Raw genomic sequence first — 53568 nt, 5'->3', positions numbered from 1 at the left:
GCGAGGATGCCCAGGGTCTGGATGCCGTAGAGGATCATGCCGCCAACTCCCAGCGGGTGGGAACCCCGGCGACCATGAAGTCGATCTCCCCGAACATCGGGGTGGTGATCCAGGACCGGACCTGCTCCCGGTTGTCCACCGTGTACGCCCCGTTGAGTTCCAGGTATTCGTGGGTGCCGTTCTCCAGTTGGCGGAGTTCGAACGCGTACCCGATGATGACGTCAAGGTCGGCCCAGTTGATGTCCTTGTCGATGAGCCAGGAGATTTTGCGAGCGAGGGACTGGAGTTCGGCCTCTGAGGGGCCGTGCGCGGAGCATTCGGCGGTGAAGCGGAGGGCTTCGGCGTAGATGATGTTCGCGGCGGTGTCCTTGTCGAAAAGGTAGCCGTGGCTATCATGGGATGAGTTCATTGCAGTCTCCTTGTCGGTGTTGCAGTGGCTGGGGTCCGGGAGTCGGTAGCTTCCGGACCCTGCTTTTGTGTATGGGAACAATCTAGCACGGTGTTCCCTAAAGTTACTAGCTTTTAGGGTCAGAAAAGGAACTATCGTCCAAAACTTCCCACATCCCGATAGGCCGGCGCTCCACCACGAACCCCGTAAACCCGTGGTCCAGCGCGTCAGCGAGGCACCCCTCCAGGGTGTGGAACCCGCACGAGAGCGTCACATCCCCGGACCGGGCCGCGTACTCCCACCCCGCCTGCTCCACCCACCCCGACCGGACCACAGCCTCCACGGCGGCGCGGGCTTGGACGTCCAGGAGTTGGTCGGGGGAGTGCGCGGCCCCCTCAGCGTCGTTGATCGCCTGGCGTACAGCAGGGAACAGGTCGCTCATCGGTTCGCCAATTCCAGCAGCACGTCCGCGTGGCATGGTGCATCCAGCCGGCAGAAGCAAGCGAGATTCTTTCCTCGCAGATCGGCAAGGAACTCCGGGTCATGTGTGAGCTGGTATTCGGTGCTGTTCCGGAAGCTCTCGATGGCCTGTTCTACGGTCAGGGGTTCGTGTGGTTCTCGGTTGATCAACCCGCCGGGGAGGACGGTCCAGCCGGTGCTGCCTTCTTTCCACGGGTTGCCCCAACGTCCGGGGCGTGTCACGTTCACGGTGTTCTCGGGCATCCGCCAGCCCTTGGTGCGCTTCCGCTGCACCCGGACCGGGCTCATCGGTTCACCCGTGGTTGCTTGGCCCGGTACGCCTCAACATCAGCGAACGGGATCCGAATATGGTTCGACTGATTCCCCCGGCCCGTCTTGTACGCGCCAGGGAAGTCCCCGGAGCGTGCCATGGTGCGGACGGTTTCCGGGTGGAGACCCAACCGTTCAGCGACTTCCTTCACCTTCAAGTCCGGGGTCACGCCGTCACCTCGTGGGGGAGGGACAGTGCCTCATGCCCGGCATAGAACGACGCCTCAGGGAAGCGCGTGAACACTTCCGCGCCTTGTGGTGTCTCAACGATCCAGAAACGCTTCGACGGCTTCTGCATATCGCAGCAGTCACCCTTGCACTGGTACACCTTGATCGGCTTCATGATTTGCTTCCTTCGTAAGCTCCGACCACCAGGGAGATGCGATGGAGTGTCGCAAGCTCCGGCAGTACGTTGTCGTAGTAGTAGTTGAGGATCTGGCCGATCTGCTTCATGGCCTCTTCGGCGGTCATGCTGCGGCCCTCCAGACGCTAACCAGGGAGCCCCGGCGCTGCGGCCGGCGCGACTTCCGCGCACCCACCCACCGGATCACCCCGTCCTTCGCAGCCTCACGGAACAGTGCACCCCACATGGACGAGTTCGGCGGTTCCCGCAGGTCCGCCCGCTGGGTGAGGTCGTACGCATCGAAGGGGTGGCCCATCCCCGCTACCTTCTCCAGCGCGGCGCGGGCGTCAGCTTCCCAGTCAAGGTCCTCGAGCGCGATCGCCTGGCTCATGACGCCTCTTTCGCTGTCACGCACGCCTCGCACTTCAGGAACTCTGAGGTCATCCATGAATCGACCTCGAATGACCACTGGGATTCTCCGCACTTTGCGGTGATCCGGTCGTCGTACCCGCCAGGAGCGGTGGCAAAGTTGGAGCGCTTGGTATCGCCGGTAAATGGGATGAGGTGCAGTTTCTTTGCCTTGCTGCGCTTGCCCCAGGCGAAGCCTTCAGGCGCTGACTCATCCGGCACGCCCCACTGAGGAGTGTGTGGGCACTTGCCGCCGAGGGCTATAACGGCGTCTGGGTGATGCATCAGCTTGAAGGTGTAGCCGCGGGCCTTCTCTCGCTTCCTGATCGCGGCGCTCTCGTAGAACTCCTTCCATGCGCTCTCCTCATCGGGGACGAGGAAGTTGCCGGACTGGGCAACCAGCACGCCGCACTGGCAGCCGCACGGTGAAAAGTGGGCCCAAGTCAGTTCGCTGGCGGGTACGGGCTTCCCGTCAACTTCGAGGTAGACGTTCATCGGGTGGCCTTGACGTTGGGGCGGATGACTGAGGGGGCTACGCCCAGGTAGTCGGCGGCTACACGGAGCTGCGCGTCAGACATTCCCCGGCGGCCGGACTCCATGTGCGTCACCCCCACATGGGTGGTGTAGCCGAGGGCGTTCGCCAGTTGCTTTTGGCTGATGCCGCGGGAGAGGCGGACGGCGCGGAGGTTCTCTCCGGTGGCGGCGGGGTCGGGGTCGTTGTGGCGGGGGCGTGGGCCCCGTTTCTTCTCGGTAGTCATATAGGGAACTTTACGGAACTCTATCCAACTTTGCAAGAGAGGCGCGGGAACAATGCCTGAATAGTTCCGCAACAACAAAGCTGTAGTTTTCGAACATACTTTCGAATAGGGAAGAGCGCCCCGAATTTTGGGAAGAGTTACCCTAAAACCGCCGCTTGCTTCCTCAAACAAACTGGCCGATTCTTAGGAAGTGGAATACACCGAAGCACTCAAAACCATCGGCCAACTCGTCCAAAAAGGACGCCTTGAGCTCACCCTCGCCCAGCAACCCTTCGCCAAACAAGCAGAGGTAGACCTGAAGACCCTCCGCTCCCTCGAAAAAGGCGAACGCGCCCCATGGGACACCACCCAAAACAAGGTAGAAAAGGCCCTGGGCTGGCGCCAGGGCGTCATCCGGGAAGTGCTCGACCACCACGAAATCATCCCCGCAGAATCCATCACCATGGACTACATGCGCGACGGCGGCGGCGAAGCATCATGGGCCGACCTGTCCGCCGAAGAAGAAGACAACACCCGCCCCGTAACCCGCGCCGGCCTACTCACCAACGAGGAACTCATCGGGGAACTTGCATACCGATTACGTCACAAAAACCGGGGTATAGCGGGCGCGTTCCTACCCTAACCGCAGGGTCCGACAATGTTGCAGCGTATATGCCGGTTATGGAACTTTGGGGAACTGGCCTTATCCTAATTTTGCCCTGCCACCCGGCGGGCTATTCACTGGGGAAAGACCATCATGCTCAGCACTATCAACACCGTCTCACAGGCCATGCACGACCGCGCACACACCTTCTACGGCACCACCTGCCCGGAACGGTGCGACGACGCCAAGAAATGGGCCGCCCGCCGGCTCATCACCCCCCGGGCGTTCCTCACAGCCCGCAGGGTCTCCCGCGACCTCGACCACCTGGCCGAGCTCCTGGAAGTCACCCCATCGGACGTGTGCAACTACATCGCCTCCCTGGACCCTGACGAGTGGCTGATCATGGCCCGCCTCACCGGCACCACCAAGGGGCCCTGCGATGGCAACCGTTGAAGACAGGTGGACCCGGAAAGACCGCACCCGCACAGCGGAGTACGGGAAGGGGCTCCGCTGGCGTGCCGTATGGACCGAAGCCGGCAGGGAACGGAAGAAGTCCTTCGCCACCAAGGACGCCGCCAAAGCACACCTGACCTGGATCGAACACAACCAGCGCTCAGGGACCTACGTCTCCCAGGACCGTGGCCGGGTCTACGTCAAGGAGATCCTGCCCGACTGGTTCGCCTCCCAAATCCACCTCAAAGCCTCCACCCGGCAAGCCACAAAATCAGACCTCGCCTTCACCATCACCCCCTACTGGGGTGACTGGATACTGGCTGACATCCGCCGCTCAGACGTCCAGGAATGGGTGTCCGGGATGGACAAGGCCCCCACGACGGTGGAGACGATCTACGGCCGGTTCAGGACGTTCCTGAACTGGTGCGTGCAGGAGGGGCGGATCGTCGTCTCGCCCGCCAAAGGCGTGAAGATGCCCAAGGCCAGCAAGAGGCCACACACCTACCTCACGCCCGCACAGGTGCGCCTCCTGGCCGGGACGATCCAGCCGCACTACTCCCGGTTCATTTGGGCGCTGTCCCTCACCGGGATGCGGATCGGGGAACTCACCGAACTCCGCTACGGAGACATCGACCGGCGACGGCGCCGTGCGAACGTCACCCGGGCTGTGGCCTGGGTAAACGGGACCGCCGTCGTCGGCACCCCCAAGTCCAACCTGGGCCGGGAAGTGCCCCTCTCCAACAAAGTCCTGGAGGTCATCGGGGACGGTCCGCCACGGGACCTGATTTTCACCTCTCCGCGGGGGATGCGGCTGAGGCCCAACAACTTCCGGAGCAGCGCGTTGAAGAAAGCTGTGGCGGCGGCGTGCGAGGCTGACCCTGCGTTCCCGCCGGGGATGTACGCCCATGACCTGCGGCACACCGCCGCGTCCCTGGCGGTCAGTGCCGGCGCGAACGTCAAAGCCCTGCAAAGGATGCTGGGGCACGCCAACGCCTCACTGACCCTCAACCTCTACGCCGGCCTCTTCGATACTGACCTCAACGAGGTGGCTACGCGGATAGACGGACTGTTTTCGGCAGGGGAGGATTAGTCTCACGGCCCCGACGGCGACGGTTCACGATCATACTCACGGCGCTTTGGGTCACGCCGAAAGCCTCAGCTAGTTCGCGCTGCAAATAGGCTCCGCTGGAGTACAGGCCACGGATTTCATCCACGTTCGCGTCAGGCAGCTTGTGGACCCCGCTCCGCTCACCGTTTGCAGACCGCCGCTTACGCGCCATGTCGTCTGCGTTGTCTTGGTGGGTCCCGGCAAACAAATGGGCAGGGTTGATGCAGGGCGGGTTATCGCAGGCATGGCATACAACGGCGCCCTCTGGAAGATCGCCTATCCAGGCTGTGTACGCGGCCCGGGTTGCCAGCATTGGGCGGGTGCCGCCGGTCGCCAACTGGCCGTAGTTGTTGCCGTTCCGCGAGGCTTTCCACTCCCAGCACCCGGACTCGGTGACGGTCCATCCGTGGTGTCGGAGCCGTTCGTCCAGCGTTGCGTCCGTGTGGATAAGCTTCCGGTCGTAGTCAGCGAGCTTGCCGTGCTTCGTCACCCACTGGTAGTGCTTGCCGCACAATCCACGCCGTAGCCTGCCGTCATTGGCGCAACCGTCGAACTTGCAGGTAGCCTTGTCCATAGCGAATCCTTCCCGATTCGTTCACGGCCCCGGAGGTTTCCAGACCTTGCGGGGCCTTCACTTTGCGCTGACTCTCCCTAGTTCCTCCCTGGGAGGCTAAAGTCCCCAGTAACGGCGGGGTTTAGACCCACTGGAACGGTGTCCGCCTTGACGGATCGCTGCCGGACGGGATGGTCCGGGACATGGTGGAGGACTCGTACGACCTGGTGGTGGCAGGCTTGAGCCGGAAGCAGCAGGAGCAACTGGGGTGGGCACGCCTCGGGAAGGCAGGCAGCAGTGACTGACAAGGCAACTGCCCGGCTCGAATACCCGGGAGTGGGAAGCACCGAAGAAGGGAGTGCCCCCGAAGGATACGACCGTGTCCTGCAGGAGGTCCGCCTGGGCACCGGGCTGGATACCTACCGGCGCGTGGCGGACGGCATCCTCGCCTGGGAACTGCAGCGGCGGGCGGGGCTCCGGGTCCGGGCCGACTCGCCCCGGGCCGTGCCGGGGGCACACGTGGTGAGCGGATTCGGCGTCGGGCCCTTCCGCCTGCCGGCACCCTGCCAGGTCGTGTGGGTCCATGATCCGGTGCCAGGCGGCATCCCGCAGTCCGCCGGTTTCGGCTATGGCACTTTGCCCGGCCACCCTGCCCGCGGGGAGGAATCCTTTGAAGTGGAGATCGACGGCCAGGCGGAGGTGTGGCTGCGGATCCAGGCCTTCAGCAGGCCCGCCAACTGGTTCTACGCCGCCGGCGGACTGGTGACCCGCGCGGCGCAGCGCTACGTTACTTCCCGGTACATTGAAGGGGCACGCAGTCTCGCCGCGGAAGGAAAATCCCATTGATCTTTATTGTCGTCAAGTTCAAGGTCAAGCCCGAGTGGTCCGAGCGCTGGCCGGAGCTCGTGGCAGACTTCACCGAAGCCACCCGCAAGGAACCGGGCAATCTCTGGTTCGACTGGTCCCGCAGCCTGGATGACCCCAACGAATACGTCCTGGTGGAAGCTTTCCAGGATGACGCCGCCGGCGACCACGTGAACAGCGACCACTTCAAGAAAGCCATGGCGGACATGCCCCAGGCCCTCGTTGAGACGCCGAAGATCATCAGCCGGCAGCTCGACGGCGAAGGCTGGGACCTCATGGGCGAACTCACCATCGGCTAGGGGCTGCCATGTGGATCGGCTGGACCGAGTTCGACATCCTCCTGGGCGACGTGCACAGCCTTAAGGAGAAACGTTCCGTGGTCCGGCCGCTCCTGGCCGAACTCAAGCGCCGGTTCGAGGTGTCCGTAGCGGAGGTGGGGGACCACGGCCAGTACCGGCGCACCCGGCTTGGCGTTGGCCTGGTGGCAGCGGACCGGGCGCACGTCGTAGAGGTGCTCGCCGCCGTCGAACGCTTCGTGGCCGGCCGCCCGGAGATCGAGCTGCTCAGTGCCCGCCAGCGCGAGCTCCACAGCGAGGACTGAACCGGTCCTTAAATGCGGACGGACACCCAAAGCCTCCTCTAAGGGCTTGAGTGTCCGTCCGCGTTCTGTGGGGCCTAGCCGAAGTACTTCGGCAGCGTCCCCTCGTGGGCTTCGCGGAGGGCGTCCAGGGGCAGGCTCTCCACGCCATTGATGTCCAGGGTGCCGCTCGCCGCGTCCACCACACCAATGCGGGTGTGCGTGAAGCCACGGGCGGTGCACATGTCCGTGAAGCGGATCTCCTCCGACCTCGGGACACCCACGATGGCGCGGCCCTGGGACTCGGAGAAGAGCGCCGTGAACAGGTCCACGCCGTCCCGGTCAACAACATCCTGAAGGGCAATCCGGGCACCCACGCCGTAGCGCAGCGAGGACTCCACCAGCGCAGCTGCAAGGCCGCCCTCGGAGAGGTCGTGCGCGGCGTCGATCATGCCGTCGCGGGAAGCGTTGATCAGGATCTCGCCCAGGGCGCGTTCGGCCTCGAGGTCCACCTTCGGCGGCTGGCCGCCCAGGTGGCCGCGCATGTTGGCCCACTCGGAACCGTCCAGCTCGGCGCCCGTGGTGCCCAGCAGGTAGATGGCCTGGCCGTCCTCGCGCCAGCCCGACGGCGTGCGCCGCGCGACGTCGTCGAGCTTGCCCAGCACCGCCACCACGGGGAGGGGTGGATGGGCGTGGTGCCCGTCTGGTTGTACAGCGAGACGTTGCCGCCGGTGACGGGGATGCCCAGCACCATGCAGGCGTCGGACAGGCCGCGGATGGCCTCGGCGAGCTGCCACATGACGTCCGGGTCCTCGGGGGAGCCGAAGTTCAGGCAGTCGCTGACGGCCATGGGGATGGCGCCCGCGGTGGCGACGTTGCGGTAGGCCTCGGCCAGTGCCAGCTGCGCGCCGTGGTACGGGTCCAGGTAGGTGTAGCGGCCGTTGGCATCGGTGGCCAGGGCAACGCCCAGGCCTGACTCCTCGTCAACGCGGACCACGCCGGCGTCGTCGGGGAACGCCATGGAGGTGTTGCCGCCGACGTAGCGGTCGTACTGGTTGGTGATCCAGGCCTTGGAGCACATGTTCGGCGAGGCCACGAGCTCGGTGACGGCCGCGGCGAGCTCAGCAGGGGCGGCCGGACGGCCGGCGTCCTGCACCGAGCCAGTGAAGGTGTCCGCCTGCACGGCGTCCTGCCACTCGGGGCGGGCGAACGGGCGGTCGTAGACCGGGCCGTCGTGCGCCACGGTGCGGGGATCGACGTCGACAATCACGTCGCCTTCCCACGTGATGATCAGGCGGCCGGTGTCGGTCACCTCGCCCAGCCAGGAGTACTCCACGGCCCACTTGTCCATGACGGCCTCGAACGCTTCCACGTTCTCCGGCGTGACCACGGCCATCATGCGCTCCTGCGACTCGGACATCAGGATCTCGCCCGGGGTCAGCGTGGGGTCGCGGAGCAGGACGGAGGTCAGCTCGACCTGCATGCCGCCGTCGCCATTGGATGCAAGCTCCGACGTGGCGCAGGAGATGCCTGCGGCGCCGAGGTCCTGGATGCCTTCCACCAGGGAGCCCTTGAAGAGCTCCAGGCAGCACTCGATGAGCACCTTCTCCGCGAAGGGATCGCCCACCTGGACGGCGGGGCGCTTGGAGGGCTTGGTGTCGTCGAAGGACTCGGAGGCCAGCACGGAGGCGCCGCCGATGCCGTCGCCGCCGGTGCGTGCACCGAACAAAACCACCTTGTTGCCCTTGCCGGAGGCGTTGGCCAGGCGGATATCCTCGTGGCGCATGACGCCGACAGCCAGGGCGTTGACCAGCGGGTTGCCCTGGTAGACGGAGTCGAACACCATCTCGCCGCCGATGTTCGGCAGGCCCAGCGAGTTGCCGTAGCCGCCGATGCCCGCCACGGCGCCGTGCATGACGCGGGCGGTGTCCGGATGGTCGATGGCGCCAAAGCGCAGCGGGTCCATGACGGCGACGGGACGGGCGCCCATGGAGATGATGTCGCGGACAATGCCGCCGATGCCGGTCGCGGCGCCCTGGTAGGGCTCAACGAACGACGGCGAGTTGTGCGATTCGATCTTGAAGGTCACGGCCCAGCCGTCCCCCAGGTTGGTCACGCCGGCGTTTTCGCCGATGCCCACCAGCATGTCCTTCTTCATTTCCTCGGTGACTTTCTGCCCGAACTGGCGCAGGTGGTTCTTGGAGGACTTGTAGGAGCAGTGCTCGCTCCACATGACGGAGTACATGGCCAGTTCGGCGCCGGTGGGGCGGCGGCCAAGGACCTTGACGATCTCGTCGAACTCGTTCTGCTTCAGGCCAAGTTCCGCCCAGGGCAGCTCGGTGTCCGGAGTCTTGGCAGCGTTCTCGACGGTGTCGATGTTGAACTTCTTGGTGGTTTCGGTGGTCACTTGTCGCCTCCCACAATCTTGTTCAGGACGGAGGTGAAGAAGCCGAGGCCGTCGGTGTCGGAACCGCCGATGCCATCGAGCGATTCGGGGCCGAAGCCCGGTTCCACGGCGTGCTCGGGGTGCGGCATGAGGCCCACCACGTTGCCTGCTGCGTTGGAGATACCGGCGATGTCGCGGCGGGAGCCGTTCGGGTTGAAGCCCACATAACGGAAGACGACGCGGCCCTCGGCCTCAAGGGCGTCCAGGGTTTTCTCGTCAGCGATGTACTGGCCGTCCTGGTTCTTCAGCGGGATGGTGATTTCCTGGCCGGCCTGGTAGTCCAGCGTCCACGCGGTGTTGGTGTTCTCCACGCGCAGCACCTGGTCGCGGCAGAGGAACTTCAGGTGGTCGTTCTTGATCATCGAGCCGGGCAGCAGGTGCGATTCGGTGAGGATCTGGAACCCGTTGCAGATGCCCAGGACGGGCAGCTTGGCGTCGGAGTTGGCGGCGTCGATGATCCTGGACATCAGCGGCGCGAAGCGGGCAATGGCGCCGGCGCGGAGGTAATCGCCGTAGGAGAAGCCGCCGGGAATCACGACGGCGTCCACGTCACCAAGTTCGGTGTCGCCGTGCCAGAGTTCGACGGCGGTGGCACCGGCGAGGCGCACGGCGCGGGCAGCGTCCCGGTCGTCAAGGGTGCCGGGGAAGGTGACGACGCCGATGCGGGCGCCGGCGAGGCGCGGTTCCGCCGCGACAGCGACAGCTTCGCCGATCAGGGGAAGTTCAGTCATCTCAGGCCTCGACGACCTCGACGTTGACGACGTCCTCGATCACGGGGTTGGACAGGAGGGTTTCGGCGGCGTCACGGGCCTGGGCCAGGATTTCCTCGGTCACCTCGCCGTCGACCGTCAGTTCGAAACGCTTGCCCTGGCGGACAGAGCTGAAGCTGGTGAAGCCCAGCCGGGGGAGAGCGCCAACGATTGCCTTCCCCTGGGGGTCCAGAATCTCGGGCTTGGGCATGACGTCAACAACGATCCGGGGCATCCGGCAACTCCTGTGCGTGAGCTTGGGTAAGGGCGCAGCGGAGTGGTGCCGTCTCACGCCGTACCGGTGTGTCGGGGGACATGGTGGACGGGCGCTCCGCGAGCTTGCCCTATCATTCTACCGGCACGGGCGCATCGCTCTGAATCCCCGCGGCCCCGGTGGGGGTGCCGCACAAAACGCTGGAACATTCGAGGCGTATGGAGGTCTGGTTCTGGAGTTGCCGCAGGGCCTTCACTAGGATTGCTGGATGGCTGAGAATTCGAAGTCCGTGTTGTTGCCGATGGTCGCTGCTGCCGTGTTCGCCGGCCTGGGCCGCATGGTGTTCCAGAAGGTCAAGGCTGACCGCCTGGCCCGCGAGACGCGGGTGGCGGGCCCGGTGGATGAGAAGACCAGGCAATGGATCAGTGACGTGGTGCGGACTCCGCGGCATTAGCCCGCAGGCATCCTCCCACTTTGTTGCAGGGCGTCCCTTCGGGGCGCCCTTTTGCGTGCCTGAGGTTACTGAGCTTTACCCGCCGTATGACAGGCGAAAATTTTTCAAATGTGCTCTATGTCATATCGCGCTCTCAGTCTGTACCCTGTGAACAGTCTGGTCTCAGCTAATTACAAAACCTGTAATTCCCTCTGCAGTGCCAGTCATTCGGGGCGCCCACCACTCTGGGCGGCACATCGTGAAAGGGTTGCACGTGAAATCAACTGGAAAGAGCCCCTTGCGGGCTGGGGGACTCCGGAAGGCGGCCGCCCTGGCCGTCGGGTTGCCCCTGATCCTCAGCTCGCTGGCAGTGGGGCCCGCTTCGGCGGCGCCTGACGTCCAGGGCGCCGGAAACGCTTCATCCGGCGCCAAGGACGGCCAGTTCAAGGACGGCAGGTACATCGTGGTACTCGCCGGTCCGGCTGCCGCGGCCTATGAAGGGGGAACTGGCGGGCTGGGCGCTACCAAGCCGCAGCAGGGCAGGAAGCTCGACGCGGGCAGTCCCAACTACAAGGCCTACGACGCCCATCTGCGCAAGCAGCAGCGCGACGTTGCAGCTGCGCAGGGGGTCACTCCCGCCAAGCAGTACACCGCGGCCCTGAACGGGTTTACGGCGGAACTGACCGCGGCGCAGGCGGGAGCCCTGTCCAAGGACAAGCGCGTCCTGGTGGTTGCGCCCGACGTCGAGAACAAACCCGATTACACCACCACCGACTTCCTCAAGCTCACCGGTCCTGATGGGGCCTGGGCCAAGCAGTTCGGGGGCGAAGCCAACGCCGGCAAGGGCGTAGTGGTGGGCGTTATCGATTCCGGCTATGCCCCGGACAACCCCTTCCTTCAAGGGGAACCGGTGAAGGCCCTGCAGGGTGAGGCGCAGGTTGGCGTTCCCTACCGCACCGGCGACGGCAAAATCGCCATGCTCAAAGCGGACGGCACCACTTTCGAGGGTGAATGCCAGAAAGGACAGGGAACGGGGGCATCCTTTGACGGATCACTCTGCAATTCCAAGGTCATCGGGGCCCGGTACTTCGCGGATTCCTTCCTGCAGTACGTAACACCCGGCAACCGCGCCCCCGAAGAGCAGATCTCCCCCGTGGACGTGGGAAGCCACGGCACCCACACGGCCACCACTGCCGCCGGCAACGCCAATATCGAGCAGGTGATCGACGGGGCCAGCTTCGGCAAGAGCTCCGGCGTGGCGCCGGCCGCCAAGGTTTCGGTCTACAAGGTCTGCTGGGAGGACACCAACCCGGACACCGGCGGCTGCTACTCCTCCGCTTCGGTTGAGGCCGTGGACGCAGCCATCAAGGACGGCGTCGACGTCTTGAACTACTCCATTTCCGGAAACAACAACAGCACCACCGATCCCGTGGCGCTGGCCTTCCTGAACGCCGCCGCCGCCGGCATTTTTGTTTCTGCCTCGGCAGGAAATTCCGGTCCCACGGCCTCCACCGTCAACCACGCCTCGCCATGGCTGACCACGGTGGCCGCCGCAACCTTCCCCAGTGACCTGGTGGGCACGGTCAAGGTATCCGACGGATCGCTGTACCGCGGCGCATCCATCATGAAGTCCGAGCCGGCGGACAAGCCTGTGGTCCTGGCTGCTGCTGCCGCCGCGGCCGGTACGGCCAACCCCAACCTCTGCGGCCCGGGCACACTTGACGCCGCCAAGGTGGCCGGCAAGGTTGTGGTCTGCGACCGCGGGGTGGTGGACCGGACCGCCAAGAGCCAGGAAGTCCTGGACAAGGGCGGCGTGGGCATGATCCTGGTGAACCTCACCAGCAGCTCCGAGGACGCCGACAACCACGCTGTTCCCACGGTCCACGTCAACGCGCCCAAGAGCCTGGAGCTGAAGGCCAAGCTCGAAGCGAATCCGGCACTGACGGTAAGCCTGGTCAAGGGCGACCTGACCGGACTTCCCCCGGCGCCGGCGCCCCAGATCGCGGGCTTCTCGTCCCGCGGGCCCACCCTCGCGTCCGGCGGTGACCTGCTCAAGCCTGATATCTCGGCCCCGGGCGTGAACGTCCTTGCCGGCGTCTCCACGATCGGCAACCATGGCGACCAGTTCGGATTCATGTCCGGCACGTCCATGGCCGCGCCGCACATCGCCGGTTTCGGTGCCCTGGTGCTCGGCAAGCAGCCGAAATGGTCGCCCGCCATGGTGAAGTCCGCCATGATGACCACCGCCTACCCGCTGGTGAACGCCGACGGCACGCCCAATACCGATCCCTTCCAGGGCGGCGCCGGCCACATCGACTCCACCCGTGTCCTTGATCCCGGGCTGGTCTACGATTCAGGCATCCAGGACTGGCTCGGCTTCCTCAACGGACAGGGCGTGGAAACGGGAGCGCCGCAGGCGGGCACCATCGCTGCCCGCGACCTCAATGTTCCCTCGGTTGCCCTGGGCAGCCTGGTGGGTGAGGTCCAGGTCAAGCGCAAGCTGACCGCGCTGGTCCCGGGCATGTACCGCCCCGAAGTGGACATGCCGGGCTTCAACGTCAACGTCGAACCCAAGGCATTGAACTTCGCCAAGGCCGGGCAGACTCGTGAAGTGACCCTCACCATCCGGAACGTCAGCGGCCCCGTGGGCAAGTTCAGCACCGGCAGCCTCACCTGGAAGGGCCCACGGACGGTGAGCTCACCGATCGCCATCCGGCCCGTTGACGCCCAGATCGCCCCGTCGTTCTCCTTCAGCTCGCCCACGGGCACCGGCAGTGGATCAATGAACCTCGTATCCGGCTCGGACAGCCCCATCGCCGTCGGAGTAGAGGGGCTGGCACCCCTGAGCCAGACCGCCATCACCAAGACCCCGGGAGCGTATGCAGCCACGAACGACGCGCACAACGCCCTGCTCCAGGTGAAGGTGCCGGCCGGCGCCACGTTTGCCCGGCTGGGCATCCAGGCGCAGTCCAACGACGTCGACTGGGACATGGTGGTCTACACACCGAACGGATCCGGGGGCCTCACAGCCACCCAGGTGGCAACGGCATCGGCCAGTGAGTTCCTGGACCTCGAATCACCGCGTCCCGGGACCTACTACGTGGTGGCGAACCTGTACGCCACCACGGACAACGGGCCTGCCACTGCTGCGGTCCAGACCGTCTCCTTTGCCGGTGACGCAGGCAACCTGACGGTTAATCCCAACCCCATCGTGGCGCCGAACGGGACCGCCACCTCGGCCACGCTCAATTGGACTGGACTTTCCGAAGGGTCGTACCTCTCCCGGCTGAGCCTGGGCAGCAACGGCATCAAGACCTGGGTCAACGTGCAGGTAGGTTCCGGCTCTGCCCCGGCTCCGGCCGGCGCTCCCCAGATGGGCATGGCCCAGGCTGTTCCCGCAGCCTGACCATCAACTAAGCATGGGGGGAGGGTCCCGGACGATACGTCCGGGACCCTTTTTCGTGCCAAGGGCGCCGGCGGTCAGGCGCCGTTGCCACCCAGCAGGGGAGCCATGGCCTTCCACCGGGCGATCTCGCAGCCATCCGTCCGGGTGAAGACCGAATGGACCGCCCGGCCATGGAACGTGCCCGAAACGACGGCCACCTGTGGTCCCCCGTACTGCTGGGTGCACAGCCTGGGTGGCCCGGGCCGGGGAAAGAAGATGTCTTCCCCGAATTCCTCCACGGCCGCCAGCGCAGCTTCCGGTGCCGGCAGGGTGGTCCCGGGCGATGGAGTCCCGTCCTCCGCCACAAGCCGGAACACATACTCGGGAGCCTCCGGGGCCTCCCGGACGCTGATGGCCAGGTCGATCACTTCTGCACACCATCTGCGAAGGCACCAAGGTCCAGGGCAAGTCTCTCCCGCAGCGCGGTTGCCTCCGCGGCAAAATTGCGCTGGTGCTCAACGTAGGAAGCCTTGCCCTGTGGGGTTTCGATAGGAATGGCTGGGTAGCCCCACTCGGCGAGGTCGTATGGGGAAGCCTGCATGTCCATGGCCCGGATGCGCCAGGAGAGTTCGAAACAGTCCATGACCAGTTCGCTGGGCAGTGCCGGCAACAGTTTGTACGCCCACTTGTAGAGGTCCATGTTGGCGTGCAGGCAGCCCGGCTGCTCCATGTGGCGCTGCGACTCCCGGCTAGGTGAAAACTCGTTGAGCGGGATGGCATCCGGGGTGTAGAACCGGAACGCGTCAAAGTGGGTGCACCGGATCCTGTTGTCCTCCACCACCTTGTCCGTACCCGCTGACCCAAGCCGCAGTTGCAGGTATTCGTGGCGGAGGTCGAACTTGTCCTGCCGGTAGACCATGGCCCATTCGTGCAGGCCGAAGCAGCCGAACTGGGCAGGCCGGGCCGCCGTGCCCCGAAGGATCACTCCGGCGAACGCCACTGCTTCCTTGCGGTCCGCAAGGAAGGCGGCCCGGTCGAAGGTGGCCGCCGTGCTTCCCGCAGGCAGGCCCAGGAAACCAAGCTCGCCGTCGTCGAGCCTCCGGTAATGCTTCCAGCCCAGCCGCTCGGCTGCCTGGGCGCCGGTGAGGACCGCGCCGGCGCCCGGGTGCCAGCGCTTCAGCTGCCCCGGTTTCTGCGTGTAGTAGGTGAAAAGGAAATCCTCCACCGGGTGCTTTTGTCCTGCGGACCGGCGGGCCAGGTAAGGATCGGCGTAGCGGCTGACGCGCTGCAGGTGGGCTTCCCCCCGTGCCTGGGCGCTGTCCTCCGCCAGCAGGCTAAGAGGCTCCACCGGCGGCACCGAGCACATCCCGGGCAGCGTCCCATGCGCTGATCTCGCATCCGTTGGTCCGCGCAAATACAGAATCCACGGCCACGCCGTCCACCATGCCCGTGACGGTAGCTGTTTGGGGGCCGCCGTACTGTTGGGTGCAGGGCCGCGACGTCCCTGCCGGGGCCGGGGCCAGGATGCCTGGGTTCGCTTTCAGCGCGGCGCAGGCGGCAGCGGCGTTGGGATGGCTGCTTTCGGCGGCGGGGGTGCCCGCGGAACAAACCAGGGTGTAGTCGACTTCGGGTGCGCCCGGGGACGGAACCACGGTGATGGCGAGCTCGGCATTTCCCTGTCCCGGGCCCTCGGCTGGCCGCGACGTGGCGGGGGCGGGCGCCGGTACCGAGGTTTCTGTGTCCGGAGAGGGGGCCGCAGTGCCGGCCGGGGAGCCTGCCGATGCGGTGGAGGGCGCTGTGGACGCGGATGTGCCATTGCCGGGAGTGCCGCTGCAGCCCGAGACCAGGCCGGCGGCAACGGCAAGGAATGCTGCGAGCATCCGGAACTTCCGCATCAGGCCACCTTCCCTTCGTCCAGCAATTCTAGTCGCTTGGCATGGGGCAGGCAGGCCGTCGCCCTCCGGGCAGTCACTGGGAGGTGGCGGCGATCAGCCCCATCATGGAGGCATGCAGTTCGGTGACCTGGTCACGGGTCAACCCCAGCCGTTCCATCATGGTTCCCGGTACCTGGAGCGCCCGTTCCCGCAGGGCAGTGCCTTTGGGAGTCAGCTCCACGGCCAGGGCGCGCTCGTTGCCGTCCACACGGCGCCGAGTGATCAGTTCCGCCGCTTCGAGCCGGCGCAGGAGCGGAGAGATGGTGGCCGGCTCCTGGGCCAGGGCTGTACTGATGTTCCGGAGGGTGCGCGGGCTGTCCTCCCAAAGGCAGAGCATCACCAGGTACTGCGGATGCGTGAGGTTGAGCTTCTCGAGTACGGGTTTATAGGCGCCCACCACGCTGCGGGCGGCCACCGTCAGCGCAAAGCAGAGCTGATGTTCAAGCAGCAGGTCTTCGTCGTGTGCCGGGTCTGTTGCTTGTGAGTCCGTTGCAGTCATTGGGCCTCCGATTGTTAGTGCACTAATCATTAGTGTACATTTGTTTTAGCCGGTATTGAGTGGAAGGAACCTCTTCATGGGCAAGGACAGGTCCGCGGACAAGGGCAACGCCTCCCAGCGCTTCATGCGCGCCACCGGTAAGCTGCGGGCCGTTTTCGGGCCTGCCAACCGAAGCGCCCTGGCACATGACATGACTGAAGAGAACCGCCGCCTGCTGGCCCAGCGCCAGGCGGAAACCCAGCAGTGGGAGACCGTCACCAGGCCGGACGGCAGCACCTACGTGGTGCCGAAGAACCCCGAGGACCGCTCCCTCCGGTAGCAATTCCGCCACCCTTGGGCCGGAGCCTTTTTGCTGTCCCGGGCATAAAATTAGGGCACTGGCTCCTGACGGAGCCAGGCGGCACTTTCGCCCGATATCCGGGAAGGGGGTGGAAAACAGTGGCACATGTCCTCACCAGTTTCATGGGCCTGACCGAGCGGCTCCGCTTTGTCTTTGGTCCCGCCACCCGACTGGACGCCGATGCGCCCGTGGTGCACAAACACGACGAATTCGAACAGGCTTCCGAAGAGGACCTTTCTCACTTCGTGGTGGAGACCGATTCAACCGGCCACCATTACGCGGTGCGCCGCGAAGATCTGGAACGCGAAACCTGATCCTTCCCGGATGCTTCCAAGCACGGAAAAGCCGGGCCGCCCTTCTCCCTTCAAGGGGAGGAGCGGCCCGGCTTTTCGTTGGCGCCTACCGGCCGGTGCCGCCGTAGACCGTCGCTTCGCTTTCGGTGTCGAGCCCGAACGCCTTGTGGATTACGCGAACTGCTTCGTCCAGCAGATCGGCGTGCGTCACCACTGAGATACGGATCTCCGAGGTGGAGATCATGTTGATGTTGATGCCCGCGTCTGACAAGGCCTTGAAGAACGTGGCGGAGACGCCGGGGTGGGACCGCATGCCGGCGCCGATCAGCGACAGCTTGCCGATCTTCTCGTTGTATTCGATGGCCTCGAACCCAATCTGGTCCTGCGCAGCCTTCAGGGCGGCCAGGGCTTCGGCGCCTTCCACGATGGGCAGCGTGAAGGAAATGTCGGTCTTGCCCGTGCCGTGCGTGGACACGTTCTGGACGATCATGTCGATGTTCGAGTGGGCGTCGGCGATCACCTGGAAGATCGCGGCGGCTTTGCCGGGGATGTCGGGGACGCCGACCACGGTGACCTTCGCTTCGGAACGGTCATGCGCAACGCCGGAGATGATTGGCTGCTCCAAGGCAACTCCCTCTTGAGTGGTGATCTTGTCGTCGGCGCTGGGGATGACCCAGGTGCCTTCATGCTGGCTGAATGAGGAACGGACGTGGAGCGGGACGCCGAACCGGCGGGCGTATTCCACGCAGCGCAGGTGGAGGATCTTGGCGCCAGACGCCGCGAGTTCCAGCATCTCTTCGCTGGAGATCGTGTCGATCTTCTGGGCTGACGGGACAACGCGCGGATCGGCGGTAAAAATACCGTCCACATCTGTATAGATCTCGCAGACGTCCGCTTCGAGGGCTGCCGCCAGCGCCACGGCCGTGGTGTCCGAACCACCGCGGCCTAGCGTCGTGATCTCGTTGGTGGTCCGGGACATGCCCTGGAAACCTGCCACGATGGCGATGTGGCCTTTGTCCAGGGCGGTGCGGATGCGGTGGGGGTCGACGTCGATGATCCGGGCCTTGCCGTGGATGCCGTCGGTAATCATGCCTGCCTGCGACCCGGTGAAGGACTGGGCGGACGCGCCGAGCTTATTGATGGCCATGGCCAGGAGCGCCATGGAAATCCGCTCACCGGCAGAAAGGAGCATGTCCATTTCGCGGGCGGGGGCGGAATCGGTCACCTGTGCGGCGAGGTCCAGGAGTTCGTCCGTGGTGTCACCCATCGCAGAGACAACCACCACCACCTCGTTGCCGGCAGCCTGTGCATCCACCACCCGCTTCGCGACGCGCTTGACGCCGTCAGCATCAGCAACGGAGGAGCCACCGAACTTCTGCACAATGAGTTGTTTGGTCACCGCGCCGGAGGCGGGGGCTGCCAGCGGCTGTGTTGCGTGGTGCACTTCGGTGGTGGGCGTACTCATGCGCATACCTTCATCGGATCAATTGGAGTTCTGGAGGCCAGGCAGCCTGACGCTTGACGGCGCGGCAATCCTTTGGGACAGTTTATCGCCGCGCCCGGAGGGACGTTGAATTGTGACCACATTCCGGCCACGGACCACCGGGGCCGCAGCCTTCGCCGGCAGGGGCGGCAGGTCCGGCCAAGGTGGAGGTCCGACGGCGGGTGGCCGCCGCGTGCCTTAGCCCAGGGCGTTCCGGCGGCCCTCGAAGGCGCGGCCAAGGGTGACCTCGTCGGCGTACTCCAAATCACCACCAACGGGAAGGCCGGACGCCAGGCGGGTGACTGCGATACCGATCGTCTTGAGCATGCGGGCCAGGTAGGTGGCCGTTGCCTCACCCTCCAGGTTGGGGTCGGTGGCGATGATGACTTCCTGGATTTCGCCGTCGTTCAGCCGGGTGAGCAGTTCACGGATCCGCAATTGCTCCGGCCCTACGCCGGCGATGGGATTGATGGCCCCGCCCAGCACGTGGTACCGGCCGCGGAACGAACGGGTGCGCTCCACGGCCAGGACATCCTTTGACTCCTCCACGACGCAGATGACCGCGGGGTCGCGGCGTGGATCGCGGCAGATGTTGCACAACTCCTGTTCCGTGACGTTGCCGCAGACGGTGCAGAACTTCACCCGTTCCTTGACGGTGGTGATCGCCTCAACCAGCCGCTTCATGTCCTGGGGATCGGCTTCAAGGATGTGGAAAGCCAGCCGCTGCGCGGACTTGGGCCCCACGCCCGGAAGGCGTCCGAGCTCATCGATCAGCTCCTGGACGGCACCTTCGTACACTTTTTCCTCTTTAGCTTCGTGTGGATAGCGGATGGATCAGTCAGTTGGCCATGCGCGGCCGGCACTCCTCAGCCGTCAATAGCGTGGCGTCACAGGGCTTCCGTCCAGGGACCGCTCCTCGATCAGTTTTCCGCCCAAAATGCGTTCGACGGCGGCCCGGCCGAATACGCCCGATTCCTCGATGGTTTCATCGTCGGCGCTCGGGATGTCCTGGACGTACGCGCTCGGGGCGGCAGCGGCCCTGGCCGGCGCCTTCGCGCGTCCAGCCTCGGCTTCAGGGCTGTTGGACAGCCGCTGGTAGAGGCTTTGCCGGGTTTGGGTTGGTCCGGCCGCAGGGGTAGGAACCGGCGCGGCAGCCGCTGGCCGGGGAGGGGCGGGCGCCGCGGCCGGTGCCACCGAAGCCGGGGCAACGGCGGCGCGGGCAGTTGCGGCCTGCGTAACAGGGGACGGGGCTGCAGCCGCCATGGCGAATTCGGGTACCGGAGCGCGGTCGGGGGACGGCGACTGGTAGGTTCCCGAAACCGGGTCAGCATGGCCGGAGCCGGAGCCGGAGCCGGAGCCGGAGCCGGAACCCAGAGCCCAGGATGGCACCGTTACGGCAGGGGCCACGGGTATGGAGGGCGGCACCTGGGCGGTTGCGGGTTCGTAATGCGGGACATCGGCCGATGCCCCGATGTTGTCATTTGCCGGGCCTGATGCAGGTGCGGCACCAACGTTGCTCTTGTCGCCAACCACCCATACGCCGGGCGCCTGCTCCACCGCCCTGGTCCAGGGATCGTGGGCGGCGTCCGCCCGCGGGGCATCAGATTGGGACGCGGTACTCGAGCCCGGGGCGCCGGAGGGAGTGCCTTGGGTACGCGCGGCAGCGCCCGGGCGGGCGCCGGCTGCCGTCTGCGGGACACCAGTGGCAGGGGAGGGTGATGCCGTCCGGCCGTCCGGACGTGCCGAGGGCTCCCAGTCCATGGGAGGTTCCTCATCCAGCGGGGGAGCATCCTCATCCCGGGGCGGGCCCCAGTCGTCATCGGAATAGGAGTAGTCACCACCTGCCGATGGGTAGGTGGGCGGGGCGGCGTCCGTGGCGGATGGCTGGGCAGCAGCGTTCCCGCCGTTGACGGACGCGCGGCCGGACACTGGCCCCCGGGTGGCGGAGGCGGTGGCGACTTCCGTGGGACGGCCCCCGGCCGGGGCAGCCGCAGGGGGAACGACGGCGGATGCCGCGGCCGGGCTGGCGGCAACGGCGGAACTGCCCGAGCGGGCAGCAGGGGCGGTGGTCCCGGCGTTGGAGCCTCCGGCGCCGTCCGGGTTCTCCGCATTCCCGCCAAGCGGCGTGCCGGGGACGGCCGCGGTTGCAGGAGCATGCGCAGTGGGTGCTGCCCCCGCAGGGGCCCCGGCAGGCGCAGGAGCCAGCCCCCAGGCAACGTCAGCTGAGGTGGCCGGAACCACCGGACTGGCGGGTACTTTTGGGTTTGGCTCAGAGCTCGCCTGGTTGGCGCCACCGGCAACCGCCTGGATCTGGCAGTCGATACCGACAGTCTTGAGGATGGCCTGCCGCAGGTTGTCCGAGTGGTCTGCCCTGCCGAAGGCGCCGGCAAGCCCCGATGTGGTGAAGGACAGCGTCAGGACACTGCCGTCGAACGCCTGGACCTGCGCATTGGGCTCAACAAGGGCCCAGGTGCTGCGCTTGATTTTGGACAGTGCCTGCAGGACGTCCGGCCACGCCCGGCGAAGGACCTCCACGTCTCCCATGGCCGGGGGAGCAGACGGGACGGACGCGCCGGGTGCCTGCTGGTTCGCCGCCGGGACCTGGCGGGCAGGTGACTGCGGTGCAGCATCGGGTTGCGGCGCTGCGTTGGCCGGCGCCGCAGCGGGGGGTAGCTGCGCAGCAGTGGGGGCCCCTGGAGCGGCGGCGTTCTGGGGCGCCCGGCCGCGGACAGGTTCCTCGACGGGCCAGTCGCTGGTGCTGACCCGCGGTGGCGTAAGCGGGCTGCGGGCGCCGTCAACGGCTGGAGTATCCTGCCCGTGCCCGGAAGTGGGCAGGGACGGAGCTGCCGGAACAGGGCGTTCGTGCCTGCCCTGGGCATGCTGGGCTGCGGCAGGCGAACCGTCCCCGGCCTGCGCTGGAGGGTCCTGCGCTGGAGAGTCTTGGGCGGCCGGCTCCTGTGCTCGATGGGAGTCCGAGGGGGTGTCCACGCGGGCGGCGGCCGGAGCCGCTGTTTGGGGCGCCGGTGCTGCTCCCGCGGGCTGGGAGGGCGTTGCCGTTGCGGGGACACTGACGTCGGTCCCTGCGTAGTTCAGCCGCCTCTCCACGCGGTCGATCCGTGCGGCCATGCCCCGTTCGTTCTGCTCGGAGCTGGGGAGCAGGATCCGGGCGCACAGCAACTCCAGGTGCAGCCGGGGTGAGGTGGCCCCCGTCATTTCAGTCAGGGCCGTGTTGGTGACATCGGCAGCCCGGGAAAGTTCGGCGGCGCCAAGGTTGTGGGACTGGTTCTGCAGGCGGGCGATCTGGTCCGCCGGCATCCCGCGCAGGATGGCGTGGGCGCTTTCGGGCATGGCCTGGACGATGATCAGGTCGCGGAAGCGCTCCAGCAGGTCCTCAACGAACCTTCGTGGATCGTGGCCAGTCTGGATGACCCGGTCCACGGCGCGGAACACGGTGGCGGCGTCGGAAGCGGCCACGGCCTCCACGACGTCGTCCAGGAGCGAGGCGTGCGTGTAGCCGAGCAGCGCCACTGCGAGCTCGTAATCCAGCCCGTTGGGTCCGGCACCTGCCATGAGCTGGTCCAGGACTGAGAGGGAATCACGGACGGAACCGCCTCCCGCGCGGATCACCAGTGACAGGACCCCAGGGGCCACGGGAACGTTTTCCTGGCGACACAGGAGCTCAAGGTAGGCCATCAGTGGCTCGGGCGGTACCAGCCGGAACGGGTAATGGTGGGTCCGGGAACGGATGGTTCCGATGACCTTGTCCGGCTCAGTGGTGGCGAAGATGAACTTGATGTGTTCCGGCGGCTCTTCCACGATCTTCAGCAGGGCGTTGAACCCGGCCGAGGTGACCATGTGGGCTTCGTCGATGATGAAAATCTTGTAGCGGTCCCGCACCGGGGCGTAGGTGGCCCGCTCACGGAGGTCACGGGCGTCGTCCACGCCGCCATGGCTTGCGGCGTCGATCTCGATGACGTCGAGGGAACCCGGGCCGCCACGGGCCAGTTCCACACAGCTGGGGCAGGTTCCGCAGGGGGTGTCAGTGGGGCCCTGGGCGCAGTTGAGGCAGCGCGCCAGGATCCGGGCGGAGGTGGTTTTGCCGCAGCCCCTGGGGCCGGAGAAAAGGTAGGCGTGGTTGACGCGGTTCTTGCGCAAAGCCGTCATCAGGGGCTCGGTGACGTGCTCCTGCCCGATAACGTCAGCGAACGAGTCGGGACGGTATCTGCGGTACAGGGCGGTAGTAACTGTCACGAAGAAAACCCTACCAATCCGGGCTGACATCATGCCGCCCTGTGGGGGAATAGTAAAGACCCCCCATGCACCCGCCAGAGCCCGTCTACCCTTGCTACCTTCCGGTCCTGGGGGAGTTCAACAGGATGACGCCACATGAGGGGCCGTCAGATACTTTACCCGAACATGGAGCACGACTCGAATCGGGGCCCGCCACTGCCTTCCGACCCCCGCACGGCCGGTGCGGGGCCGGAACGAAACGGGCATGAATCTCCATTGCGCATCTCTGCCCCACCCGCGATCATGTGTATGTACACCGATTGGGGCAATCTCAAGGTTGTGAGCTGCGTGGCCTGGCGTAACGGAACGGACCCGGCAGCTCAACGGTGCACAGGGAATGGGCGCATTGGGGGCGCCCATTTCCAGACGAAAAGGCAACCCGGCACCCGGTAAGCGGGGAGGCGGGCGGCGGCCCAAAACCCGCGCCGGAGGAGCCAATTGGGCGATGCGGAAAACTTCAGGTAATCTAGTACCTGCTTTTGATTCAGAAGCAGTTGGAGAATTCGCCTAGCGGCCTATGGCGCACGCCTGGAACGCGTGTTGGGTTAACGCCCTCGGGGGTTCAAATCCCCCATTCTCCGCCGGTCAAGAACCCGGTCCCGATAACCCGGGGCCGGGTTCTTGCTTTATGCGGAGCGTGCAGGCCCCCGAAAATGGGGGATCAGGCCACGTCTGCCAACGGTTCCCCCAGCCGCCTCAGACGCTTCCTCGCTGCCGTTTCGCTGGGACCCCTCCGCCTCAGCGGGCCGCCCAAAGCAAAATGGACGACGACGAGCACGGCTTTGGTTGCCAGCCGGACCGGCAGTGGAAACGGGCCCAGCCGTGGAACCGAAAGTCCCAGCATGTCCCGGTACCGGGGTTCCAGGCTGTACACGGCACCAGCAAACAGGATCCGGTAGCCGGGCTTCAGCAGGGGATGCAGCGGCGCATTGCGGATGAACTCCACAGTTTCCTTGACCCTGGCGTCCGCGCGCAGTTCGCCCCCGGCGTTCCACCGTTCCAGCTGGCCGTGCAGCTGTGCTTCCGTCAGCGGCGGGTCTTCCACTCCCATCAGCGTCCCGGCCTGGGCCCACTGCCGGACGTACGCGTCCGTGCCGCCCGGGATGGGCTTGCCCCAGATCTTGTGGGCTGCGAGGAAGCCATCGGTAAAGGCCAGATGGATCCAACCGGCCAGTCCGGGATCGTTCGCACTGTAGCGGCGTACACCGCCGTCGTTGTCCTGGTAGTTGCCTTGGACGGGCTCATGCAGGCGGCGGACACGCCGGGTTGCCTCCTCCGCGGCCGCCGTGGACCCATAGGTCACCGTGAAGATCCAGCGGATGGTGTTGGCCAGCCGGCGCAGGGGATCGTCGCGGAAGTTGGAGTGCTCGTGGACCCCCGCCAGCGCGCCCGGATGCAGCGACTGCATCAGCAGCGTGCGGATGCCACCCACGATCGGCGTCATGGAGCCGTGCACCGCCCAAACGGCGGATCCGGGCAGGTGGTAGCCGGGGTCGTCCCCTTCGGCCAGCTTCAGCGTCCAGTCCGGCGGGGCGTCGGCCCTGCCGGAGAACGTCTTTTTGATCTCGTCCTGCCATGTACGAAGGACATTGCGCATGAGACATTGTTGCCCATTTCCGGCGGCACGGCCGCTCCGGTGGTGAAGCGCGGCCTCCCACCCCCTAACGGCCCACAAAAAACCCGCATAGTCCGGCTTTGGGGTTTCCACCCCCGCGGTCCTGTGGTCCCATGGGACATACCGTCGAGACAACGCGCGGCAGGCCACGTCCTGGAGTCAGTGAATTGGGCAAGAATTCCGTGCCCGGCAACCGCAAGCCGGACCAGCGCAGCCTTTCCCCAGTGGCCCGTGCCGTCGCCGCTGCCGGTGTCCTGGCGGCATCCGTTTATGCCGTAAATCTTTCCGCCGGCTCCGGGGAGCGGCCGCAGTTTGCGCGGTCGGTTTCCGAAGCAGGGACCACCCCCGGTGCGGCTGCCATGGACGGAATTTTCGGAACCATAAGCGGTCACGAACCGGACAGCGCACCTGCTTCGTCCACGGCAGACCAGGTGGGTGCCGCGCCCCTTCCACCCGCCATCCTTTCCAGCCCCCAGGCCGCGTTGGCGTTCCCGCGCACGGCAATCGGCGGCGCCAACCAGGGTACAGCGGCAGCCCTGACTGTTGGCCCTGCGGGCGCGGGCAGGCCGTTGGCCGGATTCCTGATGGCACCCCTGCAACGCCTGTATCCGAGTTCGCCGTTCGGTTTCCGGGTGAGCCCGATCAGTGGGTCGGCGGGGGACTTCCATCTGGGACAGGATTACGCAGCGCCGTGCGGGACACCGGTTTACGCAGCTGATTCCGGCGTCGTGCGGGCAGCCGGCTGGCACCCCTGGGGAGGGGGCAACCGGATAGAGATTGACCACGGCGACGGGCTCATCACTACCTACAACCATCTGGAATCGATCGGCGTACGCACCGGCGACCAGGTACGGGTGGGGCAGGCCATCGCCCGCGTAGGCACCACCGGATGGTCCACGGGCTGCCACCTGCATTTTGAAGCCGTCCTGAACGGCCGTTACACCAACCCCCTGAGATGGACATTCCTCCAGCTCCGGGCGGTGAACCAGTCTTTCCCGGCTGACATGGTTTCCTATGCGCCGGGCACGGGGTTGTCCGGCGGCCGGATCAGCTGGACCATTCCCCTCCAGGTCGATCCGGGTGATGGACTCCCCGCAGCCGGCCTGCAGGCTTCGCCCTTCCCGCCGCTCCCGGTCCCGGGGCCGGGGTCGTCGCCGTCGCCGTCCCAACCGACGGGCGTTGTGCTGCCGCCACCCGACGTGCAATTGACGACGACGGCCCCGCCAACTGCGGAACCGGCGGGCAGTGCCGCGCCGCCGCCGTCCGATCCGGCAAGCCCGCCGCCGTCGCCTACGGATCCTGCGACGACTGACCCGGCAAGCCTTTCACCGTCGCCCACGTCGCCGACGGATCCTGCGCCGTCTGATCCTGCGACGACTGATCCTGTAAGCCCGCCGCCGTCGCCTACGCCCGTCCAGCCCGAACCCGCGCCGACGGAACCCGCGCCGACGGAACCTGCGCCGTCTGATCCTGTAAGCCCGCCGCCGTCGCCTACGCCCGTCCAGCCCGAACCCGCGCCGACGGAACCCGCGCCGACGGAACCTGCGCCGTCTGATCCTGTAAGCCCGCCGCCGTCGCCTACGCCCGTCCAGCCCGAACCCGCCTCCGTGGGGCCGGCACCTTTCGAACCGGCCCCTGCGCCCGTCGCTGTTGAGCCCGTTCCTGTGCCAGTTCCCGTTGAACCTGCCCCGGCACCGGCGCCTGTTGACCCGGCCCCCATCACCACCACGCCTTCACCCGAGCCAACCGTTCCAGCCGCGGAACCCACCCCGGCGCCAACTCCCACCGTGACCGAGCCATCCGCAACGGCACCCCCGCCCTAGAAATTTTCTCCTCCGGACCCGTACGGTCCGCCGCCGGCAACGAATTCCCTGCATGAGCAATTTCCTGCTGTCGCGCAGCCCGCGACCCCTCTATCCCATCCCGCTGATCCTGAACGACGGCACCAGGACACATTTCGGCCAGTTCAAAGGGAAGGTGGTTTTGGTGGTCAACGTGGCCTCGAACTGCGGCTTCACGCGGCAGTACGCCGCGCTGGAAGCGCTGTACGGGAAGTTCCGCGACCGCGGGTTCGAGGTCCTGGGGGTTCCGTGCAACCAGTTCGCGGGGCAGGAGCCGGGAACCGACAGCGACATCGCGGACTTCTGCGAACGGAATTTCGGTGTCACGTTCACCCTGACGGCCAAAGCCGAGGTCCGCGGCCGCAACCAGCACCTGCTCTATTCAGAGCTCACCAAGTTCAAGACCGGGCTGCTGCCGGGGCTGGTGAAGTGGAATTTTGAGAAGTTCCTGGTCAACCGCGAGGGGGACGTGGTGGCCCGGTTCGCCCCTACGGTCGAACCAGACTCGGAAGAGGTGACGGGCGCCATCGAACACGCACTGGGATAAACGGGCAGCGGGCCGAATGCGGCCGGCAAAAGCGCAGTTCTTTTAACTTTTTCCACATCAGCCACGGCGATTTACCCCATGTTTGCCAAATGTCTGATTGGATAAATATTACTGAAGGGTACAAGGGAAGAACGGCTTCCCACCAACCATAGAGGTAGCAATGGAGCACATCGAGGCCGAACACCCCCGGCCACGCCACTTCCTACTCCACCTGAGCGATCCCCACCTGTTGGGAGGTCCGGAACCCCTCTACGGAATCGTCGACAGCGAAGCCAGGCTTGCCCAGCTGTTCGACGAAGTCAAAGCGTCCGGGGCCCGGCCTGAGGCTGTCATCTTCACCGGTGACCTCGCCGACAAGGGTGACGCTGAGGCCTATGTAAAGCTGAGGGCCATCGTTGAGCCCGCCTGCAAGGAACTCGGGGCCCAGGTCATCTGGGCCATGGGAAACCATGACGACCGCGCCAACTTCCGCCGGGGGCTGCTGGACCAGCCCGGCAGTGACGAACCAGTGGACCACAGTTACTTCATCAATGGCCTGCGAGTCATTACCCTGGACACCACTGTGCCCGGGTTCCACCACGGCGAACTGAGCCCGGCGCAGCTGGAGTGGCTGGCCCGCCAGCTGGAAACCCCTGCTCCGGACGGAACCATCCTTGCGATGCACCACCCCCCGGTCCCGTCGGTGCTGGACCTTTCGGTACTCGTGGAACTGCGCGACCAGGCTTCGCTGGCGGCGGTGGTGCGCAATTCGGACGTCCGCACCATCCTGGCCGGACACCTGCACTACTCCACCACCGCGAGCTTTGCGGGCGTTCCTGTCTCGGTCGCTTCGGCCTCGTGCTACACCCAGGACCTGAACGTCCCTGTGGGTGGAACGCGTGGCCAGGACGGCGGCCAGGCGTTCAACCTGGTACACGTGTACGAACACACCATTGTGCACTCCGTGGTGCCCATGGGCAGTGCGCCCACGGTGGGCGAATATGTCTCCCCGGAAGAGACGGCCCGGAGGCTGCAGGCTGCAGGGGTCCGGATTCCGGAGACCACCAAGCGCGGCAGCACCAAGCTGGGCGCACCCAGCCGGCGCTAACACGGTTGCTCCGGCCGGCCCGGCTACCGGACCGGCCGGAGCGATGCGTGCGGCCTACTTTTCCCAGGGCGCCCTGATAGGAAAGTACCGTTCCAGGAAGTCGGTCACCACTTCAGCCCGCTCGTCCGCGCTGACCTCAGGAAAGCTGCCGTCGTTCAGGCAGAAGAAATCCATGTTCCGTTTGGCCAGCAGCTTGGGCAGGTACTTCAGGCCCGAGCGCATGGTGGTGTCCACGTAACGCACCTTGGCCGCCGTCTGCGTGACGGCCCGGCCCGTAAGCAGGGCGTAATAGTGGTAGAAGGAGTTAGTCACGGAGATGTTGTCCGCTGCCCGGAATCGGCTGGCAGCGGTCTTGCGGAACTCTTCCGGGAATTCCTCCTCCATCTGGTCCACGACGCTGCGCCGCAGCGGGGCGGCCGTGTGCTCGAGGTGCCGGGTGGTGATCCGTCCGAACCGGTTCCACAGGAGTTTGCGGTTTACCCGGGCGGCGTTTTCGAACCCGCTGCGTTCGGCGTCGTTCTCGCCCAGGCCGATCCTTGTTTCAGCCTCGATGAACTTGGTGATGCCTCCGGGGGTGAAGAACATGTCCGGGCCCACCGGCCGGCCGAAGAACATGTCGTCGTTGGAGTAGAGGAAGTGCTCGGACAGCCCTTCGATGTTGTGCAGCTGGCATTCCACGGCCTGCGAGTTGTGCGTTGGCAGCACCGAGGGATCGGAGAAGAACTCCTCGCTGCGGACTATCGTGACGGACGGGTGGTCCGCCAGCCAGGCAGGCGCGGGGGAGTCCGTGGCGATGAAGATGCGCCGGATCCACGGTGCAAACATGTACACGGACCGCAGCGCGTACTTGAGTTCGTTGATCTGCCGGAACCGGGCCTCGTGGTCGTCGCCTTCGCCCAGGACATGTCCTTTTTGCTGGGCGCGGCGGGCCGCGATGTATTCGGGTGAGCTGCCGTCCACCCAGGAGAACACGATGTCGATGTCGAAACTGATGTCGCTGGCGTGGTCGGCGAACATGTTCTCGATGGTGGGCCAGGTGTGGCCGTACCGTTCCACGGTGCCGCGGACCGCATCCTGGCGCAGCAGCGTCCGGCGGGTCAGCGAGTTCTCGATGGGGAGGATCAGCTGCTCGCCCTCAAAGGCCCACAGCTCGATCTGGACGCCGGCTGAGGCGCCGAACTCAAAGCCGCCCACCGGTTCCACCCGCGGCCGGTAGAGGCGGAAGATGCGTCCCTGCCGGTTGGGCGAGAGCTCTCCGTCCGCCACCAGGACGGAAGTCTTCTTCTTGGCGTCCACGGTCATCGAGTAGAAGGGTTCGTCCCGGCAGGCATCCACCAGGGCGGCCCGGAGCTTCTTCCGGTCCTTCCAGTCCAGGGCCACCACTGGCCTGTCGTTGTTGCCGCGGACCAGGAGGTACGAAAGGCCGGCGTTGGCCAGGACGTTGCGCAGGAACAGCAGGTCTTCCACCATGGCCTGGTACGGAGTCCTGGTGTCGTTGATCAGGGCGTAGCGGCCCTTGTGCCGGATGACGTCGGGTCGGTGCTTGAGGCGTTGCTCAGCCGCTGCCGATGTGATTTCGGCGTGAAATTGTTCTTCCACGGACGCTTGGGCGCCGTAGTAAACCTCGTCCTGGACCGGTGCTTCTGTAATGGTGGTCTCCGTGCTGGTGGTGGTGGGCATTCTTACCTGCATGATAGTCCTGCCCGGGTAACGGAAGGTTTCCGGGTAACTTGGCGGCCGGCAAGCCGCTTGTCCGCCCGGCAGCGGCTCAGGCGCCCAGCGCGTCGCGCCATGAGTGCAGGAAGGCTCCGCCGGCGTCGTCGTGGATCACTGTGTCCTCCAGCCCCAGGTCCGCTGCCGTCAGTACCGGATACGGCTTGCTGGGAATGCCGTCCGCCGGGCGCACGTCGACGTGCTTCACGGGGTGGTCGTTGTGGTGCAGCCAGTCCGCCATGGCGTAATCGGTGCGGGAATCGCCCACGGTCCGCCACGCCTGGGGCGTAATGCCCTGCGCTGCGAGGAGTTCCACCGCGCGGCTGGCGCCCAGGTCCTTGCCCAGCCGCACCGACTCAATGTCCGTGGAAATAATGGTGGGATCCACCCGGTAGTCCACCTCGTCGTCGGAATTTGGTGCGTGGTGGTCGAGCCGGACAACACCCAGCCCGTGCCGTGCCATGAGCTCCACGGCCTCGGCATCAAACAGTTTCTGCTCGGCCAGGTAGCCGGCGCTGGGCACGTTGATGTGCTGCTCCACGGACACCATGGCGCGCTTGGTCTCGTCAAAGAACATGTGGGCGGCATAGTCCTCCGCCACGAGCCGGCGGATGTCATCCCCGTACGCTGCCGGAACGGCGAGTTCCCGGTCCACGTGGATGGGGCCGGGGCCGGCGGACGTATAGCTGAACCAGACCGCGCCCTTTTCGCAGATGGCATGGATGACGGTTCCCGCCGGAATGCCGGCCGCGATCATGGGTTCCATGACCTGCTCGCGGATAAAGGCGTCGGAACGGCCGGTATTGAAGATGACCGGGATGCCGGCAGCCGCGAGGGCCACCAGGTCAAGGACGATGCCGGGCTTGACGTCACGTGTCACCGGGCTGGCCACCGGGCCGTCCACGTCCAGCAGGAGGGCCAGTGGCGGCGCCGCCGGCTGGCTGGTTCCGGGCGCGGACACGGCAGGGGACTCGGAGACTGTCATGGGTCCATTCTGTCAGCAGGACCGGGGCCATTTCGTGCCCCCGGCGCCGGGGGCGCGTGGCAGATGGTCACTGTTTGGCTACAACCTGCCGCGCGCCAGCCCTGCCACTTTCGCTGGGGCACAGGGGTGCCTACTGTTGCATGGTGATATTCAAAGCTGTGGGCGAGGGCCGCCCTTACCCCGACCATGGTTACAGCACCCCCAAGCAGTGGGCGTCGCTGCCGCCGCGGCCGGTCCGGCTGGATGAACTGGTGACCACCAAGCGCACCCTGGACCTGGAAGCGCTGCTGGCGGAAGACTCAACATTTTTCGGCGACCTGTTCCCGCACGTCGTGCAGTACCGGGGGACCCTTTACCTGGAGGACGGCCTCCACAGGGCGGTGCGGACCGCCCTGCACCAGCGCACCGCGATCCATGCCCGGGTCCTGGTGCTTGATGGCTAGCAAACGGCCAAAGGATCCGAGCGTCCTGCACGGCCACCACGTCGTTACCGGCCCTGAACTGCGGGCCGCCATGGAGGCGGCGAGGGACGCCGACGAAACCGCCCGGGTCCGGCGCCGAGTCCTGCACGGGGTGGTGCTGGTCCTGCTGATCGGCGTGATCGCCGCGGCCATCATCCTTGCCCTGGCCATCATCAACGGCCGGCTGCAGCTGCCCTCCGCGGAGCCCGCCCCGAGCCCGGTGTCATCCTGCCCGCCTTCGATCTACGACTACGTTCCGGCGGACAAGGTCAACCTCAACGTCTACAACTCCACCAGCCGGCCAGGCCTTGCCCGGTCCGTCGCGGACGAATTCCTTGCACGCAAGTTCGTCGTGGGGAACGTGTCAAACATCAACGCCGGCTACCGGGGCGTGGCCGCCGTGGTGTCGGGTGCAGCAGGGCATGCGGCGGCATTCACGGTCCAGCGCCATGTGCCTGGCTCGGACTACTTCCAGGACGGAAGGACCGATGCCAGCGTGGACGTGATCCTGGCACAGGACTACAAGGCACTGACACCGGCGGACCTGGTGGACCAGACCCCCGGCAAGCTCAGTTGCCCGAGGGAAAGCCGGCGTATCGCGGACACGGACAAGCTGCCCGTGATGCCCGCCGCCGCTCCGACCCGCTGACCGCAGCCAGCCGGAAACAGCGGGCCGGACTCAGCGGGCCACCACCGGAAGCTGGGCCACCTTCACCGGGCGCCCGTCGTCGTCGAACCGTGCGCCGGCGCCCAGCTGGATGAACCGGACGGTCCTGGCCACACGCGCTTCCAGCTCAGCCGGCTCGTCACTGCCCCGCGCCGCGCTGGACGACAACGTGCCCAGGATCAGCTGGGACTGCTGGCCCACGTCCGCCACCGGCAGGTACCCCTGGTCCATGCCGTCGCGCAGGATGCCCTGCAGCAGGACGCTGAGCTCGCCCACATGGTCGGAGAGCTTGGCAAAGGACGACGGCGACAGCACCGCCCCCATGGCAGGACCCGGCGGGAGGTGGCGTCGGCTGAGGTCAACCACCTGGGCACGGACGTACAGGGCCAGCCGTTCTACCGGGTTTGCAATCCGGTCCAGCGATTCGCGCAGTTCGGAGAGGAACTTCTCGGTCTCGTCAAGGGCGTAGGAGATCAGGAGTTCTTCGATATCGGCGTAGTAGTTATAGACAGCCGTGCGGCCCACGCCTGCGTGCCGCGCCACGTCCGTCATGGTCAGTCCCGGAAGGCCGTGAGTGAAGAGAAGCTCGCCAAAAGCGGTGAGGATACGTCGCTGGGTGTCCGCGCGTTGTTCGGCATTGCTCGCCGCTGAAATCCTGGGCATACAGACACTTTACCGCGATGTGTCAGTAAAAAGCGCTAAACGGCGCACCCGTCAGGTCCGCAGGCCTCAGCCTCGGAGGAATTGACCAGGACCAGGGGGTTGGCGTCCTGCCATGCCTGGGTGAGGGCAGCGGTGAACGTCTCAGTGGGCTGGGCGCCGGACAACCCGAACTTGCGGTCGATCACGAAGAACGGGACCCCGCTGATGCCCAGGCCCCGGGCCTCCCCGAAGTCGAACCGGACCTCGTCCGAGTACTTGTCCGTGGTGAACAGTTCCTCCACCTCACCTGCCGGCAGGCCGAGATCGTTGCCCAGGGACGTCAGGTACTCCCGGCTCCCGATGTCCTTGCCGTGCTCGAAGTGGTCGCTGAGGAGGCGTTCCTTGGCAGCGTCCTGGCTGCCGTGGGCTGCCGCAAGGTGGATCAGGCGGTGGGCGGTGAAGCTGTTGGCCACCACCACCTGGTCGAACCGGTAGTCAAGGCCCTCGCCCTTTGCCTGCTGGGCCACATGTTCGAACATCTGCGACACCTGCTGGGCGGGCATGCCCTTCCGGCTGCTCAGGTATTCCAGTTCGGTTCCGTCATAATGCTCCGGCAGTGTGGGATCCAGCTGGTAGCTGCGCCACACCACGTCCACAGCAGCGCGGTGGGGGAACGCAGCAAGCGCAGCCTCAAACCGGCGCTTGCCGATGAAACACCACGGGCAGGCAACATCTGACCAGATCTCAATCTTCATGCCTTGCACAACCCGGCTGCCGTTGCCGCCATTCCGGGGCGTGCCGTGAGATGGGGCACATTCAGCCCTTGTGGCCGGGGCGATCCTGGGCAATAGTCGGAGTTAGGCGAAGCAGACGCCCTACAAAAATAAAACACCGCGGGACCTCCATGTCCCGCGACGGAATATGCCTGGCGGCTGGGGAGCGCGGGCCTCGTTTCCCTGGAGGCCAAGTATGCGAATTGGACTTATTGCCGGACCCTGGATTCCCATTCCTCCGCTGACATACGGCGGCATCGAAAGGGTTGTGGATACCTTGGCGCGGGGCTTTGCGGCCGCCGGGCACGACGTACTGCTCGCGGCTCCTACCGAAAGCACCTGTCCCGTTCCGCTGCTGCCGGGCATGCGGCCGGCGGTCCGGGATGAGCTTGGCTCGACGATGTCCGAACTCAGCCATGTGATCCGGGCCTACCAGGGGCTGCAGGACGTGGATATCATTCACGACCATACGCTTGCGGGCCCGCTCTACGCCCACCGGCCCGCCAAGGTACCGGTGGTCACCACCATCCACGGTCCTCTCCACAAGGAGGCGGAAGACCTCTACCGTGCCATGGCCCGGGATGTGGCAATTGTTGCAATCTCCCGGGACCAGGCCTCACACGCTCCGGAAGTCCCCGTCACCCAGGTAATCCACCACGGCATGGACGTTTCCGCGGTCCCGGTAGGCAGTGGCCGTGGCGGGTATCTCTGCTTCGTTGGGCGCGCCTCCCACGACAAAGGGCTGCTTGAAGCAATCACCCTCGCCCGGGACGTAGGCATGCACTTGAAGATCGCCGTCAAGATGCGGGAACCGGACGAGATCCGCTACTTCCGCGAGGTCATCGAACCGATGCTGGGCCCCAACGAGGATTTTGTGGGGGAAGTGGACGACGCCACCAAATACCGCATGATGGGCGAAGCCACGGCCTTCCTGAACCCCATCCAGTGGTCCGAGCCGTTTGGGCTGGTGATGATCGAGGCGTTGGCCACCGGAACTCCCGTGATCGGCACAAGGATCGGCTCAGCCCCTGAGATCGTGGAACACGGCCGCACGGGCTTCCTTGGAAAGACCGGGGAACTGCAGGGCTTCGTTGAGGCAGCCGCCGGGCTCAGCAGGGAGCGCTGCCGGGCATCAGTGGAGGACCGGTTCAGTGCCCACCGGATGGTGGCGCAGCACCTCAGGCTCTTCGATGACCTGCTGGCGGGGAGATTGCCGGGAGGGGTTCCGGTTACCCCGCCGGTGCACCAGAATCGTTAAGGGGGCGGGCGGGCGTTGGGCTCCCCGGCAGCATCCAGCCTGAGAAGGGAGTCCTTCCATGACCGCCTGGAACGAAGACAATGAGGCCTCCGGCTCCGATGTTGGTGCCGTCACCGTACTGGAAGGCTCTTCGTTTTGCATCTCGGCCGGTACCGGCGACATCAGCGCCGACGGCAGCACAAACGGCGCGTTCTACCAGGACACCCGGATCGTTTCGGGCTGGGTGCTGCGGATCAACGGCTCGCGGCGCGAACCGCTGTCAGCCCAGAAGGCCCAGCCGTTCGAAGCAACCTTCGTGGGCCGTGCAACGTGGCCCGGAGGCCGGTTCGACAGTCCGCTGGTGGTCCGCCAGGTCCGCCACATCGGACCGGGCCTGCAGGACGACATCATCCTGGAGAATTACGCGGCGGAACCCGTTGAATGCGCCATCGAGCTGCTGGTGGACGCGGACCAGGCCGACCTCTTCGAAGTGAAAGGCGGCCGCACAACAGGCCCCGATGACACCACCCGCGCCGTGGTGGATGGAAAGCTCATCATCGAAGCATCCCGGCACGGCCAGCAGCGTGGCTCCGCCATCGGGGCCAAGGATGCGGAGGTGGGCACGGATGGGCTCCGGTTCAACGTCACCGTTCCGGCCCGCGGCAAATGGAGTACCAGCGTCATCGTGGTGCCGCTGGTCAATGGGGAAGCCCCGGAAAAGCCCTTCACCGAAGGCCAGCTCCCGCACCACCGCGAGGGCGTGCAGCGCCACTTGGCGTGGGAGGAGAACGTTCCGCGGATCAGCATCGAGGACACCAGCTTCCAGAATGTGCTCAATCGCAGCCAAAGCGACCTTGGTGCACTACGGATCTTCGATGCCCGCCATCCCAACCGCGCCGCGGTCGCGGCGGGGGCTCCCTGGTTCATGGCGCTGTTCGGTCGGGACTCGCTGCTGACGTCCTACATGAGCATGATGGTCAACCCCAATCTCGCCCTGGGCACGCTGCAGACCCTGGCCGGGATCCAAGGGAAGAAAGTGGACGTGGATTCCGAGGAGGAACCCGGACGCATCCCGCACGAGGTCCGGCTGGGCGTTACTGCCGGCCTGTCGCTGGGCGGCACGGCGTACTATGGCACGGCGGATGCCACACCGCTTTTCGTCGCAACCCTGGGCGAGCTGAGCCGGTGGGGGCTTTCCCGGGACGCGATCCAGCCACTGCTGGCCCACGCCGACCGCGCCCTGGAATGGATCGAAAAATACGGCGACCGTGACGGCGACGGCTTCGTGGAGTACCTCCGGCCCAATGACCACGGCCTGGTCAACCAGGGCTGGAAGGACTCCTGGGATGGCATCAACTTCGCGGACGGGACCATCGCTGAAGCCCCCATCGCGCTCTGCGAGGTCCAGGCCTACGTCTATGCGGCCTACCTGGGCAGGTCGCTGCTGGCCCACTGGACAGGGGATCCTGACCTGGAAAAGCACTGGGCCGACAAGGCTGCAGCCTTCAAGGAGGAGTTCAACAGGAAGTTCTGGCTGCCGGACAAGGGGTACTTTGCGGTGGCACTTGATAAGGACAAACGGCATGTCGACGCGCTGACGTCCAACATCGGCCACTGCCTGTGGACGGGCATCGTGGACGAGGACAAAGCCGCGTCCGTCATGGAAAACCTGATGTCCCCGCAGATGTTCACGGGCTGGGGCATCCGCACGCTGGCCTCCGACATGGGTGCCTACAATCCCGTCAGCTACCACAACGGCTCTGTGTGGCCGCACGATACCGCGCTGGTGGCCACTGGGCTGATGCGCTACGGGTTCGTGGACGAGGCCAAACGGGTGGCACTGGGCATCCTCGATGCTGCCCGGCATTTTGATAGCCGGCTGCCGGAATTGTTCTGTGGGTTCGACCGCGGCGAGTTTCCGGGCCCTGTTCCGTATCCCACCGCATGCTCACCCCAGGCGTGGGCGGCGGCGGCGCCCGTTCAGCTCGCCAGGATCCTGCTGCGCTTCGACCCCGTCTTCACCCGCAGGGTGGTGCACCTGGCGCCGATCCTGCCGGGGTCAGTGGGAACCTTCCGGGCCGAAAATGTCCTGTTGGATACCAGCCGGGTCACCATCACCGCCACGGGAACAACGGGCGCCATCGACGGACTCCCGCCGGGGCTGAAGCTCCTGACGGAGCCCCGCCCGCCACTGGCCTACCCACCGGACGGAGCCCCCGCCAACTCCCGCGTCCCGGGCATCCAGCAGGCCAGCAGCTGAAGCGTTCAGGGCAGGGCGCGTTCCAGCACGAAGTCGTGCTCCACGGTGCTGCCCAGCCGGAACGATTTGGTGCCCACCTTCCGGAAGCCGGATTTCTCGTAGAAGCGGATGGCGCGGGCGTTCTGGCTGTTCACGCCCAGCCACGCCCCGGCGCCCCCGGTGGCAGCCGCGGCCTGGAGGCTGGCGTGCATCAGTTCAGCAGCCGCGCCCAGGCCGTGGTATTCGGGGTGGACGTAGCACTTGCTGATCTCCACGGAGGGCAGCAGTGCCAATGCGGAGGCTACGTCCGGGTCTGCGGCCGGCCTGTCCACCAGGAGGCTGTAGCCGGTGAGCCGCCTGTCGGCGTCGATGACCAGGATGGTGACATCCGGGTCCTCGAGGTAGCCCGTGAAGTGTTCCTCGCTGAGCGTGTTGGCCAAGTGGGCGGCAATGTCGGCAGGTGAGGACGACGGCGGGCAGGCCAGCGGAAAGGTGACGGCCGCCAAGTCGGCGAGCGGGCCGGCGTCGTCCGCTGTTGCCCTGCGGATGATGTGGGTCATGTGGTGTCCCTCCACGTCAGGGGGTGATGGTTCGGACGGGGGAGCCGGCAAGCCAGGCGGTGATGTCCTCGAGGGCGCCGCCATAGAACTGCCGGTAGCTTTCCTGGGTGACGTAGCCCAGGTGGGGCGAAAGCACGGTGTTCGGCGCGGCGAGGAGCGGGTGCCCGGCCTGCAGGGGTTCCTGGTCGAAGACGTCCAGGGCGGCGCCGCGGATCCACCCCTCGTTCAATGCCTTGATGAGCGCGTCCTGGTCTACCAGGGGTCCGCGGGCGGTGTTGACCAGGAGGCCTTCGGGGCCCAGCAGCTTCAGCTCGGCCTCACCCACGATGTTCTCCGACCGCGGGGAGAGCCGCAGGTGGAGCGTTGCGACGTCGGCCACCGTGAAGAGTTCCTCCTTTGACACCAGCCGGGCGCCGGCTTCCGCTGCGGAGTCCGCAGTGAGGTTCTGGCTCCAGGCCACCACATCCATGCCGAACGCTTGCCCGTAGGCCGCAATCCGCCGGCCGATCTTGCCCAGGCCCACGATGCCCAGGGTCTTCCCGGCAAGTTCGACGCCTACCGTTGACTGCCAGGCACCTGCCCGCAGCGAGCTTTCCTCGGTGGGAAGGTGCCGGGCAATGGCCAGCAGGAGGGCCCAGGTGAGTTCCGGCGCTGCCGTAGGTGAGCCGGGCGTGCCACAGACCGTCACCCCGTGTTCGGCGGCGGCTGCCACGTCGATCGCGGCGTTGGCCATTCCGGTAGTGACCAGCAGTTCCAGCGCCGGCAGCTCCTCGAAGACTTCCCGGGGGAACGCGGTCCGCTCGCGCATGGCGATCACCATGGTGGTGTCCGCCAATGCCGAAACCAAGGCATCCCGCGACGTGAAAGGTTCACGGTAGGTGGTCACGGTGACACCCGACGCCTCCAAAGCCGCGAAGTCGGCGAAGCCGTGGGCCACGTCCTGGTAGTCATCGAGGATGGCAAGGCGGTGCGTCATCGGGAGTCCTTCGCAGTGTCCTACGTCCTGGGTCACGCTTATCGTATGGCAGGGGCCGGTCCACAGGGTGCGTGAAGCCCCGGCAGTGCAGGAGCGTGATAGCAATGGGAGTGATGAATCCACGCCTATTCCCGATTTTGTCCCTGTGAGCGGCCCCGCCCTGTCCCGCATCCCGAAAAGCTGGGTCCTGCTGGCCTGCATCGGCCTGCTGGCCCTGAACCTCCGCGGCCCCATCGTTTCCGTGGCACCCCTGGTGGACCTCATGCAGGCGGAACTGCACTTTTCGCCGGTCATGCTGGGGCTGCTGACCAGCATCCCGGTGCTGTGCTTTTCGCTCGCCGCTCCGCTGGCGTCCCTGGCGGCGCGGAAGTTCGGTGCGGAGTTCGCGGTGACGCTGACCATCGTGGGGGTGCTGGCCGGCGTGCTGCTCCGTTCCGCGGGAGGGCCGGCGCTGGTGGTGGCCGGCACGGTGGTCATCGGCGTGGCCATTACGGTGGGCAACATTGCGGTTCCTTTGATCATCCGCCGGGATTTTGCGCCGCGGCGGCAGGGGACCGCGATGGGCATCTATACCGCAGCCCTGAACATCGGATCCTTCCTGACCTCGGTGGCCATGGCCCCGCTGGCGGCCGTGACCGGGTGGCGGCTGGCCCTAGCCGCGGTGGCTGTGTTGGCCGTGGCCGCGGTGGTGGTGTGGGTGCTGGCCGTGGGTCCCCGCACCGCGTTCCTGGTCTCGGCCGAAGACGGCGCGGACGCCCCGCGGGCCCCCGTGAGCCGTTCCGGGTGGATCACGGTGGGGCTCACCGCGGGCTTCGGGGGCCAGGCCTTCTCCTACTACGGCGTCACGGCATGGCTGCCCAGCTACCTGCACGACGAACTGGGCATGAATGCCGCGCAGGCCGGCGCCGCGTCCTCGATCTTCCAGATCCTGGCCATCGTGGGCGGCCTCGGCGTGCCTTTTGCGGCCAAGTACATGAGTACGACGGCGGTGGCGGTCACCCTTAGTGCCCTGTGGCTTGCCGTTCCGGTGGGGCTGCTTTTCCTGCCGCAACTGTGGTGGCTGTGGTCCACCTCCGGCGGCATCGCACAGGGCGGCGGCATCACGCTGATCTTCATTGCCGTCATCAAGCTGGCCCGGGACCAGGCCGCTGCGGGCCGGATGTCCGCCACCGTCCAGGGGCTGGGCTACTGCCTCGCAGCCGTGGCCCCGCCGCTGCTGGGATTTGTCCACGACAGCTCTGGATCCTGGACGCCGGCCCTGCTGGTCATCCTGGGTTCGGTACTGGCCTTCTTCGTCGGAACCACGCTCTCCGTGCGGAAGGTGCCGAAGGGCCGCTGAGGCGACCCGCCGCCGTCGGACGTTCCGTCACCCCCGACGCCCGCTCACTTCTTGCACTAAACGGTGAAACGCCCGCTCACTTCTTGCACCAAATGGCGGAACGCCCGATCACTTTCTTTGGGAAAGTGATCGGGCGTTTCGGGTTTTCCTGCAGTAAGTGAGCGGGGGTGTGAGGGGTGTTCCGTTGCCGGGCCGGCGCCCCGGATTTCGGGGGGCCTGTTGCGAAGGGCGTGCCGGCCCGGCAAACGGAGGTTTGGTTACGCCGCGGCGAGCTCCTCGACGGTGGCCTTTTCGCGGGCCTCGGTCAGGTAGCGGGCGTAGGCGGGGAGGGTGAGGAACGAAGGGAACTCACGGCTGAGCGTGACTTCCTCGAAGATGTCGCGGGCGTCCTCGAACCGGTCGCCGTCGAAGCGCTCCAGCCGGGCGAACTCCTCGTCCAGGAGTTCCTCCACCCACTCGTGGCTGACGATCTCGCCCTGGTCGGTGATGGCCCGGGCGTAGATCCACTGCCACAGCTGGGAGCGGGAGATCTCCGCGGTGGCGGCGTCCTCCATGAGGTTATGGATGGCCACCGCACCGTTGCCCCGGAGCCAGGATTCGATGTAGCGGATGCCCACTTCGATGTTGTTCCGGATGCCCTGCTCGGTGATGGTGCCGGTGGTCGCGGCAACGTCGATCAGGGCACGGTCGTCCGGCGTGACGTCTTCGCGGAGCCGGTCCAGCTGGTTCGGCTTGGTGCCCAGGACGCCGTCGAACACCTCGCGGCACACGGGGACCAGGTCCGGGTGTGCCACCCAGGAGCCGTCGAAGCCGTCGTTGGCCTCGCGGGTCTTGTCTGCGCGGACCTTTTCGAGGGCGTTGGCGTTGGCTTCGGGGTCCTTGCGGTTGGGTACGGCTGCAGCCATGCCGCCGATGGCCATGGCGCCGCGCTTGTGGCAGGCCCGGACCAGCTGTTCGGTGTAGGCGCGCATGAACGGCTGGGTCATGGTCACCTGGCCGCGGTCCGGGAGGACGAAGCGGGGGCCGCGGGTGCGGAAGTTCTTGATCAGGGAGAAGATGTAGTCCCAGCGGCCGGCGTTCAGGCCTGCGGCGTGGTCGCGGAGTTCGTAGAGGATCTCCTCCATTTCGAACGCTGCGGTGATGGTTTCGATCAGTACGGTGGCGCGGATGGTGCCCTGGGGGATGCCGAGCAGGTCCTGCGCCAGGATGAAGATATCGTTCCAGAGCCGGGCTTCTAGGTGGTTCTCGATCTTGGGCAGGTAGAAGTACGGGCCCTTGCCCTGGGCGAGGAGGCGTCGGGCGTTGTGGAAGAAGAACAGTCCGAAGTCCACGATGCCGCCGGCGATGGGCTGGCCGTCGATGAGCATGTGCTTTTCCGGCAGGTGCCAGCCGCGGGGGCGGACCACGATGGTGGGCAGGTCGCCGGCCGGGCGGAGTTTGTACTCCTTGCCTTCTTCGGTGGTGAAGTCGATCCGGCGCTCCAGGGCGTCGGTGAGGTTCAGCTGGCCCTTGATGACGTTCCGCCACGTGGGGGTGGAGGAATCTTCCATGTCGGCGAGCCACACCTTGGCACCGGAGTTCAAGGCGTTGATGGTCATTTTCTTGTCCACCGGGCCCGTGATTTCCACGCGGCGGTCCTCCAGGCCCGGGGCGGGGGGAGCGACCCGCCAGGACGGATCATTCCGGATGTGCTCGGTTTCCCGCAGGAACCGCGGGTCCGCTCCGGCGGCGATGTCAGCCCGCCGGGTGCGCCGCGCCTGGAGCAGTTCCTGCCGGCGGTCGGCGGTGGCCCGGTGCAGCTTCGCGATGAACGACAGGGCGTCCGGCGTCAGCACCTCGTCCTGCCGGCAGATGGGCTGTGCGGTCAGGGTGATGCCATTGATGGTGAAGCTATCAGTGAAGCTGTTCATCTCAGTCTCCTTAAAGACGAAAGGGAAGTTCGACGGCGGGAAGCGGCAGGGCGGCGACTGAGGCACGACGCCGGTCCGAAGGCCGGAGGCGACACCCGCCGTCGTAAGTTGTTAGTGGAACTGGCCCTCTTCGGTGGATCCCACGAGGGCGAGGGTCGACGCGTTCGGGTTGAGCGCCGTGGAGATGGTGTCGAAGTAGCCGGTGCCGACTTCGCGCTGGTGCTTGGTTGCGGTGTAGCCGCGGGACTCGGAGGCGAATTCCTTTTCCTGGAGTTCGACGTAGGCGCTCATGCCTTCACGGGCGTAGCCGTGGGCGAGGTCGAACATCGAGTAGTTCAGGGCGTGGAAGCCGGCCAGGGTGATGAACTGGAAGGTGAAGCCCATGGCGCCGAGTTCGCGCTGGAACTTGGCGATGGTGGCGTCGTCCAGGTGCTTGCGCCAGTTGAAGGACGGCGAGCAGTTGTAGGAGAGCATCTGGTCCGGGAACTCGGCCTTGACGGACTCCGCGAACTTGCGTGCCAGTTCCAGGTCCGGGGTTCCCGTTTCCATCCAGATGAGGTCGGAATAGGGGGCGTAGGCCTTGGCGCGGGCGATGCAGGGTTCGATGCCGTTGCGGACCTTGTAGAAGCCCTCGGCGGTGCGCTCGCCGGTGATGAATTCCTGGTCGCGCTCGTCGACGTCGGAGGTGATCAGGGTGGCGGCCTCGGCGTCGGTGCGGGCAATGACGACCGTGGGGGTGCCTGCGACATCTGCTGCCAGGCGGGCGGCGTTCAGGGTGCGGACGTGCTGCTGGGTGGGGATCAGGACCTTGCCGCCAAGGTGGCCGCACTTCTTCTCCGACGCGAGCTGGTCTTCCCAGTGAACACCTGCTGCGCCGGCCTGGATCATGGATTTCATGAGTTCGTAGGCGTTCAGCGGACCGCCGAAGCCGGCCTCGGCGTCGGCAACAATCGGGACCAGCCAGTCCTCGACCGTCTGGATCCCCTCGGAGAACTCGATCTGGTCTGCGCGGAGCAGGGCGTTGTTGATGCGGCGGACCACGGTGGGGACGGAGTTGGCCGGGTAGAGCGACTGGTCCGGGTAGGTGTGGCCGGAGTTGTTGGCGTCGGCCGCGACCTGCCAGCCGGAAAGGTAGATGGCGCGCAGGCCCGCCTTGACCTGCTGCACTGCCTGGTTGCCGGTGAGGGCGCCCAGGGCGTTGGTGTAGCCGCCGGTCTTGTGCTCCTCGGTGAGCTGCTTCCACAGCTTTTCCGAGCCGCGGCGGGCCAGCGTCTGCTCTTCGGTGACGCGGCCGCGGAGGCGGACGACGTCGGAGGCTGAGTAGTCCCGGGTCACACCTTCCCAGCGGGGGTTGGCGGCCCACTCGAGCTCCAGGGCGGCGGCCTGCTCTTCGGGCGTCTGCTGGGTGGGCTCAAATGCTGCAGTCATCGTTGATCTCCTTGATTGAGCTCCGGACGGAGTAGGTGGGAACCGCTTCGTTGAGGTTCCCACCGGCTTATCCGGTGCGGTGTTTCTTTCCGTGACAACTACTTTTCAGCACTTTCAACCCCCTTTCTAGATGGAAAGTCTGGAAAGAAATGCACTTCTTCACGTATTCTTCATAAATGTCGCCTTCAAGCTGGAACAGGGACGTTTCCCAGCCACCGTCAGCCGCCGCAGCGGAACTTGACGTCATTGCGCTGGGCCGCCGCGTCCGCCATCTCCGCAAACAAGCCGGGCTCACGCTCGATGACCTGGGTGCCGCCGTCGGGACCGCTCCCAGCCAGCTGAGCCTGGTCGAGAACGGCAAGCGGGAGCCCAAGCTGACGCTGCTCCAGCACTTGGCAGCGGCGCTGAATGTCAGCATCGACCAGTTGCTCGGGGCCGAGCCGCCCAGCCGCCGCGCCGCCTTGGAAATCGAGCTGGAGCGCTACCAGCGCGGGCCGCTGTACGAGTCGTTGGACCTGCCCAAAATCCGCATCAGTTCGCGGCTTCCGCTGGATGTGCTGGAGGCCCAGGTCGGACTGCTGCACGAGCTGGAACGGAAGATGAACGAGCAGGTCGCCACCCCGGAGGAAGCCCGCCGCGCCAACGGCGAACTGCGGGCCATGATGCGGGAGCGCGGCAACTATTTCCCTGAGTACGAGGCAGAGGCGCAGAAGGTCCTCAAGGAGGTTGGTTACACCGCAGGTCCGCTGAGCCAGCACGTCATCGCGGACATCGCCGAGCATCTCGGTTTCACCCTGCATCACGTGGGGGATTTGCCGCATTCCACCCGTTCCGTGACGGATTTGAAGAACCGCAAAATTTACCTGACGCAGAGCCAGCGGCAGGACCACGACCCACGCTCGGTGCTGCTTCAGGCCCTGGGCCACTATGTCCTGGGCCATGAAACGCCCAAGAACTACGGTGACTTCCTGGCCCAGCGGGTAGCCACCAACTACTTCGCCGCCGCCCTGCTCCTGCCCGAGCAGGCAACCGTCGAATTTCTGCAAAAAGCCAAAGCAGCGAAGGAAATCGCCGTCGAGGACATCCGGGACGCGTTCGCCGTGTCCTATGAGACCGCCGCGCACCGGTTTACCAACCTGGCCACCAAGCACCTCGGCATCACGACGCACTTCCAGAAGACCCACCAGAGCGGCATCATCTACAAGGCGTACGAGAACGACGGCGTGAACTTCCCGCAGGACCACACCGGCGCCATCGAGGGCCAGCCGTCGTGCAAGGCCTGGACGTCGCGGGCGGTGTTCGACGTCCCGGACAAGTTCAGCGCCTACAGCCAGTACACTGACACGCCGTCCGGCACGTACTGGTGCACGGCCCGCACCGAGCGGTCCGCCAGCGGGGAGTTTTCCCTGAGTATCGGGGTGCCGTACCAGCACGTGAAGTGGTTCCGCGGGCGGGAAACCACGGCCAGGGAGACGTCCAACTGCCCGGATCCGAACTGCTGCAAACGGCCGCCCGCCGAACTGGCCAACCAGTGGGCCGGGAACGCGTGGCCCTCGGCGCGGGCCCACTCGCACCTGCTGGCAGCCATGCCCCCAGGCGCCTTCCCTGGAGTGGACGAAACCGAGGTGTACAGCTTCCTGCAGGCCCACTCCGGGAGCTGAACAACGCCCCATCACTTTCTGCGGGTTTCTTCCTGACGCCCCATCAGCTCCTGCCGGTTTCTTCCTGACGCCCCATCACCTTCTGCGGGTTTTGGGGTTGCCCGCAAATCGTGGACAGTTGATCAGGCGGCTTGTGCCGGCTGAGGTTGTGCTGTGGAGAGCAGTAGCTCGTGCTCCACAGGAGTGTTGAAGCCCAGAGCTGAGTGCAATCGGACGCGGTTGTAGAACTCCTCGATCCAGCGCCCCGTGGCCATGATCGCGTCGTGCCTGGTTGCCCAGCGGCGGCGGTCGTAAAACTCGGTCTTGAGCGTGGACCAGAACGATTCTTGCATCGCGTTATCCCAGCACACGCCGGTTCTGCCAACGGATTGGAGAATGCCCAGCTTGTCGTAGACGTCGTTTAGTTGGGCGCAGGTGTACTGGGCGTATTCAACCGGTCGAAGCAACAGTTGCTATTGGGACTGAGCTTAGCTGGTCCGCGAAGGCTTCCGCTGGAGTGCGCCATCCTAAGACGCCGCGCGGCCGGTTGTTGATGATGTCGGCGACAGCTTGGATCTCTGGAGTGCTCCAGCGAGAGATGTCGGTGCCTTTCGGGAAGTACTGCCGAAGTAGCCCGTTGAGATGTTCATTGCTCCCGCGCTGCCACGGGCTCTTCGCATCGGCAAAATAGACCGGCAACCCGATTTCCTGCGTCAGAAGGGCGTGCGCGGACATCTCCTTCCCACGGTCCCACGTCAGGGAGCGGCGCAGATCCGCCGGCAGCACCTCGAAGGTCCGGACGAGTGCGTTCTTCATCGTGACCGCCCCGTAGCCAGCCAATGCAGGCCCATTCTTTGTCGGCTTGACCAGGCCGTAACCCTTCTGCCGAGGCAGATGAACGAGCATGGCGAAACGCGTCGTGCGGTCGATCAGAGTCGCGATCGCTGACCGGTTGAGACCGATGATGAGATCTCCTTCCCAGTGGCCTGCGACTTTCCGCTCGTCGGCTTCGGCGGGTCTCTTCTTCAAGGTTGTGGCGTCGGTGACATGCGCCCAGGCTTGCTGACGTGTTCGCGCTCTTGGTGTGCGTTTCGTGCGCCCCCGGCGCAGGTGCCACGCCTGCTGCCTGGTCAGTCCGCCCCGGCCCGGAACGTAAAGGGCTTGGTAGATCGCTTCGTGCGAGATCCGCATCGTTGGATCATCCGGGAACTCGACCGGCAGACGTTTCGCGATCTGCTGAGGGCTCCACCCCCTCACCCATTCGCGGTCCTCCCTATGCGGTTTGTTCTTCCCGTCCCAGACCGGGCCGACCGGCCCCAAACGTTCTCCTCCGCCGGCTCTGACGTGTCCGCTGAGCTTGTCGTTGACGTAATCGCGGAGGCCCTCGTTCGTGATCAGCTTCGCGGTCTTTGGACGGCGGGCTCGTCGTTCGGCATGCCACTGCGCCGTCGAGGCCTTGTAGTCCAAGCGGTACGTTCTCGTCGACGCGTTCCGACGCAGCTCCCGCGAGATCGTAGAGGGGCTTCGCCCCAGCCGGCGAGCGATCTCCCGCACCCCGCAGTCTTGCGCACGCCACAGTGCGATGTCCTCACGGTCGTTCGAGGACAGATACCGCCCGGACAGTGTCGGGGCCAGCTGAGGATTCACACCGCCAGCGTGCAGGAACCAGCGATGCGCCACCGGTTCTGACACGCCTGCCGCAACGCCGGCGTCCCGGGTCTTCGCACCAGAGGCGATCGCGACCCAGAACCGCACCCTGTCCTCGCGCCAAGCCACCGACGGCCGACCCGGCGAAGGGATCTGCCCCCTATACGCCCGTACCTGCTTCTGACGATTGCGAACCGACATCCAACACCTCCGTGACCAGGTGTTGCTTCGACCGGTTGAATACGCCCTGGGTGCCGCGGTCGGCATGGAACACGACACCGGCCGGGCCGCCGCCGCGCAGGACGTAAGCCATGCGCAGCGCGCGTTCCACCAGGCTGGCCGTCTGGACCGAGTCCATCGCCCAGCCGATCACCCGCCGGGAGCAGGCGTCCCTGACAGCACACAAATACACCCAGCCCTCGCCGGTGCGAAGGTAAGTGATGTCCGAGATCCAGACCGCGTCCAAGGTCCCGGTATCCCACTTCCTGGCCACCAGATCCGGAATGGAGTGCACCCGGACCTCCCCGACCGGAGGCACCGGACGGAAACGGCGCGGCGAGATACCTTCCAAGCCTTGCCGGCGCATGGACGCCGCAACGGTCTTCCGGTCAACAGCGGTCCCATTCCGGGCCAACTCCGCGCGGATCCGGGGCGCCCCATACGTCCCGCATGACTTCGCATGCGCCTTTCGGACCTTCACATCCAGATCCGCCCGCTCCGCGGCGCGAACCGTGGCTTCTGAATGGACTCGTTGGCGCCAGGCATAGAACCCGGACCGGGACACCCGTAAGAGCCGGGCCATCCGCTGGACGGGATAGTTGGCCTTCTCGGCCTCCATCAGTTCGAAGCATTCCGATTCTGCTGCTTGGAGGCGAAGAAGGCTGCGGCTTTTCCCAAGAACTCGTTATCCATCCGCAACTGCGCATTTTCCCGGCGCAAACGCTCCAGCTCCGACTTCTCCGTCTCGGCCGCCGCGAACTCCTCCGGAGCCGCCAAACGCGCCCTCTCCTGAGCCACCCACCGGCCAAGCAACTGCTCACCCAGACCCAGTTCGCGGGCCACCGGCGCGACCGGCCTGCCCGTATCAATCACCAGACGCGCAGCCTCCCGCCGATACTCAGGAGTGAATTTACGTCGTGTCGTGCTCACAAGAACACCTTCCCGCAGAATCCCAGGATCCCGCTACTTCAGGTGTCCACCAACAGAGGCTAACCCCAGTTTCTTGCTGACGCCCCATCACCTTCTGCGGGTTTCTTCCTGACGCCCCATCACTTTCTGGGCGAAAGTGATGGGGCGTTTTGGTTTGTGGGGCAGGAGGTGATGGGGCGTTTGGGTTAAGGCGGCAAAAGGTGATGGGGCGTTTGGTCAGCCGTGGAGCTTGCGGTAAGCCCCAGCGGCGGCAGGGTGCAGGGGGATCCCGGCGGTGTTGATGAGGCTTTCCGCGCTAAGGAACTGCACGCCCAGGGTGGATTGGGGAATGAGTTCGCCGGCGTTGTGCACCAGCAACTGGACTGTGCGCTCCACGGTGGCGCTGTCCAGGTCCCGCCGGCAGAGCAGCAGGTTGGGAGCCCCCACTGTCCACACCGCGGGTACTCCTGGATAGCTGCCCTCCGGAATCAGGACCCGGTCGTACATTCCGCCGTACCTCCGGCGCAGCTCCGGCAGCAGCGCGGACAAGTCCAGCAGTTCCAGCGCCACCTCCTGCTGCGCGGCGGCGATGGCGGCGGTGGGCACGCCACCGGACCAGAACAGCGCATCCACGGTCCCCGCCTTGAGCGCCGCGATGCCGTCGTTCAGGCCAAGATGTTCGACGCCGGCAGTCCCCGCAGAGGGCTGCGCGGCATCCGTTGAGGTGCCCAGCCCCGCTGCTTCGAGCAACCGGGGAGTGGTAAGGGAAGTCCCCGATCCGGGTTGCCCCACGGCCACCCGCCGCCCTGCCAGCCCGGAAATGTCCCGGATGCCACTGTCCTTCCGGACCACGCAGTGGACGTAGTTCTCATAAACCTTGCCGATCGCAGCGATCCCTGCCGCCTCCCCGCCGGACTGGTCCCCGGCGGCATCGGCCAGGGCCACGGCAAAGGCGGCACGCCCAGCCCGCAACTCGGCGATGTTGTCGAGGCTTCCGCCGGTTGCCACGGCCCCGGCGTGGCCGGCTACGCCGTGGCGCTCAAGCGCTGCGGCCAGCAGCGTCGAGAACTCCAGGTAGAAGCCGCCCGGCTCACCGCCCGCCACAACCAGGTCCTCCGGGCGGTCGCCCCCGGTGCAGGCGCTGAGGCCGGGCGGCAGGCAGGCCGCGAGTCCGACGGCGACGACGGACGTGAGCACGGACCGCCGCGGCAGTTGCGGCACTGGACCGCCCGGGGCAACGGGATCATGCACGGGCACCACCCCGGCTGGAACCGTGGAGCGCATGGCCGGCAGGATGGGCGGGGAACTCGATGCGCGCGGACAACCCATGGGGGACGGCGTCGGCCAGCACCAGGCGGGCGCCGTTGGCAGCGGCAAGCTCTCCCACAATGGTCATGCCCAGCCCGGTGCCCGGAACCGACGCATGCTGAGGCGACCGCCAGAACCTGGTGGCTGCCGAGGCGCGCTCAGCGGCGGTAAGCCCTGGACCGTCGTCGGCAATTTCCACCGCCACCATGCCCGGTTCCGGCCGGACCGCCGCCGTGATGGTGGCACCCCGGGCGTACTTGATGGCGTTGTTGAGGAGCTCGGCCGCCATCTGGGCCAGCTCCGCCGGGTGGCAGGAAACCAGTGCCGGCGGCTGCGGGGCCGGAGCAAGGACCAGCCGGCAGCCTGCCTGTTCCGCCAACGGGGCTGCCCGTTCGATTTCGCCCTGGAGCACAGGGAACGGGTCCATCGGGTCCGGCGCGGGAAGCTCTTCGAGGCTGCCGGCAGCCCGCAGGTAACCTTCGGACGCGCGGTGCTCAGCTGCGGCGAGTTTCAACACTCCGTCCAGGATCTCTTCCACCCGGTCCAGCTCCGCCACGGCACGTTCGGCTGCGTCGTGTTCGCGGGCCGTTTTCAACTCGAGCTGCAGCAGGTCCAGCCGCAGCCGGAGTGCCCCCACCGGGTTGCGCAGCTGGTGCGAGGTGTCCGCAATCAGCTGGCGCTGTGCTGCCATGCTGGCACTGACAGTCCGCGCCATCGCTGTGAAGGACCGGCTCAGTTCCCGCAGCTCCGGGGGCCCGTCCTCAGGGAGGCTCCCGGTGCGCCCGGTCCGCTCCAGCTCGTGCAGGGCCGAATCCAGGCGCAGGACCGGACGCAGGACCCAGCCGGTGACCCGCGCAGCCCCCACCAGGAGTACGGCCGCCAGGGCAAGCGCGGCAACCCCCACCCCCAGCCAGCGTTCGCGGAGTTTCTGCCGTGCAGCGTCGGCGTGGACGTCCAGCAGCACGGCGCCCAGGACCTGGCTGGCGCTGCCGAACGGCCGGAAGATGAGCTGCGAACCGGAGCCAAGGGGTTCCAGTGGTTCAAGGGTGGTGTTGCTGACGTTCAGCCGGGCCAGGGACAAGGCGTTCTGCACGTCGGGCCGTCCGGCATCCAAACCACCGGAGGCCAGGGTCTGCTCCTGAACGCGCACCACGATCCCCTCGCCGTACAACCCGGAATACGTGTCCATCTCCCGCTGCAGCCGCGCCGTGTCGCCATCGCCCGCGGCGTCAAAGGCCACCTGGGCCAAGCGGTTCAGGGACGCGGCCCGGTTGATCTGGAGCTCCTGGGTCAGTTCACGTGACGCGGATGTGAGGATGGTGCCCGAGATCAGGAAGACCACCACCAGGCAGAGTACGCTGAGGACGCCCAGCACCCGCAGCCTCATCCGGAAGCCGTTTCCACCCGGTAGCCCACTCCGCGGACGTTGATGATGAAGCCCGGTTTCTGCAGTTTCGCCCGCAGCCCGGTGAGGTGGACATCCAGGGACCGGGAGGAGGCCAGGAAGGCGTCACCCCACAGTGCGTCCAGGATCTGTTCGCGGGTAACCACCGAGCCGGCGTGGCGTGCCAGCAGGGCGAGGAGTTCGAACTCGGTGGCGGTCAGGGCCAGCGGCAGCCCCGCTTTTGTAGCGGTGTGCCGCTTCAGGTCGATCGCCAGGTCGTCGAGCACAATGGTGTCTTCCTGCTGGACGCCCCCGGCCCGCGCCGCCCGCCGCGTCACCGCTTCGATCCGGGCCAGCAGTTCCACCAGCTTGACCGGCTTGACCAGGTAGTCGTCCGCGCCGGAACGGAGCCCGAGCACCACGCTGCGTTCGTCGTCCCGCGCGGTGAGGATCAGGATGGGGACGTCGGTGACCTGCCGGAGCTTGCGCAGCACCTCCAGCCCGTCCATGTCCGGCAGTCCCAGGTCGAGGAGGATCACCTGGAAGTTCCGGTGGGAGAGCAGCGCGTCAGCGCCGCGCGCGAGCCGCCGGGGGTGGTGGCCGGCGCTTTCGACGGCGGCGGTCAGGGCACCTGCCATGGCGTCGTCGTCCTCGACGATCAGCACGTCCATTGCCATCTTCCTTGCCGTTGCTGCGGTGCCTGGATCATCCCCCGCCTTTGGAGACTACCGCCTGAAGAACGGATTTGCCCGACGGCGGCAGGCCGGCAAGGCGGGGAGAGGCCGTCAGCGGATACCTAAGGAAGTGTTAGGAATTGCCCCTCCGCGTTGGTTGTGCGGTGGATCACCCATACCGTGGATGAGGCCCTCCGGCGTTGGAGGACGCACGTCACCACAAGGAGGAACTCACCGATGAGCACCCAGCAAACCGCGCCCCGATCGGAGGCCGCCCAGACCCGGCGGGCCGTGGGCAACATCCTGAAAGGTTCCGCCGGCAACCTTGTGGAGTGGTACGACCTCTACGTCTACACCGTCTTTGCCGCCTACTTCCAGGCCCACTTCTTCAACTCCAAGGATGAGCTCCAGGCCGGCCTCGAAGCGATGGCCGTCTTTTCGACGTCGTTCCTGATGCGTCCCATCGGCGCCTGGTTCTTCGGCCGGTACGCGGACCGCAAGGGCCGCAAGGCCGCACTCACGCTCAGCGTCACCATGATGTCCGCAGGCTCCTTTGCCATCGCCGTGCTGCCCACCCAGGACGTCATCGGGCTGTGGGCCATGATCCTGCTGGTGCTGGTCCGCGTGATCCAGGGCTTCTCCGTGGGCGGCGAGTACGGCACCAGCGCCACCTACATGTCCGAGGCCGCCACCAGCAAGCGCCGCGGCTTCTTCTCCAGCTTCCAGTACGTCACCCTGATTGGCGGCCAAATGCTGGCCCTGCTGGTCCTGGTGATCCTGCAGAACGCCATGCCCAAGGGCGACCTGGGCGAGTGGGGCTGGCGCATCCCATTCGCGATCGGCGGCGTGGCTGCCCTCGTGGTCCTGTGGCTCCGCCGCTCCATGGAGGAGACCGTTTCCGCCGAGCAGATAGAGGCCGCCAAGACTCCCGTGGTTGCCGGACAGGCCCAGCCGGGCACCATGAAGCTGCTGTTCACGAGCTACTGGAAGCCGCTGCTGGTCTGCATCGGCATCACCCTTGGCGGCACCGTGGCGTTCTACACCTACACCAACTTCATCCTGAAGTTCATGAACGATACCTCCGGCATCGCCAAGACCGACACCTCCGTGATCAACTTCTGGGCCCTGTTCATCTTCATGCTGCTCCAGCCCGTCTACGGCATCATCTCGGACAAGGTGGGCCGCAAGCCGCTGCTGCTCTGGTTCGGCATCACCGGCGTGCTGTTCACCTGGCCGCTGCTCTCCACCCTGGCCGGCACCAAGGACCCCTTCACCGCGTTCCTGCTGATGATGGGTGGCCTGCTGATTGTCGGCGGCTACACCTCGATCAACGCCCTGGTGAAGGCCGAACTGTTCCCCGCCTCCATCCGTGCGCTCGGCGTGGGCCTGGGCTACGCGATCGCCAACTCGCTCTTCGGCGGCACCGTGCCGCTGATCGGCGCCGCGTTCCAGAAAGCCTCGCGTGAGGACCTGTTCTTCACCTACGTGACCATCACCATCGCGATCTCGCTGGTGGTCTACATCTTCGCCCTGAAGAACAAGAAGGCCACGCACCTTGATGAGGAACAGGGCCATGCATGGGCATCCAACGCGGCCGACGGCGAAGAGCGGGTGGGTGCCGGACGGTAGCCTTTAGGGCACCCCGGGGCCAGCTCCCCAAGGAGGCGTACGACGGCGGCTGCCGGGCCGCCGTCGTACGCCTCCTTTTGCATGCCACGCCCAGGTGTGCCCGGGGTGGGCGGACTATATTGGGCGAGTGTCAACACCACCACAATCGCGGGAGTCTGCACCATGGCCAAGGAACTTGCCACCCAGCTCATCGAACAACTCCAGGCTGCCGGCGTGCAGCGGATCTACGGGATTGTGGGTGACAGCCTCAACCCGATCGTGGACGCCGTCCGCCAAACGGGTGGCGCCGCGAAGGGCGGCATCGACTGGATCCACGTCCGCCATGAGGAAGCCGCTGCCTTTGCCGCCGCTGCCGAAGCCCAGCTCACTGGCAGGCTGGCGGTCTGTGCTGGATCCTGCGGCCCCGGAAACCTGCACCTGATCAACGGGCTCTACGACGCCAACCGCTCCGGGGCGCCCGTGCTGGCCATCGCCTCGCACATTCCCAGCAAGCAGATCGGCAGCAGCTTTTTTCAGGAAACCCACCCGGACAGGCTGTTCAACGAGTGCTCGGTGTACTCGGAGCTGGTCAGCACCGCTGAGCAGGCGCCCCGGGTGATGCACAGCGCCATCCAGCACGCGCTGGGGCTTGGGGGAGTCGCCGTCGTGACCCTGCCTGGCGACATTGCAGGACTGGAAGCCGCAGGCCCCACGCCGCTCCCGGCCACCTTCCGGCCGGCCAGCCTGATCCCGGACCCGGCCAGCGTCCAGGCCCTCGCGGACGCCATCAACGACGCCGGCAAGGTGGCCATTTTCGCCGGCGCCGGCGTGGAGGGGGCGCACAGCGAGCTGATGGCGCTCGCCGAACTGGCCAAGGCGCCGGTGGGCCACTCCCTGCGCGGCAAGGACTTCGTCCAGTACGACAACCCGTTCGATATCGGCATGACCGGGTTGCTGGGCTACGGAGCCGCCGCGGAGGGCATCGAGGAAGCCGACCTGCTGGTCCTCCTGGGCACCGACTTTCCCTATGACCAGTTCCTGCCGGACACCCGCACCGCGCAGGTGGACCGGGTGGCCCACCGGCTGGGCCGCCGGACCGACGTCGACATTGCCGTCCACGGCGACGTGCTGCCCACCCTGCGCGCTCTGCTGCCACTGGTGACGGCGAAGAAGAGCCGCCGGTTCCTGGACCAGATGCTGAAGAAGCATGACCGGCTGATGAACAAGGCCGTGGGCGCGTACACCCGGAAGGCGGAGAAGAAGCAGCCC

The 53568-nt window shown here is 66.1% G+C and carries 54 protein-coding genes, 1 tRNA gene, 1 other RNA gene and 5 pseudogenes (2 of these 61 only partly in view); 23 read left to right on the top strand and 38 right to left on the bottom strand.

The genetic code is table 11. The features are described from left to right. The 10 genes from NIBR502771_RS20630 to NIBR502771_RS02040 form a co-directional block, all read right to left on the bottom strand. Positions 1–38: the 5' end (the start) of a hypothetical protein gene (locus tag NIBR502771_RS20630; RefSeq protein WP_168225708.1), read on the bottom strand. 106 nt of this gene lie to the left of the window's left edge; only the first 38 of its 144 coding nucleotides appear in the window; its start codon is at positions 36–38; its stop codon lies beyond the left edge, outside the window. Further along, complete coding sequence (locus NIBR502771_RS02070; RefSeq protein WP_141158248.1) at positions 35–409, bottom strand: hypothetical protein; 375 nt, start codon at positions 407–409, stop codon at positions 35–37. The genes NIBR502771_RS20630 and NIBR502771_RS02070 overlap by 4 nt, the downstream gene beginning before the upstream one ends. Positions 410–515: 106 nt before the next feature. Then, on the bottom strand, positions 516–830 hold the full coding sequence (locus tag NIBR502771_RS02065; protein WP_141158247.1) for a hypothetical protein: 315 nt from the start codon (positions 828–830) through the stop codon (positions 516–518). Beyond that, a complete protein-coding gene (locus tag NIBR502771_RS02060; RefSeq protein WP_246839785.1) occupies positions 827–1111 on the bottom strand; it encodes a DUF4326 domain-containing protein in 285 nt (94 codons plus the stop codon). The genes NIBR502771_RS02065 and NIBR502771_RS02060 overlap by 4 nt, the downstream gene beginning before the upstream one ends. Positions 1112–1152: 41 nt before the next feature. Then, positions 1153–1278, bottom strand: a complete 126-nt coding sequence (locus NIBR502771_RS21185; RefSeq protein WP_371706648.1) for a hypothetical protein — start codon at positions 1276–1278, stop codon at positions 1153–1155. Positions 1279–1343: 65 nt separating this feature from the next. Next, a complete protein-coding gene (locus NIBR502771_RS20625) occupies positions 1344–1520 on the bottom strand; it encodes a hypothetical protein (RefSeq protein WP_168225707.1) in 177 nt (58 codons plus the stop codon). Further along, positions 1517–1648, bottom strand: coding sequence for a hypothetical protein (locus NIBR502771_RS21090; protein ID WP_256371465.1), 132 nt, complete (start codon positions 1646–1648; stop codon positions 1517–1519). The genes NIBR502771_RS20625 and NIBR502771_RS21090 overlap by 4 nt, the downstream gene beginning before the upstream one ends. Beyond that, on the bottom strand, positions 1645–1911 hold the full coding sequence (locus tag NIBR502771_RS02050) for a hypothetical protein (protein ID WP_141158244.1): 267 nt from the start codon (positions 1909–1911) through the stop codon (positions 1645–1647). Before NIBR502771_RS02050 ends, NIBR502771_RS21090 begins: the two co-directional genes overlap by 4 nt. After that, a complete protein-coding gene (locus NIBR502771_RS02045) occupies positions 1908–2423 on the bottom strand; it encodes a hypothetical protein (protein ID WP_141158243.1) in 516 nt (171 codons plus the stop codon). The genes NIBR502771_RS02050 and NIBR502771_RS02045 overlap by 4 nt, the downstream gene beginning before the upstream one ends. Further along, on the bottom strand, positions 2420–2686 hold the full coding sequence (locus tag NIBR502771_RS02040) for a helix-turn-helix transcriptional regulator (RefSeq protein ID WP_141158242.1): 267 nt from the start codon (positions 2684–2686) through the stop codon (positions 2420–2422). Before NIBR502771_RS02040 ends, NIBR502771_RS02045 begins: the two co-directional genes overlap by 4 nt. Before the next feature lie 190 nt (positions 2687–2876). On the opposite strand from NIBR502771_RS02040, the gene NIBR502771_RS02035 reads away from it, so the two are divergent. From NIBR502771_RS02035 to NIBR502771_RS02025, 3 genes are all read left to right on the top strand, one after another. Then, on the top strand, positions 2877–3308 hold the full coding sequence (locus NIBR502771_RS02035) for a transcriptional regulator (protein WP_141158241.1): 432 nt from the start codon (positions 2877–2879) through the stop codon (positions 3306–3308). 114 nt (positions 3309–3422) lie between these two features. Continuing rightward, positions 3423–3722 carry a hypothetical protein gene (locus NIBR502771_RS02030; RefSeq protein ID WP_141158240.1) on the top strand — a complete coding sequence of 100 codons (300 nt, stop codon included), beginning with the start codon at positions 3423–3425 and terminating at the stop codon, positions 3720–3722. Beyond that, entirely contained in the window at positions 3709–4812 is a 1104-nt protein-coding gene (locus NIBR502771_RS02025) for a site-specific integrase (RefSeq protein ID WP_141158239.1), read from the top strand. Before NIBR502771_RS02030 ends, NIBR502771_RS02025 begins: the two co-directional genes overlap by 14 nt. Here the strand turns inward: NIBR502771_RS02025 and NIBR502771_RS02020 are convergent. Continuing rightward, positions 4772–5404 (bottom strand): HNH endonuclease, encoded by a 633-nt coding sequence (locus NIBR502771_RS02020; RefSeq protein ID WP_141158238.1) that lies wholly within the window; start codon positions 5402–5404, stop codon positions 4772–4774. The genes NIBR502771_RS02025 and NIBR502771_RS02020 overlap by 41 nt on opposite strands. A 125-nt stretch (positions 5405–5529) precedes the next feature. Here NIBR502771_RS02020 and NIBR502771_RS02015 point away from each other — a divergent pair. From NIBR502771_RS02015 to NIBR502771_RS02000, 4 genes and pseudogenes are all read left to right on the top strand, one after another. Further along, positions 5530–5688 (top strand): annotated as a pseudogene (locus tag NIBR502771_RS02015) (MmcQ/YjbR family DNA-binding protein); the annotation flags it as partial. Beyond that, positions 5681–6229, top strand: coding sequence for a DUF1990 family protein (locus NIBR502771_RS02010; protein WP_141158237.1), 549 nt, complete (start codon positions 5681–5683; stop codon positions 6227–6229). The pseudogene NIBR502771_RS02015 and the gene NIBR502771_RS02010, both read left to right, overlap by 8 nt. Further along, complete coding sequence (locus NIBR502771_RS02005; RefSeq protein WP_141158236.1) at positions 6226–6546, top strand: putative quinol monooxygenase; 321 nt, start codon at positions 6226–6228, stop codon at positions 6544–6546. Before NIBR502771_RS02010 ends, NIBR502771_RS02005 begins: the two co-directional genes overlap by 4 nt. A gap of 8 nt (positions 6547–6554) precedes the next feature. Continuing rightward, positions 6555–6848 carry a DUF503 domain-containing protein gene (locus tag NIBR502771_RS02000; RefSeq protein ID WP_141158235.1) on the top strand — a complete coding sequence of 98 codons (294 nt, stop codon included), beginning with the start codon at positions 6555–6557 and terminating at the stop codon, positions 6846–6848. Positions 6849–6922: 74 nt separating this feature from the next. Here the strand turns inward: NIBR502771_RS02000 and purL are convergent. From purL to purS, 3 genes and pseudogenes are all read right to left on the bottom strand, one after another. Further along, positions 6923–9231: pseudogene (gene purL / locus NIBR502771_RS01995) on the bottom strand (phosphoribosylformylglycinamidine synthase subunit PurL). After that, a complete protein-coding gene (gene purQ, locus NIBR502771_RS01990) occupies positions 9228–10001 on the bottom strand; it encodes a phosphoribosylformylglycinamidine synthase subunit PurQ (protein ID WP_141158234.1) in 774 nt (257 codons plus the stop codon). Before purQ ends, purL begins: the two are co-directional and overlap by 4 nt. Position 10002: 1 nt before the next feature. Continuing rightward, complete coding sequence (gene purS / locus NIBR502771_RS01985) at positions 10003–10254, bottom strand: phosphoribosylformylglycinamidine synthase subunit PurS (RefSeq protein ID WP_015935902.1); 252 nt, start codon at positions 10252–10254, stop codon at positions 10003–10005. Between the two features lie 247 nt (positions 10255–10501). Between purS and NIBR502771_RS01980 the strand changes: the two genes are divergently transcribed. Together NIBR502771_RS01980 and NIBR502771_RS01975 are read left to right on the top strand one after the other, a co-directional pair. Next, positions 10502–10687: a hypothetical protein gene (locus NIBR502771_RS01980; RefSeq protein WP_141158233.1), complete on the top strand. Its 186-nt coding sequence runs from the start codon at positions 10502–10504 to the stop codon at positions 10685–10687. Between the two features lie 253 nt (positions 10688–10940). Beyond that, positions 10941–14072, top strand: a complete 3132-nt coding sequence (locus tag NIBR502771_RS01975) for a S8 family serine peptidase (RefSeq protein ID WP_246839784.1) — start codon at positions 10941–10943, stop codon at positions 14070–14072. A 74-nt stretch (positions 14073–14146) separates the two neighbouring features. On the opposite strand, the gene NIBR502771_RS01970 is transcribed toward NIBR502771_RS01975, so the two are convergent. The 4 genes from NIBR502771_RS01970 to NIBR502771_RS01955 all read right to left on the bottom strand — a co-directional run bounded on the left by NIBR502771_RS01970 (position 14147) and on the right by NIBR502771_RS01955 (position 16484). After that, entirely contained in the window at positions 14147–14479 is a 333-nt protein-coding gene (locus NIBR502771_RS01970; RefSeq protein ID WP_141158232.1) for a serine protease inhibitor, read from the bottom strand. After that, positions 14476–15408 carry a 3-methyladenine DNA glycosylase gene (locus tag NIBR502771_RS01965; protein WP_141161374.1) on the bottom strand — a complete coding sequence of 311 codons (933 nt, stop codon included), beginning with the start codon at positions 15406–15408 and terminating at the stop codon, positions 14476–14478. Before NIBR502771_RS01965 ends, NIBR502771_RS01970 begins: the two co-directional genes overlap by 4 nt. After that, positions 15386–15946, bottom strand: coding sequence for an SSI family serine proteinase inhibitor (locus NIBR502771_RS01960; protein ID WP_141158231.1), 561 nt, complete (start codon positions 15944–15946; stop codon positions 15386–15388). The genes NIBR502771_RS01965 and NIBR502771_RS01960 overlap by 23 nt, the downstream gene beginning before the upstream one ends. 73 nt (positions 15947–16019) lie before the next feature. Continuing rightward, positions 16020–16484: a MarR family winged helix-turn-helix transcriptional regulator gene (locus tag NIBR502771_RS01955; protein ID WP_141158230.1), complete on the bottom strand. Its 465-nt coding sequence runs from the start codon at positions 16482–16484 to the stop codon at positions 16020–16022. Positions 16485–16560: 76 nt separating this feature from the next. On the opposite strand from NIBR502771_RS01955, the gene NIBR502771_RS01950 reads away from it, so the two are divergent. Continuing rightward, positions 16561–16803: a hypothetical protein gene (locus NIBR502771_RS01950; protein WP_141158229.1), complete on the top strand. Its 243-nt coding sequence runs from the start codon at positions 16561–16563 to the stop codon at positions 16801–16803. Positions 16804–16922: 119 nt separating this feature from the next. Next, the gene (locus tag NIBR502771_RS01945; RefSeq protein ID WP_141158228.1) at positions 16923–17138 is read left to right on the top strand and encodes a hypothetical protein; all 216 of its coding nucleotides are present in this window, start codon (positions 16923–16925) and stop codon (positions 17136–17138) included. An 85-nt stretch (positions 17139–17223) separates the two neighbouring features. Here the strand turns inward: NIBR502771_RS01945 and NIBR502771_RS01940 are convergent, their stop codons facing one another. From NIBR502771_RS01940 to ffs, 4 genes are all read right to left on the bottom strand, one after another. Further along, complete coding sequence (locus tag NIBR502771_RS01940; protein ID WP_141158227.1) at positions 17224–18582, bottom strand: aspartate kinase; 1359 nt, start codon at positions 18580–18582, stop codon at positions 17224–17226. A gap of 216 nt (positions 18583–18798) precedes the next feature. Next, positions 18799–19398: a recombination mediator RecR gene (recR, locus tag NIBR502771_RS01935; protein ID WP_141158226.1), complete on the bottom strand. Its 600-nt coding sequence runs from the start codon at positions 19396–19398 to the stop codon at positions 18799–18801. A gap of 75 nt (positions 19399–19473) precedes the next feature. After that, complete coding sequence (locus NIBR502771_RS01930; RefSeq protein WP_141158225.1) at positions 19474–22881, bottom strand: DNA polymerase III subunit gamma and tau; 3408 nt, start codon at positions 22879–22881, stop codon at positions 19474–19476. Positions 22882–22902: 21 nt separating this feature from the next. After that, an RNA gene (gene ffs, locus NIBR502771_RS01925) (signal recognition particle sRNA small type) lies at positions 22903–22999 on the bottom strand. Positions 23000–23386: 387 nt separating this feature from the next. Between ffs and NIBR502771_RS01920 the strand changes: the two genes are divergently transcribed. After that, positions 23387–23471 (top strand) — tRNA-Ser (locus tag NIBR502771_RS01920). Positions 23472–23551: 80 nt separating this feature from the next. Here the strand turns inward: NIBR502771_RS01920 and NIBR502771_RS01915 are convergent. Then, positions 23552–24487 (bottom strand): oxygenase MpaB family protein, encoded by a 936-nt coding sequence (locus tag NIBR502771_RS01915; RefSeq protein WP_141158224.1) that lies wholly within the window; start codon positions 24485–24487, stop codon positions 23552–23554. Between the two features lie 131 nt (positions 24488–24618). Between NIBR502771_RS01915 and NIBR502771_RS21180 the strand changes: the two are divergent. Next, positions 24619–25395, top strand: a pseudogene (locus NIBR502771_RS21180) (M23 family metallopeptidase); the annotation flags it as partial. Between the two features lie 122 nt (positions 25396–25517). Here the strand turns inward: NIBR502771_RS21180 and NIBR502771_RS20900 are convergent. Then, positions 25518–26273: a hypothetical protein gene (locus NIBR502771_RS20900; protein WP_246839928.1), complete on the bottom strand. Its 756-nt coding sequence runs from the start codon at positions 26271–26273 to the stop codon at positions 25518–25520. A 107-nt stretch (positions 26274–26380) separates the two neighbouring features. Between NIBR502771_RS20900 and NIBR502771_RS01905 the strand changes: the two genes are divergently transcribed. Together NIBR502771_RS01905 and NIBR502771_RS01900 are read left to right on the top strand one after the other, a co-directional pair. Further along, positions 26381–26893 (top strand): glutathione peroxidase, encoded by a 513-nt coding sequence (locus NIBR502771_RS01905; protein ID WP_141158223.1) that lies wholly within the window; start codon positions 26381–26383, stop codon positions 26891–26893. A 160-nt stretch (positions 26894–27053) separates the two neighbouring features. Beyond that, complete coding sequence (locus NIBR502771_RS01900; protein WP_141158222.1) at positions 27054–27980, top strand: phosphodiesterase; 927 nt, start codon at positions 27054–27056, stop codon at positions 27978–27980. A 54-nt stretch (positions 27981–28034) separates the two neighbouring features. Here the strand turns inward: NIBR502771_RS01900 and NIBR502771_RS01895 are convergent, their stop codons facing one another. Together NIBR502771_RS01895 and NIBR502771_RS01890 are read right to left on the bottom strand one after the other, a co-directional pair. After that, the gene (locus NIBR502771_RS01895) at positions 28035–29672 is read right to left on the bottom strand and encodes a stealth family protein (RefSeq protein WP_141158221.1); all 1638 of its coding nucleotides are present in this window, start codon (positions 29670–29672) and stop codon (positions 28035–28037) included. Positions 29673–29748: 76 nt separating this feature from the next. Beyond that, positions 29749–30678, bottom strand: a complete 930-nt coding sequence (locus NIBR502771_RS01890) for a hypothetical protein (RefSeq protein WP_141158220.1) — start codon at positions 30676–30678, stop codon at positions 29749–29751. Positions 30679–30821: 143 nt separating this feature from the next. Between NIBR502771_RS01890 and NIBR502771_RS01885 the strand changes: the two genes are divergently transcribed. Both NIBR502771_RS01885 and NIBR502771_RS01880 read left to right on the top strand, forming a co-directional pair. Next, on the top strand, positions 30822–31121 hold the full coding sequence (locus NIBR502771_RS01885) for a type II toxin-antitoxin system VapB family antitoxin (RefSeq protein WP_210411385.1): 300 nt from the start codon (positions 30822–30824) through the stop codon (positions 31119–31121). Beyond that, the gene (locus NIBR502771_RS01880) at positions 31114–31788 is read left to right on the top strand and encodes a LytR C-terminal domain-containing protein (protein ID WP_141158218.1); all 675 of its coding nucleotides are present in this window, start codon (positions 31114–31116) and stop codon (positions 31786–31788) included. Before NIBR502771_RS01885 ends, NIBR502771_RS01880 begins: the two co-directional genes overlap by 8 nt. 30 nt (positions 31789–31818) lie before the next feature. On the opposite strand, the gene NIBR502771_RS01875 is transcribed toward NIBR502771_RS01880, so the two are convergent. Both NIBR502771_RS01875 and NIBR502771_RS01870 read right to left on the bottom strand, forming a co-directional pair. Continuing rightward, positions 31819–32469, bottom strand: a complete 651-nt coding sequence (locus NIBR502771_RS01875; RefSeq protein ID WP_141158217.1) for a TetR/AcrR family transcriptional regulator — start codon at positions 32467–32469, stop codon at positions 31819–31821. A 35-nt stretch (positions 32470–32504) separates the two neighbouring features. Then, positions 32505–33203: a DsbA family oxidoreductase gene (locus NIBR502771_RS01870; protein ID WP_141158216.1), complete on the bottom strand. Its 699-nt coding sequence runs from the start codon at positions 33201–33203 to the stop codon at positions 32505–32507. A 214-nt stretch (positions 33204–33417) separates the two neighbouring features. Between NIBR502771_RS01870 and NIBR502771_RS01865 the strand changes: the two genes are divergently transcribed. Both NIBR502771_RS01865 and NIBR502771_RS01860 read left to right on the top strand, forming a co-directional pair. Further along, positions 33418–34479, top strand: coding sequence for a glycosyltransferase family 4 protein (locus NIBR502771_RS01865; RefSeq protein ID WP_141158215.1), 1062 nt, complete (start codon positions 33418–33420; stop codon positions 34477–34479). A 58-nt stretch (positions 34480–34537) separates the two neighbouring features. Further along, positions 34538–36718: a glycogen debranching N-terminal domain-containing protein gene (locus NIBR502771_RS01860; RefSeq protein ID WP_141158214.1), complete on the top strand. Its 2181-nt coding sequence runs from the start codon at positions 34538–34540 to the stop codon at positions 36716–36718. Between the two features lie 5 nt (positions 36719–36723). Here NIBR502771_RS01860 and NIBR502771_RS01855 read toward each other — a convergent pair whose 3' ends face one another. Continuing rightward, positions 36724–37257, bottom strand: coding sequence for a GNAT family N-acetyltransferase (locus NIBR502771_RS01855; RefSeq protein WP_141158213.1), 534 nt, complete (start codon positions 37255–37257; stop codon positions 36724–36726). Positions 37258–37273: 16 nt separating this feature from the next. Beyond that, the gene (locus NIBR502771_RS01850) at positions 37274–38233 is read right to left on the bottom strand and encodes a D-2-hydroxyacid dehydrogenase family protein (RefSeq protein ID WP_141158212.1); all 960 of its coding nucleotides are present in this window, start codon (positions 38231–38233) and stop codon (positions 37274–37276) included. A 145-nt stretch (positions 38234–38378) separates the two neighbouring features. On the opposite strand from NIBR502771_RS01850, the gene NIBR502771_RS01845 reads away from it, so the two are divergent. Beyond that, the gene (locus tag NIBR502771_RS01845) at positions 38379–39572 is read left to right on the top strand and encodes a CynX/NimT family MFS transporter (protein WP_141158211.1); all 1194 of its coding nucleotides are present in this window, start codon (positions 38379–38381) and stop codon (positions 39570–39572) included. A gap of 257 nt (positions 39573–39829) precedes the next feature. Here NIBR502771_RS01845 and aceB read toward each other — a convergent pair whose 3' ends face one another. Together aceB and aceA are read right to left on the bottom strand one after the other, a co-directional pair. Then, the gene (aceB, locus tag NIBR502771_RS01840; protein WP_141158210.1) at positions 39830–41482 is read right to left on the bottom strand and encodes a malate synthase A; all 1653 of its coding nucleotides are present in this window, start codon (positions 41480–41482) and stop codon (positions 39830–39832) included. A gap of 111 nt (positions 41483–41593) precedes the next feature. Further along, on the bottom strand, positions 41594–42910 hold the full coding sequence (gene aceA / locus NIBR502771_RS01835) for an isocitrate lyase (RefSeq protein ID WP_141158209.1): 1317 nt from the start codon (positions 42908–42910) through the stop codon (positions 41594–41596). A gap of 176 nt (positions 42911–43086) precedes the next feature. Between aceA and NIBR502771_RS01830 the strand changes: the two genes are divergently transcribed. Next, a complete protein-coding gene (locus NIBR502771_RS01830) occupies positions 43087–44571 on the top strand; it encodes a helix-turn-helix transcriptional regulator (RefSeq protein ID WP_141158208.1) in 1485 nt (494 codons plus the stop codon). A 122-nt stretch (positions 44572–44693) separates the two neighbouring features. On the opposite strand, the pseudogene NIBR502771_RS01825 reads toward NIBR502771_RS01830, so the two are convergent. From NIBR502771_RS01825 to NIBR502771_RS01795, 6 genes and pseudogenes are all read right to left on the bottom strand, one after another. Then, positions 44694–44996: pseudogene (locus tag NIBR502771_RS01825) on the bottom strand (integrase core domain-containing protein); the annotation flags it as partial. Between the two features lie 4 nt (positions 44997–45000). Beyond that, a complete protein-coding gene (locus tag NIBR502771_RS01820; protein ID WP_168225705.1) occupies positions 45001–46398 on the bottom strand; it encodes an IS30 family transposase in 1398 nt (465 codons plus the stop codon). Then, positions 46394–47346, bottom strand: a pseudogene (locus NIBR502771_RS20895) (IS3 family transposase); the annotation flags it as partial. The pseudogene NIBR502771_RS20895 and the gene NIBR502771_RS01820, both read right to left, overlap by 5 nt. 216 nt (positions 47347–47562) lie before the next feature. Beyond that, positions 47563–48609, bottom strand: a complete 1047-nt coding sequence (locus NIBR502771_RS01805; RefSeq protein WP_246839782.1) for a TAXI family TRAP transporter solute-binding subunit — start codon at positions 48607–48609, stop codon at positions 47563–47565. Further along, positions 48569–50020, bottom strand: a complete 1452-nt coding sequence (locus NIBR502771_RS01800) for a HAMP domain-containing sensor histidine kinase (protein WP_141158204.1) — start codon at positions 50018–50020, stop codon at positions 48569–48571. The genes NIBR502771_RS01805 and NIBR502771_RS01800 overlap by 41 nt, the downstream gene beginning before the upstream one ends. After that, positions 50017–50688, bottom strand: a complete 672-nt coding sequence (locus NIBR502771_RS01795; RefSeq protein WP_141158203.1) for a response regulator transcription factor — start codon at positions 50686–50688, stop codon at positions 50017–50019. Before NIBR502771_RS01795 ends, NIBR502771_RS01800 begins: the two co-directional genes overlap by 4 nt. 240 nt (positions 50689–50928) lie before the next feature. On the opposite strand from NIBR502771_RS01795, the gene NIBR502771_RS01790 reads away from it, so the two are divergent. Then, entirely contained in the window at positions 50929–52320 is a 1392-nt protein-coding gene (locus tag NIBR502771_RS01790) for an MFS transporter (protein ID WP_141158202.1), read from the top strand. Positions 52321–52482: 162 nt separating this feature from the next. Then, a protein-coding gene (locus tag NIBR502771_RS01785) for a pyruvate dehydrogenase (protein WP_141158201.1) crosses the window boundary here: on the top strand, positions 52483–53568 show its 5' portion. It continues 663 nt past the right edge of the window; only the first 1086 of its 1749 coding nucleotides appear in the window; the start codon lies at positions 52483–52485; its stop codon lies beyond the right edge, outside the window.

The organism is Pseudarthrobacter sp. NIBRBAC000502771 (assembly GCF_006517215.1).
Lineage (GTDB): Bacteria > Actinomycetota > Actinomycetes > Actinomycetales > Micrococcaceae > Arthrobacter > Arthrobacter niigatensis.
This window is presented reverse-complemented; position numbering and strand designations above follow the sequence as displayed.

Excerpts from the sequence above, each read along its gene's own strand:
- NIBR502771_RS02070 (WP_141158248.1), bottom strand. The coding sequence starts at position 409 with ATGAACTCATCCCATGATAGCCACGGCTACCTTTTCGACAAGGACACC.
- NIBR502771_RS02065 (WP_141158247.1), bottom strand. The coding sequence starts at position 830 with ATGAGCGACCTGTTCCCTGCTGTACGCCAGGCGATCAACGACGCTGAG.
- NIBR502771_RS02060 (WP_246839785.1), bottom strand. The coding sequence starts at position 1,111 with ATGCCCGAGAACACCGTGAACGTGACACGCCCCGGACGTTGGGGCAAC.
- NIBR502771_RS21185 (WP_371706648.1), bottom strand. The coding sequence starts at position 1,278 with ATGGCACGCTCCGGGGACTTCCCTGGCGCGTACAAGACGGGCCGGGGG.
- NIBR502771_RS20625 (WP_168225707.1), bottom strand. The coding sequence starts at position 1,520 with ATGAAGCCGATCAAGGTGTACCAGTGCAAGGGTGACTGCTGCGATATG.
- NIBR502771_RS21090 (WP_256371465.1), bottom strand. The coding sequence starts at position 1,648 with ATGACCGCCGAAGAGGCCATGAAGCAGATCGGCCAGATCCTCAACTAC.
- NIBR502771_RS02050 (WP_141158244.1), bottom strand. The coding sequence starts at position 1,911 with ATGAGCCAGGCGATCGCGCTCGAGGACCTTGACTGGGAAGCTGACGCC.
- NIBR502771_RS02045 (WP_141158243.1), bottom strand. The coding sequence starts at position 2,423 with ATGAACGTCTACCTCGAAGTTGACGGGAAGCCCGTACCCGCCAGCGAA.
- NIBR502771_RS02040 (WP_141158242.1), bottom strand. The coding sequence starts at position 2,686 with ATGACTACCGAGAAGAAACGGGGCCCACGCCCCCGCCACAACGACCCC.
- NIBR502771_RS02030 (WP_141158240.1), top strand. The coding sequence starts at position 3,423 with ATGCTCAGCACTATCAACACCGTCTCACAGGCCATGCACGACCGCGCA.
- NIBR502771_RS02025 (WP_141158239.1), top strand. The coding sequence starts at position 3,709 with ATGGCAACCGTTGAAGACAGGTGGACCCGGAAAGACCGCACCCGCACA.
- NIBR502771_RS02020 (WP_141158238.1), bottom strand. The coding sequence starts at position 5,404 with ATGGACAAGGCTACCTGCAAGTTCGACGGTTGCGCCAATGACGGCAGG.
- NIBR502771_RS02000 (WP_141158235.1), top strand. The coding sequence starts at position 6,555 with ATGTGGATCGGCTGGACCGAGTTCGACATCCTCCTGGGCGACGTGCAC.
- purQ (WP_141158234.1), bottom strand. The coding sequence starts at position 10,001 with ATGACTGAACTTCCCCTGATCGGCGAAGCTGTCGCTGTCGCGGCGGAA.
- purS (WP_015935902.1), bottom strand. The coding sequence starts at position 10,254 with ATGCCCCGGATCGTTGTTGACGTCATGCCCAAGCCCGAGATTCTGGAC.
- NIBR502771_RS01980 (WP_141158233.1), top strand. The coding sequence starts at position 10,502 with ATGGCTGAGAATTCGAAGTCCGTGTTGTTGCCGATGGTCGCTGCTGCC.
- NIBR502771_RS01960 (WP_141158231.1), bottom strand. The coding sequence starts at position 15,946 with ATGCGGAAGTTCCGGATGCTCGCAGCATTCCTTGCCGTTGCCGCCGGC.
- NIBR502771_RS01955 (WP_141158230.1), bottom strand. The coding sequence starts at position 16,484 with ATGACTGCAACGGACTCACAAGCAACAGACCCGGCACACGACGAAGAC.
- NIBR502771_RS01950 (WP_141158229.1), top strand. The coding sequence starts at position 16,561 with ATGGGCAAGGACAGGTCCGCGGACAAGGGCAACGCCTCCCAGCGCTTC.
- NIBR502771_RS01940 (WP_141158227.1), bottom strand. The coding sequence starts at position 18,582 with ATGAGTACGCCCACCACCGAAGTGCACCACGCAACACAGCCGCTGGCA.
- NIBR502771_RS01930 (WP_141158225.1), bottom strand. The coding sequence starts at position 22,881 with ATGTCAGCCCGGATTGGTAGGGTTTTCTTCGTGACAGTTACTACCGCC.
- NIBR502771_RS01915 (WP_141158224.1), bottom strand. The coding sequence starts at position 24,487 with ATGCGCAATGTCCTTCGTACATGGCAGGACGAGATCAAAAAGACGTTC.
- NIBR502771_RS01905 (WP_141158223.1), top strand. The coding sequence starts at position 26,381 with ATGAGCAATTTCCTGCTGTCGCGCAGCCCGCGACCCCTCTATCCCATC.
- NIBR502771_RS01900 (WP_141158222.1), top strand. The coding sequence starts at position 27,054 with ATGGAGCACATCGAGGCCGAACACCCCCGGCCACGCCACTTCCTACTC.
- NIBR502771_RS01895 (WP_141158221.1), bottom strand. The coding sequence starts at position 29,672 with ATGCAGGTAAGAATGCCCACCACCACCAGCACGGAGACCACCATTACA.
- NIBR502771_RS01890 (WP_141158220.1), bottom strand. The coding sequence starts at position 30,678 with ATGACAGTCTCCGAGTCCCCTGCCGTGTCCGCGCCCGGAACCAGCCAG.
- NIBR502771_RS01880 (WP_141158218.1), top strand. The coding sequence starts at position 31,114 with ATGGCTAGCAAACGGCCAAAGGATCCGAGCGTCCTGCACGGCCACCAC.
- NIBR502771_RS01875 (WP_141158217.1), bottom strand. The coding sequence starts at position 32,469 with ATGCCCAGGATTTCAGCGGCGAGCAATGCCGAACAACGCGCGGACACC.
- NIBR502771_RS01870 (WP_141158216.1), bottom strand. The coding sequence starts at position 33,203 with ATGAAGATTGAGATCTGGTCAGATGTTGCCTGCCCGTGGTGTTTCATC.
- NIBR502771_RS01865 (WP_141158215.1), top strand. The coding sequence starts at position 33,418 with ATGCGAATTGGACTTATTGCCGGACCCTGGATTCCCATTCCTCCGCTG.
- NIBR502771_RS01860 (WP_141158214.1), top strand. The coding sequence starts at position 34,538 with ATGACCGCCTGGAACGAAGACAATGAGGCCTCCGGCTCCGATGTTGGT.
- NIBR502771_RS01855 (WP_141158213.1), bottom strand. The coding sequence starts at position 37,257 with ATGACCCACATCATCCGCAGGGCAACAGCGGACGACGCCGGCCCGCTC.
- NIBR502771_RS01850 (WP_141158212.1), bottom strand. The coding sequence starts at position 38,233 with ATGACGCACCGCCTTGCCATCCTCGATGACTACCAGGACGTGGCCCAC.
- aceB (WP_141158210.1), bottom strand. The coding sequence starts at position 41,482 with ATGAACAGCTTCACTGATAGCTTCACCATCAATGGCATCACCCTGACC.
- aceA (WP_141158209.1), bottom strand. The coding sequence starts at position 42,910 with ATGACTGCAGCATTTGAGCCCACCCAGCAGACGCCCGAAGAGCAGGCC.
- NIBR502771_RS01830 (WP_141158208.1), top strand. The coding sequence starts at position 43,087 with ATGTCGCCTTCAAGCTGGAACAGGGACGTTTCCCAGCCACCGTCAGCC.
- NIBR502771_RS01820 (WP_168225705.1), bottom strand. The coding sequence starts at position 46,398 with ATGTCGGTTCGCAATCGTCAGAAGCAGGTACGGGCGTATAGGGGGCAG.
- NIBR502771_RS01805 (WP_246839782.1), bottom strand. The coding sequence starts at position 48,609 with ATGCGCTCCACGGTTCCAGCCGGGGTGGTGCCCGTGCATGATCCCGTT.
- NIBR502771_RS01800 (WP_141158204.1), bottom strand. The coding sequence starts at position 50,020 with ATGAGGCTGCGGGTGCTGGGCGTCCTCAGCGTACTCTGCCTGGTGGTG.
- NIBR502771_RS01795 (WP_141158203.1), bottom strand. The coding sequence starts at position 50,688 with ATGGACGTGCTGATCGTCGAGGACGACGACGCCATGGCAGGTGCCCTG.
- NIBR502771_RS01790 (WP_141158202.1), top strand. The coding sequence starts at position 50,929 with ATGAGCACCCAGCAAACCGCGCCCCGATCGGAGGCCGCCCAGACCCGG.